Annotated in this window: 43 protein-coding genes and 4 pseudogenes; 31 read left to right on the forward strand and 16 right to left on the reverse strand. The window is 69.2% G+C overall.

Features of this window, described 5'->3' with window-relative positions:
• The first annotated feature begins 183 nt into the window (after window positions 1-183).
• The 22 genes from AB0M87_RS31405 (at window position 184) to AB0M87_RS31510 (ending at window position 24,257) form a co-directional block, all read left to right on the forward strand.
• Window positions 184-1,092: a conjugal transfer protein gene (locus tag AB0M87_RS31405; RefSeq protein WP_365859026.1), complete on the forward strand. Its 909-nt coding sequence runs from the start codon at window positions 184-186 to the stop codon at window positions 1,090-1,092.
• Between the two features lie 53 nt (window positions 1,093-1,145).
• On the forward strand, window positions 1,146-1,421 hold the full coding sequence (locus AB0M87_RS31410; RefSeq protein ID WP_365859099.1) for a hypothetical protein: 276 nt from the start codon (window positions 1,146-1,148) through the stop codon (window positions 1,419-1,421).
• A complete protein-coding gene (locus AB0M87_RS31415; protein WP_365859027.1) occupies window positions 1,418-2,068 on the forward strand; it encodes a hypothetical protein in 651 nt (216 codons plus the stop codon). The genes AB0M87_RS31410 and AB0M87_RS31415 overlap by 4 nt, the downstream gene beginning before the upstream one ends.
• Complete coding sequence (locus tag AB0M87_RS31420) at window positions 2,065-4,746, forward strand: ATP-binding protein (RefSeq protein WP_365859029.1); 2,682 nt, start codon at window positions 2,065-2,067, stop codon at window positions 4,744-4,746. Before AB0M87_RS31415 ends, AB0M87_RS31420 begins: the two co-directional genes overlap by 4 nt.
• Window positions 4,746-7,355, forward strand: coding sequence for a hypothetical protein (locus AB0M87_RS31425; protein ID WP_365859031.1), 2,610 nt, complete (start codon window positions 4,746-4,748; stop codon window positions 7,353-7,355). Before AB0M87_RS31420 ends, AB0M87_RS31425 begins: the two co-directional genes overlap by 1 nt.
• Window positions 7,352-8,503 (forward strand): bifunctional lytic transglycosylase/C40 family peptidase, encoded by a 1,152-nt coding sequence (locus tag AB0M87_RS31430; protein WP_365859033.1) that lies wholly within the window; start codon window positions 7,352-7,354, stop codon window positions 8,501-8,503. The genes AB0M87_RS31425 and AB0M87_RS31430 overlap by 4 nt, the downstream gene beginning before the upstream one ends.
• Entirely contained in the window at window positions 8,500-8,970 is a 471-nt protein-coding gene (locus AB0M87_RS31435) for a hypothetical protein (protein ID WP_365859034.1), read from the forward strand. The genes AB0M87_RS31430 and AB0M87_RS31435 overlap by 4 nt, the downstream gene beginning before the upstream one ends.
• Before the next feature lie 36 nt (window positions 8,971-9,006).
• Entirely contained in the window at window positions 9,007-9,132 is a 126-nt protein-coding gene (locus tag AB0M87_RS31440) for a hypothetical protein (protein ID WP_365859036.1), read from the forward strand.
• On the forward strand, window positions 9,111-11,723 hold the full coding sequence (locus tag AB0M87_RS31445) for an ATP/GTP-binding protein (RefSeq protein ID WP_365859038.1): 2,613 nt from the start codon (window positions 9,111-9,113) through the stop codon (window positions 11,721-11,723). The genes AB0M87_RS31440 and AB0M87_RS31445 overlap by 22 nt, the downstream gene beginning before the upstream one ends.
• The gene (locus AB0M87_RS31450; RefSeq protein ID WP_365859040.1) at window positions 11,723-12,625 is read left to right on the forward strand and encodes a replication-relaxation family protein; all 903 of its coding nucleotides are present in this window, start codon (window positions 11,723-11,725) and stop codon (window positions 12,623-12,625) included. Before AB0M87_RS31445 ends, AB0M87_RS31450 begins: the two co-directional genes overlap by 1 nt.
• Before the next feature lie 484 nt (window positions 12,626-13,109).
• A complete protein-coding gene (locus AB0M87_RS31455; protein WP_365859042.1) occupies window positions 13,110-13,547 on the forward strand; it encodes a hypothetical protein in 438 nt (145 codons plus the stop codon).
• A gap of 230 nt (window positions 13,548-13,777) precedes the next feature.
• Complete coding sequence (locus AB0M87_RS31460; RefSeq protein ID WP_365859044.1) at window positions 13,778-14,419, forward strand: ATP/GTP-binding protein; 642 nt, start codon at window positions 13,778-13,780, stop codon at window positions 14,417-14,419.
• A 20-nt stretch (window positions 14,420-14,439) separates the two neighbouring features.
• Window positions 14,440-15,117 carry an SAF domain-containing protein gene (locus AB0M87_RS31465; protein WP_365859046.1) on the forward strand — a complete coding sequence of 226 codons (678 nt, stop codon included), beginning with the start codon at window positions 14,440-14,442 and terminating at the stop codon, window positions 15,115-15,117.
• On the forward strand, window positions 15,117-16,019 hold the full coding sequence (locus AB0M87_RS31470; protein WP_365859048.1) for a hypothetical protein: 903 nt from the start codon (window positions 15,117-15,119) through the stop codon (window positions 16,017-16,019). Before AB0M87_RS31465 ends, AB0M87_RS31470 begins: the two co-directional genes overlap by 1 nt.
• Complete coding sequence (locus AB0M87_RS31475; protein WP_365859050.1) at window positions 16,016-17,548, forward strand: ATPase, T2SS/T4P/T4SS family; 1,533 nt, start codon at window positions 16,016-16,018, stop codon at window positions 17,546-17,548. Before AB0M87_RS31470 ends, AB0M87_RS31475 begins: the two co-directional genes overlap by 4 nt.
• Window positions 17,545-18,528 carry a type II secretion system F family protein gene (locus AB0M87_RS31480; RefSeq protein WP_365859052.1) on the forward strand — a complete coding sequence of 328 codons (984 nt, stop codon included), beginning with the start codon at window positions 17,545-17,547 and terminating at the stop codon, window positions 18,526-18,528. The genes AB0M87_RS31475 and AB0M87_RS31480 overlap by 4 nt, the downstream gene beginning before the upstream one ends.
• Window positions 18,525-19,421 (forward strand): hypothetical protein, encoded by an 897-nt coding sequence (locus AB0M87_RS31485; RefSeq protein ID WP_365859054.1) that lies wholly within the window; start codon window positions 18,525-18,527, stop codon window positions 19,419-19,421. The genes AB0M87_RS31480 and AB0M87_RS31485 overlap by 4 nt, the downstream gene beginning before the upstream one ends.
• A gap of 33 nt (window positions 19,422-19,454) precedes the next feature.
• A complete protein-coding gene (locus AB0M87_RS31490; protein ID WP_365859056.1) occupies window positions 19,455-19,667 on the forward strand; it encodes a hypothetical protein in 213 nt (70 codons plus the stop codon).
• A gap of 5 nt (window positions 19,668-19,672) precedes the next feature.
• Window positions 19,673-20,068: a TadE family protein gene (locus AB0M87_RS31495; protein ID WP_365859101.1), complete on the forward strand. Its 396-nt coding sequence runs from the start codon at window positions 19,673-19,675 to the stop codon at window positions 20,066-20,068.
• Window positions 20,065-20,517, forward strand: a complete 453-nt coding sequence (locus AB0M87_RS31500) for a hypothetical protein (RefSeq protein WP_365859058.1) — start codon at window positions 20,065-20,067, stop codon at window positions 20,515-20,517. The genes AB0M87_RS31495 and AB0M87_RS31500 overlap by 4 nt, the downstream gene beginning before the upstream one ends.
• Window positions 20,518-20,520: 3 nt before the next feature.
• Window positions 20,521-20,958, forward strand: a complete 438-nt coding sequence (locus AB0M87_RS31505; protein WP_365859060.1) for a pilus assembly protein TadG-related protein — start codon at window positions 20,521-20,523, stop codon at window positions 20,956-20,958.
• 14 nt (window positions 20,959-20,972) lie between these two features.
• On the forward strand, window positions 20,973-24,257 hold the full coding sequence (locus AB0M87_RS31510; protein ID WP_365859062.1) for a hypothetical protein: 3,285 nt from the start codon (window positions 20,973-20,975) through the stop codon (window positions 24,255-24,257).
• 142 nt (window positions 24,258-24,399) lie between these two features.
• Here the strand turns inward: AB0M87_RS31510 and AB0M87_RS31515 are convergent, their stop codons facing one another.
• The 9 genes from AB0M87_RS31515 to AB0M87_RS31555 all read right to left on the reverse strand — a co-directional run bounded on the left by AB0M87_RS31515 (window position 24,400) and on the right by AB0M87_RS31555 (window position 31,116).
• A complete protein-coding gene (locus AB0M87_RS31515; RefSeq protein WP_365859064.1) occupies window positions 24,400-24,963 on the reverse strand; it encodes a hypothetical protein in 564 nt (187 codons plus the stop codon).
• On the reverse strand, window positions 24,956-25,336 hold the full coding sequence (locus AB0M87_RS31520; RefSeq protein ID WP_365859066.1) for a DUF6415 family natural product biosynthesis protein: 381 nt from the start codon (window positions 25,334-25,336) through the stop codon (window positions 24,956-24,958). The genes AB0M87_RS31515 and AB0M87_RS31520 overlap by 8 nt, the downstream gene beginning before the upstream one ends.
• Window positions 25,337-25,700: 364 nt before the next feature.
• Window positions 25,701-26,873, reverse strand: coding sequence for a helix-turn-helix transcriptional regulator (locus tag AB0M87_RS31525; RefSeq protein WP_365859068.1), 1,173 nt, complete (start codon window positions 26,871-26,873; stop codon window positions 25,701-25,703).
• Window positions 26,874-26,975: 102 nt separating this feature from the next.
• Window positions 26,976-27,617, reverse strand: a complete 642-nt coding sequence (locus AB0M87_RS31530; RefSeq protein ID WP_365859070.1) for an HAD family hydrolase — start codon at window positions 27,615-27,617, stop codon at window positions 26,976-26,978.
• A gap of 241 nt (window positions 27,618-27,858) precedes the next feature.
• Window positions 27,859-28,047 carry a hypothetical protein gene (locus tag AB0M87_RS31535; RefSeq protein ID WP_365859072.1) on the reverse strand — a complete coding sequence of 63 codons (189 nt, stop codon included), beginning with the start codon at window positions 28,045-28,047 and terminating at the stop codon, window positions 27,859-27,861.
• 613 nt (window positions 28,048-28,660) lie between these two features.
• Window positions 28,661-29,029: a hypothetical protein gene (locus tag AB0M87_RS31540; protein WP_365859103.1), complete on the reverse strand. Its 369-nt coding sequence runs from the start codon at window positions 29,027-29,029 to the stop codon at window positions 28,661-28,663.
• 8 nt (window positions 29,030-29,037) lie between these two features.
• A complete protein-coding gene (locus AB0M87_RS31545) occupies window positions 29,038-29,295 on the reverse strand; it encodes a hypothetical protein (protein WP_365859074.1) in 258 nt (85 codons plus the stop codon).
• Between the two features lie 119 nt (window positions 29,296-29,414).
• Window positions 29,415-29,726, reverse strand: coding sequence for a hypothetical protein (locus AB0M87_RS31550; RefSeq protein WP_365859076.1), 312 nt, complete (start codon window positions 29,724-29,726; stop codon window positions 29,415-29,417).
• 61 nt (window positions 29,727-29,787) lie between these two features.
• Window positions 29,788-31,116 (reverse strand): IS630 family transposase, encoded by a 1,329-nt coding sequence (locus AB0M87_RS31555; protein ID WP_365859078.1) that lies wholly within the window; start codon window positions 31,114-31,116, stop codon window positions 29,788-29,790.
• Between the two features lie 159 nt (window positions 31,117-31,275).
• On the opposite strand from AB0M87_RS31555, the gene AB0M87_RS31560 reads away from it, so the two are divergent.
• The 3 genes from AB0M87_RS31560 to AB0M87_RS31570 all read left to right on the forward strand — a co-directional run bounded on the left by AB0M87_RS31560 (window position 31,276) and on the right by AB0M87_RS31570 (window position 37,419).
• Window positions 31,276-33,186 carry an AAA family ATPase gene (locus AB0M87_RS31560; protein ID WP_365859080.1) on the forward strand — a complete coding sequence of 637 codons (1,911 nt, stop codon included), beginning with the start codon at window positions 31,276-31,278 and terminating at the stop codon, window positions 33,184-33,186.
• Window positions 33,183-34,928 carry a UvrD-helicase domain-containing protein gene (locus AB0M87_RS31565; protein WP_365859082.1) on the forward strand — a complete coding sequence of 582 codons (1,746 nt, stop codon included), beginning with the start codon at window positions 33,183-33,185 and terminating at the stop codon, window positions 34,926-34,928. The genes AB0M87_RS31560 and AB0M87_RS31565 overlap by 4 nt, the downstream gene beginning before the upstream one ends.
• A gap of 259 nt (window positions 34,929-35,187) precedes the next feature.
• Window positions 35,188-37,419: a hypothetical protein gene (locus AB0M87_RS31570; protein WP_365859083.1), complete on the forward strand. Its 2,232-nt coding sequence runs from the start codon at window positions 35,188-35,190 to the stop codon at window positions 37,417-37,419.
• Window positions 37,420-37,551: 132 nt separating this feature from the next.
• Here the strand turns inward: AB0M87_RS31570 and AB0M87_RS31575 are convergent, their stop codons facing one another.
• The 5 genes and pseudogenes from AB0M87_RS31575 to AB0M87_RS31595 form a co-directional block, all read right to left on the reverse strand.
• A complete protein-coding gene (locus tag AB0M87_RS31575; protein ID WP_365859085.1) occupies window positions 37,552-38,751 on the reverse strand; it encodes a hypothetical protein in 1,200 nt (399 codons plus the stop codon).
• Window positions 38,752-38,905: 154 nt separating this feature from the next.
• On the reverse strand, window positions 38,906-39,364 hold the full coding sequence (locus tag AB0M87_RS31580; protein ID WP_365859107.1) for a hypothetical protein: 459 nt from the start codon (window positions 39,362-39,364) through the stop codon (window positions 38,906-38,908).
• Window positions 39,365-39,479: 115 nt separating this feature from the next.
• Window positions 39,480-40,007 (reverse strand): annotated as a pseudogene (locus AB0M87_RS31585) (patatin-like phospholipase family protein); the annotation flags it as partial.
• The gene (locus AB0M87_RS31590) at window positions 40,004-42,550 is read right to left on the reverse strand and encodes a ThiF family adenylyltransferase (RefSeq protein WP_365859087.1); all 2,547 of its coding nucleotides are present in this window, start codon (window positions 42,548-42,550) and stop codon (window positions 40,004-40,006) included. The pseudogene AB0M87_RS31585 and the gene AB0M87_RS31590, both read right to left, overlap by 4 nt.
• Window positions 42,547-43,860 (reverse strand): hypothetical protein, encoded by a 1,314-nt coding sequence (locus AB0M87_RS31595; RefSeq protein ID WP_365859089.1) that lies wholly within the window; start codon window positions 43,858-43,860, stop codon window positions 42,547-42,549. The genes AB0M87_RS31590 and AB0M87_RS31595 overlap by 4 nt, the downstream gene beginning before the upstream one ends.
• 609 nt (window positions 43,861-44,469) lie before the next feature.
• Here AB0M87_RS31595 and AB0M87_RS31600 point away from each other — a divergent pair.
• From AB0M87_RS31600 to AB0M87_RS31610, 3 genes and pseudogenes are all read left to right on the forward strand, one after another.
• A complete protein-coding gene (locus AB0M87_RS31600) occupies window positions 44,470-47,046 on the forward strand; it encodes an ATP-binding protein (RefSeq protein WP_365859091.1) in 2,577 nt (858 codons plus the stop codon).
• An 853-nt stretch (window positions 47,047-47,899) separates the two neighbouring features.
• Window positions 47,900-50,572 (forward strand): Helicase associated domain protein, encoded by a 2,673-nt coding sequence (locus tag AB0M87_RS31605; protein WP_365859105.1) that lies wholly within the window; start codon window positions 47,900-47,902, stop codon window positions 50,570-50,572.
• Window positions 50,573-50,593: 21 nt separating this feature from the next.
• Window positions 50,594-50,782: pseudogene (locus tag AB0M87_RS31610) on the forward strand (ISAzo13 family transposase); the annotation flags it as partial.
• Between the two features lie 40 nt (window positions 50,783-50,822).
• On the opposite strand, the gene AB0M87_RS31615 reads toward AB0M87_RS31610, so the two are convergent.
• Window positions 50,823-51,350 carry a GNAT family N-acetyltransferase gene (locus AB0M87_RS31615; protein WP_365859093.1) on the reverse strand — a complete coding sequence of 176 codons (528 nt, stop codon included), beginning with the start codon at window positions 51,348-51,350 and terminating at the stop codon, window positions 50,823-50,825.
• Between the two features lie 88 nt (window positions 51,351-51,438).
• Between AB0M87_RS31615 and AB0M87_RS31620 the strand changes: the two are divergent.
• Window positions 51,439-51,773, forward strand: a pseudogene (locus AB0M87_RS31620) (transposase family protein); the annotation flags it as partial.
• A 132-nt stretch (window positions 51,774-51,905) separates the two neighbouring features.
• Window positions 51,906-52,301, forward strand: coding sequence for a hypothetical protein (locus AB0M87_RS31625; RefSeq protein ID WP_365859095.1), 396 nt, complete (start codon window positions 51,906-51,908; stop codon window positions 52,299-52,301).
• Window positions 52,302-52,412: 111 nt separating this feature from the next.
• Here the strand turns inward: AB0M87_RS31625 and AB0M87_RS31630 are convergent.
• A pseudogene (locus tag AB0M87_RS31630) lies at window positions 52,413-53,661 on the reverse strand (IS110 family transposase).
• A gap of 282 nt (window positions 53,662-53,943) precedes the next feature.
• Between AB0M87_RS31630 and AB0M87_RS31635 the strand changes: the two are divergent.
• Window positions 53,944-54,761, forward strand: a protein-coding gene (locus tag AB0M87_RS31635) for an IS5 family transposase (protein ID WP_365859097.1) whose coding sequence is annotated in 2 segments (ribosomal slippage) — window positions 53,944-54,280 and window positions 54,280-54,761 — 819 coding nt in all. Because the reading frame shifts where the segments join, the coding sequence is not laid out codon by codon here.
• Window positions 54,762-54,859: the final 98 nt, after the last annotated feature.

Here is a 54,859-nt window from a genome sequence, read left to right on the forward strand (position 1 = left end):
GGGGGGCCGGCCCTGGGGGCCCCACCGCGGTGGCGGGGTTGGGGGTCGGCCCCCCCCACACCCCCCACCACGGCTTTGTGACGCGTTTGTGATCGTGGTCGGGCTGACCGGGTCGGCTTCCTGGTCGGGGACGGTCCGTTGTCTTTCAAGGGACAGCAGTCGTCTTTGAACTGGGAGTTCATCATGGTTGGCAGGAAGAAGGATCGCGATCCGGGGCCGCCGCTGGCAGCAGGTGCGAGCCTGCAGCAGATGCGGCGCAGGGTCTGGCTGGGGCGGGCCGGCTTGTGGGCAGCCCTCGCGGCGGGTCCCGCCGCCCTGCTGGTCTCGCTCGCGTCACCGACGACGACGGCGCCCCCCGCTGCCGCACCGGTTCACGCCGTTGGCAGCAGCCACAAGCAGACGGCCGACCCGTCGGGATACGCGGCGGTGTTCCTTCAGGCGTGGCTGCGCAGCGACGCGGGACAGGACAGTGCGCAGGCCCGTGTTGCGCAGTCAATGGCACCCGACGTGGATCTGCCGGAGCCGGCAGCGGATGCGCAGTCGGCCGTTGAACGGACGACTGCGGTGCGCGGTGCGCAGCTCTCCGGTGACCGCTGGTCGGTGACGGTGGCTGCGCAGTCAGCCCGTGGTGGTGTGGCGTACTTCGCTGTTCCGGTCACTGTGCGTGCCACGGGCGCGGTCGTGGTGACGGGCGCCCCTGCGCAGGTGGCCGCTCCCGTGACGGGGCCAGCCGTGAGTTCGGCGTACACCGTAAGCGTTCCGGACAGTGGGGAACTGACATCGACGGTGGGCCAGTTCCTGGGGGCGTATCTGGCGGGGCAGGGACGGGTGGACCGCTACCTGGCGCCCCGGGTGCGGATGTCCGGGGTATCACCGGCCCCGTACCGCAGCGTCGAGGTGCAGGAGGTGGCCGGACAGGAGGATTCGGCAGGCGACGCCGGTGTGCCGGCAGACGGATCCCGGGTCCATGTCGTTGTGCACGTGCAGGCCACCTCGGCGAGTGGCCGGTGGCCACTGGCCTACGAGCTGGCTCTGTCCGCGCGAGCCGGCCGGTGGGAAGTCGCCGCCCTCTCCTCCGGGGGCGGCCAGTGAACAGCGTGCTGCTGGCCGGGAAGCTCAACGATCTCGGCAATTCGTGGATCGCCATGTTCACCGACTGGGGCACCAAGGGACTCAAGGCCGCCCTGGTCGTGATCGTCGTCGGCTACATGGTCCAGCGGTTCTCCATCAAGGCGGGGATCGGGGCGCTACTGATGATGGCAATCGCTCTGGGCCTCTACAACTCCCGCAATGACCTGGCGAATATGTTCTCCGACGAGGTCAAGAACCCGTCAAAGTCCGCGCCCGCGATCGTCCGTCCGCTGGCGCCGCTGGCCGGCCAGCCAGCGACCGCGCCCGGTCCGGAATCGAAGACGCTGTGAGCACGCACAGCCCGGCGCGGGTCGCACGGTTCTATACCTCGGCGCGGCGCCATCCCTGGGTGCTGGGGAAGGTCGCCGACTTCAAGCTGTGGCTCGGCCCCTACACCCCGGCGCAGATCGTGGTCGCCGTCGTGGGAGCCGTGGCGCTGATCCAGAGCGTGCGGTGGTGGACCTGGATGGGCCCGATTCCGCTGATCGTCTGGGCCCTGATGATTTGGGTCGTGCGCCGACCGAAGATCGCGGGACGGGCACCGCTGTGGGCGGCCGCGGGCTGGCTGATGCTCCTGACCCAGCCAGGAGCCGGGCGGATCGGCGGGCGCCGCGCACACGACCGCTCGGCACGACCGCTGTTGAGCGGCTTCGTGGTCCAGGACCTGGAGGAGTCTTCCGAGCCGCCCCGTGAGGCGGCCGTTCGCAGCGTGGCCCGGCCGGCCCGCCGCGCCGTCCGGGTTTCGCGGGCCGATCTGCGGCCGCGGACCCGGAAGGCAAAGCAGCGGCCCTCGCGACCGCCTACCGCCCAGGCGACGCGTGTCGCGCGCCCGGCGGCAGCGGTGAGCACGGAGCCCACTGAACAAGCGGAAGCGGCGGTTGCCTCCACGCTTCAGCTGCTGCTGGCCCGCACCACCCAGGAAGGGAAGCAGCGATGAAGGTTCCGGTGCGTCATATCGCAGGCCATCTCGTATGGTCGCTGCAGGGCGGGGTGTGGGCGCTGTACCGGCTGCATCCCGGCCCGGACGAGCAGGGTCACCCTGAGGAGACGGTGCGCGGCACGTATGTGCCCGCCCCGGCCCAGGACGAGTTGCTGTCCAAGGTCACCCATCTGGTGCGCTCCCTGAGCGGGGCGCCCCGGTTGTACGGGCTGTGTGCGCAGGTCGATCCGGGAGAGATCGCGTGGCGGATGGTCGAGGGAGTCACCCCGACCGGTGACGAGGGTTCAGATGCGGGCCCGCACCCGTGGGTGGAGTCCACCCAAGCTGCCCTGAATCTGCTGGATGGTCAGGAGATGCACCGCCGGACGCTGTGGCTGGCCGTTCCGCTGACCGCCGAGCAGGGGCACACGATGGCGGCTGCCAGCGCGGTATGGGCGGATGCCGCCGCTTCGCTGGGACTGCCGCCCGCTGTGATCAAGCGCCGCGAGGTGGCCGCATATCGTCAGCAGGCGGAGCGGATCGAGGCGCAGATCAGCGGTTCGGTGGCCTTCCGCCCGGCGAAGCCCGCCGAGGTCGTATGGATGATGCAGCACGCGATCAGCCGCGGTCTGCCCGAACCACTGCTCAGTGAGGCCGAATCCAGCGGGCTCTACGCCAGCGTCCTGCGTGATGACACCCTGCGCTCCCCCAGCTACGCCGATCTCGGGCAGGTCCGTCTGCACGAAGGCGGCACCGAGGACATCCCTCAGGCTGAGGCCGCCGAGTGGAGGCCGGACGGCCGGCGCAGCAGCCGGCGAAGTGGCGGGCGGTGGGGCCGCACCGGCGGAGGACTTTCCGCTTTGGGTCGGCGGTGGCTGCAGGTGGAGAGCGAGGCAGGCCACGGATACCAGGCGCATCTGGCGCTGGCGGAGTGCCCGCGGGCGGTCGCCGCGGATGCCGCGGACGTGTTCGCCCAGCTGGAGCTGATGGAGTTTCCCGTCGACTACTGCGTCGACCTGACGCTGGTGCCCGCTGAGAAGGCCCAGACACAGGTACAGCGCAAGAAGGCCGAGCTCGTCGACCAGGCCGACCAGTACGACGCGCGGCCCACCGGCATGCCCAGCACGCTGGGTGGCGCCGCCCGGGATCTGGGAGAGCTCGATGAACGGCTCTCCCGTACCTCGGTGGAGGTCGAGGTGCAGTCCGTGACGGTGCTCACCGTGTGGGGGCCGACGTCCGGCCTGTGTGACGCACGCGCCCGGGCGCTGACGTCCGTGCTGGCCGGGGCGGACTACCGGGCGGTGCGTCCGGCCGGCCTGCAGGAATCTCTGTTCACACTCGGGCTGCCCGGCGCGGTCCGTCCGGCGGTTCTGCGGGAGTTCACCCAGTATCAGGTCTCCGAAGACTGGGCCCTGGCCGGTGCGTTCACCGGCAGCGAGGTGGGCGATCCGGACGGCATGCTGCTGGGCTTTGATCTGGACAGCGGAACTACTCGTCCGGTGCTGATCAATGTGGCGGAGGCACCGAAGGCGGATGCGTCCGCGTCCGTGGGCGTCACCGGCGATCTGGGCGGCGGCAAGAGTGTGCTGGAGAAGCTCCTCACGCAGGCGGTCGTGGACCGGGGCGGGCGCGCGATCTGTATCGACCGCACTCCGCTCAGGGAATGGGCCAACTTCGCCACGGTGGCCTCAGCCGGACGCTGCCAGGTCATCGATGCGGCGGCCGCGGAGATTTCCATCGATCCGCTGCGGGTGTTCGCCGGGCGCCCGGAAGGCGTCACCTACGCGCTGAGCTACCTGACGCTGCAGCTGGGCATCGGCCCGATGACCACCGCCGGCGGCGTGCTGAACCGGGCGGTCGAGCTCGCCGCGTCCGGACCGAAGCCGTCACTGCACCAGGTCGTGGGCGAACTCAGGGCTATGGCCACACCCGGCGGACCCGACACACGGGGACAGAGCGCGGCCTCGTTGGTGGACCTGCTGGAGATCGTGGCGTCCAATCCGCTGGGCCGGATGGCCTTCGACCCGACCCTGCCGGTCGTGCGCCTGGACACCGACAGCTCCTGCGACATGATCGTGATCACCACCACCGGGCTGAAACTGCCACCCAAGGAGGCCTTCAGCCAGCCCGAAGTGCTACGCCAGCAGCCCCTGGAAGCCCTGATCGGCCGGGCCCTGCTGTATCTGATCGCAGCCATCGCCCGACAGACAGCGTTCGAGGACCCCGAACGGTTCTGCGCGGTGGCCATGGACGAGCTGTACTGGCTCACCAGTTCCGCCGAGGGCACCGCCCTGATCAGTGAGATCCTCCACGACGGCCGCAAGCACGGCGCGGGATTGATCGCCGGAGCGCACGACGAACAGGAGCTCGGCCCCGACCGCGGGCTGTTCTCCTACCGCGTCCTGGCGCGTACCGCCAACCGAGAACGCGCTGTACGGGGGCTGGAATTCATCGGCCTGGATCCCACGGACCCCGAGTTGGTGCGGCTGGTGAGGACCGGGCTGTCGCCGGTCGGCCAGAAGGCCCGGGCGGGCGAGTTTCTGCTGACGTGCCCGCGGATGAACACCGGCCGCGTCAAGGTCGTCATCCCGTCCGTCGAAAGGATCTCCTCACACATCACCACCACGCCCGGCGCCAGCCGCGGCCGGAACCTGACAAAGCAGCCCGACAAGGCCGATGCCGGGGGGCGGGCGTGATGCGGCGCCCGGACCGAGGAACGCTGCGGGCAGCAGGCTTCGTCGTCCTACTAGCGGGGGTGTTCCTCACCGTCAACACCCAGGTCGCCTACGCCGCCAGTGAGGCCGGCGGCAATGACCTGATGGCCCCGCTGAACGTGGACAGCTCCGAAGGCGTGCCCATCGAGGGCTACGAACTCAACGCGCAGGGCGGCTCGGTGTTCTCCCTCAAATCCAACGCCTACACGTTCGTGATGAGCGGTCTGTTCACGTTCGTGCGGGTGCTGGTCGGGCTGGCCTGCTGGGCGCTGGAGTTCGCGTTCCGCCTGCCGGTCCTGCACCTGCTGGCCGGCCCGGGGCAGAAGGCGTCGGACGCCTACAACCACGCGGTCGTCGACACACTCGGTTTGAAGGGGCTGCTGCTGGCCTGGGCGTTCGTATTCGGGCTGATCCTCTTCATGCGGGGGAAGGTCAGCAAGGGCCTCGGGGAGATCGCCCTGACGCTACTGATCGCCGCGTTCGCCGCCTCAGCATTCGTACGCCCCGACTACCTCCTGGCCTCCAACGGTCCGCTGGCCCAGACCGAACAGGCCGCAGCAGAGGTCTCTCAGCAGACCGTCAATTCCCACGACTGGGGCGGGAAGATCGCCACCCAGCGGCCGTGCGACAACATGGCCGGGAACAGCGAACGGGCCTGCACCGCGCACGAGGCGAGCAAGCCCGTCTCAGCAGCGGATGTCGCCCGGCCCATCCAGGACGCGCTGACCAACGCCCTGGTCGTCAAGCCGTACATGCTGCTCGAGTACGGGTGCATCCTCGACCCGGGCAAAAGGTCCGACGCCACCGCGTATGCCGTGCACCTCAAGTGGGTGACGGGTGGGTACAAGCCCGATGCGAACGGCAAGGACAAGAAGGCAGACGATGTCTGCCGGTCGGTCCATGGCCCCGGCAAGAAGTACTGCGAAGACCCAAACGCCAAGGCAGACGTCCCCGATGAGCTGCCCGCTCTCACGCCGGGCGGATCGCTCCTGGACTCCGTTACCCCCGTCCTCAGCAAGGACGACCAGCAGTTCGCCGCGTTCCTGGCAGACCTGAAGAAGACCGGGCCGGTCGGTAAGTCCGCGGCCGAGTACGCGGCGGAGCCCACCGGCTGGCGCACGGCAGGCGCAGCCCTGATCGCCGTAGCCGCTCTGCTCATCTGCGGCATCGCCCTGTCCGCTGCGATTGTGCTGCTCGGTACGCAGGCGGCCGATGTGGGAGCGGCATCGGTCGGTAGCATCACCCTGGTGTGGGGGATGCTGCCCGGCCCCAGCCGGCAGGCCGTGTGGAAGTGGCTCGCCCTGTTCGCGATCTCCGTTGCCACGATGTTCGGCGTCTGCATGTTCATCCCCTTCTTCGGGATCGCGATCGACACCGTCTTCACCAACGGGCCCGACCTGGTCGCCGAGCGGCTCCTCCTCCTGGATGTCCTGGCGATCGTCGGTCTGGCCGGGCAGCGGTGGCTGCTGCGCGGCATCACCGGGTTCGGGCAGCGCATGGCGATGCGCATGCAGTTCTCGAAGATCGGCGGAACCCACCTGGGTGGCAACTCCGACATCGGCGCGGCCCTGGCGATGAGCGGTGCCGGCTCTGGCGGTAACGGTTTCGGCCTGTCCGGCGGCATGCGATTGAACGGGGGTGGGGGTGGGGGTCTCGGCACGCGTCAGCGCCTGATGCAGTCGCTGAGTTCGATGACCGACGGCACCGGTATGCCCGTGGACCCGCAGCGGATCCTCGCCGACGCCGGAGCTGAGGCCCGGCGGGGCCTCGCCCCCCTGGCTGTCGGAATGACCGGCGCGCGCCTCGCGGTCCGCGGCGCCTACGGGCTTCTGGTCGGCCGCCGGCCCAGCCCCGAATTGCTGGACAAAATGCGCCGCCCGGTCGCGGACGACGACACCACCACACCGCGCCCCTCCTGGCAGGGCCGTCCCCGCACAGACCGCGGTAACGGGCCGGGCGGGGACGGTGGCACGGACCACGACACGGTGCGCGTCAACCGCACGACCGGCGAAATCCTCGACGACGGCGACGATCCGCAGGAAGGACCGCGCACGCCGCTGGCTGTGAGGGCGCACAACCGGATGGTGCGCCTGCGTGGCTACCGCGTCCTCAACCGCGGTGCCCACATCGGGTACGGCGCCACCTACGGCCTGCCGGGAAATGTACGGCGCACCTCCTCTCAGTACACCCAGGACACCCGGCAGCAGCTCAACCTCATGGGGGCGCGGCTGCGTGAGGACGGCCAGGAGTGGCAGCAGGTGGGGCGCGGCGCGGCTGTGGCCGGCAGGGCGACTGCCCGGGGTACTGGGTATGTGGGGCGGCGTATCCATGTCGCGGCCCGTGTCCACGGCCCCGACGCGGCCGCGCGTGCCCGGCGAGCGGCCCGTGACACGGGCACAGCCGCCGCCTTCACGTTCGGTGGCACCGGCCGCCCCCGGCCCCGGCCTGCGCAGACCGCCACAGCTCGCGGAGATGATCCGGTGGCCGACGCGCGACGCCGAATCCTGGATGCGCTCATGCAAGCGCAACGAGCCCAGATGAACCCGCCTCCCACCTGGGGCAGCGGGCATGACGGTAATGATGCGTCATGAGCGGCACCCACCGGGTGCGGCGGTGGCGTCGCTGGGCCCTTCTCACCGCGGTGCTGGCGTTCGGCGCCGCATGCTGCGCCGGACCGTTCCTCTCGACACTGAATGCCGCGGCCGCCCTGAGTTCCCAGGCCGATCAGCAAGATGACGCGGGAGGCTCGAGCGCGAACATCCCCCCACGGATGCTGGCCGCCTACAAGAACGCCGCCCAGCTCATCCCCTCCCAAGTGCCCGCCTGTAAGGGTCTGGTGTGGCCGGTGCTCGCCGGAATAGCCAAGGTCGAGTCGAACCAGGCGGTCGGGCACAGCATCGCGGCGAACGGTGACATCCGCCCTCGGATCTACGGGGTGCTCCTCAACGGGTCCGGTAGCGGGGGCAACACATCAACCGTTGCGGACACCGACGGAGGTAAGTGGGACGGCACCGCGCAGGGCGAGCGCGCGGTGGGGCCCTTCCAGTTCCTGCCGTCCACCTGGGCTTCAACCGGCCGGGACGCCAATGGAGACAAGGTCAGCGATCCGCACAACGCCAACGATGCCGCCCTGGGTGCCGCGGTGTACCTGTGCGGGCACGGGCGTGATCTCACAAAGGACTCACAGTTGCGGGCCGCGATCTACCAGTACAACCACTCGAACTCCTACGTCGACAACGTGCTCGGGTGGATCGAGCAGTACCGGTCCTCCGGTGCGGGGCCCGATCTCACCGATGCTCCCGGACGCGTGCGCAAGGTCGTCGAAGCGGCCCTCTCCCAGCGTGGGGTTCCCTACTCCTGGGGCGGCGGCAACAGCAAGGGGCCCTCGAGGGGAGTGTGCTGCTCGCCCGGTGGCAAGAGCGGGGAGTCCATCAGCGGCTACGACTGCTCCGGGCTGATGATGTACGCCTTCGCCCATGCCGGGCTGGAACTCCCGCACCTCGCCTCTGCCCAGGCCGGTTTCGGCAAGCGCATTCCAGCCAGTAGCGGCGCCGGCGCCCTTCACATCGGCGACATGGTCTTCTTCGCCTACGCCCCCGGCCGGGACTCCACGATCTATCACGTGGGTCTGTATGTGGGCGGCGGGCAGATGGTCGATGCGGCCCGTCCCGGCACCACCGTGCGCCTGGACCCGGTGACGGCCATGTCCGGATTCGCGGGAGGGGCACGGTTGCTATGACAGCCACCCCGAGAAGAAGACCGTGGGCCCTGCTCGCCGGAACCATCCTGCTCCTGATCACCGGCTTGGTCCTGGTCGCCCCGCACTCCGACTCTCCACCCCGGCCGATGTCCGTCGCACGAGCGGCTCTCCCCGCCGCCTCCTTCTCAGCGAGGGCGTCGGGTACCCCTGCGGCCGCGGCGCCGGCGCCCGCCGCACAGCCCAGCCGTGAGGTGCGTACGTCCCCCCCACCGACCAGAAAGACGGAGGGGATTATTCCGGATCGGGGCGACGGCCCGGCGGGCGATCCGGCCATCCAGCAGCTCCTGGAACGCAGCTGGCCCGCCGACCTGCCGGCTGCGGATGAGCACCAGCTCCGCTTGCTGGGCTCCGCCCTGCTGCGCACAGACGCGACCGGTAAGGGCCAGCCCGGCGAGACGGACAGGAAGGGCGCGGTGGTGCCCGAGTTCACGCGTTTCCGTATCTAGGCGGTGATCGCTCGCCGGGAAGGACCGCGGGCGGCGGTGGTGCACCTCGTGTGGGCGGCAGCCGACCGCGGCGGCACCTTCACCGAGGGCCGCATCACCGACCTGCACTTCCACTCCACCGGAACGCAAGGAGGCCGACGATGGAGCAAGCAATCGCGCTGAACCGCCCCGAACTGGCCAGTGCGCTCCCAGAAACGGTTGCCGGACTGCTGCACGCTTTCCAGTGGGCCGCCGCGCACTGGTACTGGTTCGCGCTGTGTGTCGCCGTTGTCGCAGGCGGGACCCAGAACGTCATACGGCGCCTGGCAGGCAAGGCGTCGCAGGAACGCATGGTGCTGGAGCTCGTGCCCTCCCGGCAGTTCAATCCGAGCGTGGAGGAGATCTTCCGACGCGGAGTCCAGCTGTCGAGGGCATGCGGAGCGCTCCCCTGGTGGGCTCCCGCCCGCAACCGGGCTGTGAGGATCCGGCTGCGGGCAGACGGAAGCACCGCACTCTCCTACCGCATCGAGGGCCCTGCCGGAGCGGAACGGCTACTGACCAGCACACCGTTCGGCCCGCACGTGCGGGTCGTCCGTATCAAGCAGCCACCGGACAAGCCGCGCCAGCACGAGGTGCGCGCGGAGTTCATCCTGCGCGGCAATCCGGTGGCAGCACTGCGTGATGTGCCGCTGGAACCCGATCCGCTGCAGCCTCTTGTGGATGCGGTCGCCGATCTGCGCAGCAGTCTCGGAGACCTGGCCGAGGTCACCGTCGACATACAGCGTGGCCCCCGGTTGATTCTGCGGGCACGGCGCTGGCAGCTCATGGACAAAGCCCGCAGGCGGGAGCGTGGCGAATTCGGGCGGGCCGCCCGGTGGGCACACCAGGATGCGCAGCGTCGTGGTGACTCGGTGGTCATGCATATCCAGCAGCTTCTGAGCTCCCGTTCACCCGGCGCCGCCCGGCAGACGGTTCTGCCGCCGGCGCCTCGCCGGGTGGAGCGTGCTGAGGCACTCGGCAAGCTGGCGGAGGACGTCCAGCTGATGCGGGTGCAGATCCTCGTCAAATGCGCTTCGGACGTGGAGGGGCGGGCGCAGGCACGCCTCGCGCAGATCCAGGCCGGGCTGGATGTGTTCGGTGACCGTGCCCGGCTGGCAATGAGGGGTGTGCGGCTCGGCCCATGGCGGCTGGGCTGTGACAGCGGCCCGGCCCGCAGGCGCTTCGATACGCGGTGGGACATGGGACAGTGCCAGCCGCCCCGCGCGAACTGGGTGGGCCTCGAGGAGCTCTCGGGGCTGCTGAAACCGCCGACGAAGCACTGCCGGCTGCCGCTTCTGGATGCGGATGTGCCGACTTTCGAGGTCGGCAATGGAGCTTTGGTGCTGCAGGGCATCCACCGCGGGAGTGACGGGCGGGCGCGATTGATCGCCTCCTACGCCGAGGAGACTATGTTCGAAACAGCGGTGGGTAAAGCGGGCGGTGGCAAGACCGAGCGTGCTCTCGCCCAGGCGATCGGCGTCGCACACAGCGGCGGCGGGCTGATGTTCATCGACCCCCACCGTGACTCCTGGCGGCGTGCCGCCCCCTATCTCGCCCACAAGGAGATCGCGCAGCGCATTGCCCTGATTGACTTGAACGGCGACGGTCCGCAGCCGCAGCTGAGTTCGTGGAACCCGATCGGCATGCACCATCAGAGCCCCGTCCACGAGGTGGTGGAAGCCGTCGTGGACGCCTTCGCTTCCGCTCTGGGCTGGGACGACCTGCGCGCACCGCGGGCCATCACCATCTTCACGGCCGCCCTGACCGTGCTGACCGCGCTCAACCGTCTCGCCTGCCGCGCCGGAAAGCCTCAGGATCAGGCGACGTTGTTCCACGTCCGTCCGCTGCTGGTCGACCCGGACTTCCGGGCCGCTGTGCTGGACAGTGTGGAGCCGGTCCTTGGCGCGGACAGCGCCTCCTGGTGGAGCTCCACTTTTCCCACGTTCCCGCCGGACGCGTTCGGGGTCATCCTCAACCCCCTGGCCCGCCTGGCCGCCCACCCCGTCTCCCGGGCATTCCTGGGACAGCCGGTCGGTGTGTACAACATCCGTGCGGCGATGGACAAAAGAATGATCGTGTGGGTGTGCACGGCGGGCAACGGGCCGACCGACCGGCTGATGACTGCCCTCCTCGCCCGGGATCTGCTGCGTGCCGGGCGCTCGCGTCACAGTGTGGGCCCAGAGCAGCGGGTGCCGTTCCGCATCTACATGGACGAGCTGATCACCCTCACCGGATCCGCGCCGGAGACGATCGCAGCGATGTTTGAGGACTTCCGCAAATACCGGCTCCAGGTCCACGGCATGACCCAACTGCTCTCCCGGCTTCCGGGGCCGGTACGCCAGTCGCTGCTGCAGAACTCCAGCTCGCTGGCCACCACTGCGGGCTCCAAGTCGGCGGTCAGTGCGATCACCGACGAATGGGGGGAGCGCCCCTCTCCCGACGATGTCGCGGCGCTGGACCGCTACAGCCACTACGTGTCGCTGACGGTGCGCGGAAAGCGCATCGGACCGCTGCTCCTGGAAGGCCCCCATCTGGACAGCGTCTTCGCGGCCCTGGCCAAGCCGAAGGACACCGGACGGCTGGAGCACGCCGCCCGCACCGCCGCCGGATGCACCGGCCTGTCCCTCCTCACCCGCAGGGCCACCGACCAGCAGGCGCGGGTCCTGGCGTTTGTAACGAACCAGAAGCCCGCGGCCAGGGTGATCCTTTCCAAGACGACCCGGGGATACCAGTGATGATCGAAGCCAAGACCGTTTCCGCCTACGCCCCGCACGGCGCGGAACCACTGCCCTACCAGGTGATGACCGTGCTGGCGCAGCACCGTATGGCGACCACCGCGCAGATGCACACGCTGCTGCGGCCTCTCGCCAGCCGTCAGGCCATTTTGGAGCCACTCAACAAGCTGCGTGGGCAAGGGTTCGTCGACCGGGTGACGCTACCTGCGTCCGGGCGCTCGCTTGCCTGGTACCTAACCCCCGAGGGGGCGCGTCTGACGCGCGACTGGCCGGCGTTGCGCGGCCGGCCCCCGTATCCGATCACCTCGACGACTGCTGCGTCTCTGCGTACTCCCCATACGCTGGCCGCTGTTCGCGCGCATGTGGCGTTCGTGCGGCAGGCACGACTGCGCGGTGACGAGCACACGCATCTGGACTGGACTCCGGAGGTCGCGCACTCGCTCGGTGACGGTGAGCGGGTCATCGCAGACGCCGTTTTGCATTACACGGTGCTCTCTGCGGATGGGCACCGCACCAAGCTGCGGGCGTTCGTGGAAATCGACCGCGCCACCACCAGCTCGGAGCGTCTGGCGACCAAGCTGATCGACTACGCCCGCCTGCACATCTATACGCCGGTGCCGCCGGGGCGCCGTCCCGCCAGGACTCCTGCACCATCGTGGCAGCGGTGGTACCCGCTCTTCCCCCGGGTGCTGTTCGTTCTCACCGGTGCGTCGGCACGGACCGTGGCTCACCGCGTAGCGGACCTGCAGGCCATGACCGCCGAACATCCCGCGGTGGCTGCCCTCGCCCGGGCGGTACCTCTGGCCGCTGCCGTGCTGGAGGACCTGGAGGAACACGGCACCAGCGCTGCAGTGTGGCAGCCGCTCGCCGGTGGGGAGCGGACGTCGTGGACCGAGCTGTGAGTTCGAGCCGGCCGTCTCGCCTCGCGGCAGACAAGGGCTGCCTCGTTTGGAGTGGCATATGCGGATTGATCCCATGTGCGAGCTTCGCAATCAACGGTGATTCCTGGTCAGTTCATACGCAGAACGCGAACCGTTGCGAAGCTCAATCACAGAATCTGACTGGGATCTTGACGCAGAGTTATGTAGCGTATGGAGAGCGCGCTGTGACCGAGCGCGACATTCCGCAGCACGTAGGCGGAGTTCAGCCGCACACCCGGGGCGGGCCGGGACAACTGCACGGCCAACTCGGCATGAAGGACCCCATGGGGAGGGCGTCTTGATTTCTTCGCAGCACCATCGCCGCAGGTACCACCTGTCCGTCGCGCTCGGCGCCTGTGCGGTGCTCGCCCTGACGGGGTGCTCGGGCTCTTCATCCTCTTCCGCCGATGACAGCCCGTCGCAGCCGGCTTCGAGTGCAGCGCCCTCGAACAGTGCCTCGCCGTCCGTGACGGCCGCCGCGAATCCGGACGACCAGGCCAAGACGGCGGTACTGGCCGTCTACAGCAATTACTGGCGCGAAGTGACCGCCGCCTACGCCCAGGCCACGGTGTCAGGAACCGATCTCAACACCTATGCCGTGGGAACCGCGCGTTTGCAGGCACAGCAGGAGACAGCGTCACTCAAGGACGGCGGTCTGGTCATGACGGGGCGCCCGGTGTCCAAGGCGACCGTCACCACAATGGATCGCAAACGCACGGTGCCCCAGGCCACCATCCAGGACTGTCTCGACGTGACGAACTGGAAGATGGTCAAGCGGAAGACGCGCAAGGAGATGCCACTGCCGAAAGACCGGCTCAAGCGATACATCAGCGTCGTGACAGCCGAGGTCTGGGACGGCAAATGGGTCATCGTCAAGACGACGCCGCAGGCCCGCGCGTGCTGAGACGACTCCCCATCGCTCTGGCCTGCTGCACGCTACTCGTCACAGCACCCCGCGCCTCAGCTGCGGACGGGCCATCGGGGGACGTCCACAACTGCAAGATCGTCGCGATCTGCGTCGGAACAAAGGTGCCCGGCTCCCCCGCTGGAAGCGGCACAACGGGGACCGGGCCTGCCTCCAGCGGATCGGCGAAGAAGGGCGGGGGCAGCAAGGACGCTGCGAAATGCACTTACATGAAGGCCAATCCCCAGCCGCCGGCCGGCAGCTCGATGTGGGACGGCAAATCGGCCTCCGACGGTGACCTGTACTACCGCCTGTGCACCCCTGCGGGCGGCGGTACCCCCGCTTACGACACAGCCGTGCTCGCCAAACCCCCGGCTGCGGCGGTGATCGACCCGGCGGTCTTGGCGCGGCGGGCGGTCGACTCGATGCGTCTGGTGGGCCCCGACGTCCGCAGCCCGCGGGCCGCCGGGAAGTACATCGTCGGGGTGCCGACATGGATGTGGGTGCACCGCGGCGCCACCATCTACGGACCCAATACCGCGTCGGCGAGCGCGGGAGGGGTCACGGTGTCGGCGACGGCGACAGTGTCCTCCATCAAGTGGGACATGGGTGATGGCACGAGCGTGACCTGCCGCGGGCCGGGGACGCCGTACAAGGTGTCGTACGGCATGAGTGCGTCACCCACCTGCGGTCACCGCTACAGCAAGGCATCTATGGACGAGCAGGGCAGCCGGTTCCACGGGTCGGCCACGGCCACCTGGACGGTCAACTGGCAGGTGACTGGGGGCGGCGGCGCGACCGGGGTGATGACCGAAGTACGCGAGAGCGCCTTCACGGTCGCCGTCGGCGAGATGCACGTTCTCCAGGACTGAGAGAGATGGACAGGCGGGGCATGAAGAGCAACAGGGCAGCGGTGGCCGTGCCTCCGGGAGCCGGCCCGCTGGTGAGGCCGGATGTTGAGATCAGCGATCCGCTGCCGCCTAGGCGGCGCAGGCGGTCGTTCATGGTCATCGGCGCCGTCATGGTGCTGGCCGGAGCGATCGGAGTGGCCGGGCTGCTCAACGCTTCCAGTGACCGCTTAGACGTGCTGGTACTGGCGCACGACGTGCCAGTCGGCCAGAAGATCGGCGCTGCTGATCTGCGGGTCGTGGCACTTCCGCCCGAACCCGGCCTCAACACCACGCCCGCCACCCAGCGCTCCAAGATGGTCGGCCGGCGGGCTGCGGTCGCCCTCAGCGAGGGATCTCTCCTCACCGCACGGCAACTCGCCGGGAACAGCACATTGCGGCCGGGCGAGGAACTGGTCGCCGTCGAGGTCAAACGGGGCATGGCGCCCGTTGACGCACTCCACCCCGGTGACGGCATCCGGCTGGTGACCACGCCCCGCGACGGAGAAGTCACCTCGGACAAGACGGCGGCACCCAAGGAGGTCTCCGGGCGCGTAGTGGCCGTCGGGCGTCCCTCCACGAGTGGGGATGTGGTGGTCCAGGTCGCGGTGGCGCAGGCGGACAGCAGCAGCGTGGCCGCCGATGCCGGACGCATCGCGATCGTGCTGAAAGCGAAGAGCTGATGTCTGTGCTCATGGTGGCCTCCGCGCACGGCAGCGGAGCCACAGTGACGTCCCTGGCACTCGCCCTGGCGGGCCCGCGCCCCTCACTGCTGGTGGAAGCCGACGCCCACCAGGGCTCGATCCGCACCGGTTACCGGCAGGGCCAGTGGGGCGGTGAGGTCGGGCTGTGGCATCTGGCCCAGGCCCAGTTCCAGCACCAGCTGCCCGAAGCGTTCGAGGGGCATCTGCGCACACTCGACCAGGACGGCAACCGGCTGATCCTGCCCGGACTGACCGACCCCACGCAGGCTCCCGCCCTGGCAGGGGTGTGGGAACCGCTCGCGCTGTTGATTCAGGCGATGGACCAGCACGCCGGTTACGACGTCGTGGTCGACGCCGGCCGGGTGGCTGTCGAGCCCGGCCGGGTCCATCCGACACTCTTTCCCGCCGCCCTGGCCCACCGTGCGGATGTGGTGGTGCTGGTGGTCCGCAACACCCTGACCTCGGTTGCCCAGTCACTGCCCCTGGTACGCGCGCTGCAGGACGACCTGGAGCGTTCCGGGAGCGGCGCCGAAGCGCTGCGCCTGGTGCTGGTGCAGGAGCTGTCCGCCGGCCGGGGCGGGCTGCGCTCCGACGCGATCGCGAGGCGGCTGCGCGTGCCAGTGGTGGACATCCTGCCGTGGGACACCACCGCGGGGGCCTTGCTGACCCACGGCTCCCCGAACCCGGTGCGGCTGTCCAAACTGGCACTGCTCAAGCAGGCCCGCAAGACCTGCCAACTCCTGGCCGTTGAGGCGGCCAACCGGCGTCGCGCACTGGACATGCCCGCAGCCCCCGTCAGCTCCCCAGTGGTGGCGGGAGTCCTGCAGCGTCTGTCCGCCGTGCAGCCGGTCCTCGGCCCGGTGACGGGCAGTACACGGTGAGCCCGGACCAGCACAACGGACAGCCCCAGCATCAAAGGCTTCAGGACGTTCTCCGGGAATCCCTCGCCCCCCACCCGGCGGCGGTGCCCGCCGCCCGGCCGGGCGGCGCGAAGACGGTGGTGCCCGTACAAGGCGGCGCTGCCTCCCCGCGAGGTCTGGGCGACCTTCCGGGAACCCTGCCCGTGGAGTGGGAGCTGATCACCTCGCTGCGCGACGCTGTCTCCGACGACATCGTTGCCGCCGACGAAGCACAGCCCCTGCCCACCGAGACGGCACGGCGGGAACGGTCCCGTTCACTGGTCGCGGAGCGGGTGTCTCAGTGGGCCGTCCAGTACGGGCGCAGCCACGCCCCGCTGAGTACCGCCCAGGTAGAGAACGTGGCCCAGGCGGTGTACGACGCCGTCTTCCACGCCGGGCCGCTGCAGAAGTACTTGGACGACCCGGATGTGGAGAACATCGTTGTCGACGGGTCGACGGTCCTGGTCGAGTATTTCGACCGGCCCACCGAGCAGGTTCCCGCCGTGGCCGGCACGGACGAGGAACTCATCGACCTCATCAACCGTCTGGCGTCAGGCTCCGGGCACCGTGAACGGCGGCTGTCTCCCACCTCACCCATGGCCAACTTCCGCCTCCCGGACGGCTCACGCGCCTCCGCGACCCTTCTGACGACCCGCCCGTTCCTGGGAATCCGCCGCCACCGCATCCGCAAGTCCTCACTGGAGCAGCTGCAGGAATGGGGCACCCTCAGCCCCTCCCTGGGTGCCTTCCTGCACGCCCTGGTTCTGGCGAGGAAGAACATTCTGATCGCCGGAGACATGGGAGTGGGCAAAACATCCCTGCTGCGTGCGCTGGGCCGCAAGATCCCGGCCGAGGAGCGGGTGATCACTCTGGAGTCGGACCGTGAACTGTTCCTGGATGAGGACACGGAGGGCGGCGCGCACGTCCTGGCGATGGAGTCACGCGAATCCAACGGCGAAGTCATCGAAGGCCAGCAGGTCGGCCGGATCTCGGTGGCCGACATGTTCCCCCAGACACTGCGCATGCTCGCCACCCGCGTCATCGTCGGCGAGGTACGCGACAACGAGGCCATCGCCATGTTGCAGGCCATGAGCGCCGGCGGCGCCGGATCTATGTGCACCGTCCACGCCGCGTACCCCAAGCTGGTCCTGCCGCGGATGGTCACCCTGTGCCAGGGCATGCACCGCGACGACGTCCATGAACTGGTGGGCACTGCCGTCAATTTCATCGTCTTCCTGCGGCAGATCGACCAGACCCGCATCGGCGGCCGCCGACACCGCTTCGTCTCCCACGTTCTGGAGGTCTCTCCCGGCGAGGAAGGCCGCCCCTCCCTGCAGGAGATCTTCGCCCCCGCGACCGGTGGTGACCCGCGCGCGGTGCCCAAGCTCGCACCCAGCTGCCTCGAGGAGCTGGAGAACGAAGCGGGATTCCACCGGGCCTGGCTGACCGTACCGCAGCACGGCACCTGGCCCGCCCCACTGAATCTCGTCGGACGGGCGGTAGCAGCATGAGCAGCGATCAGTGGAGTCTTCTCGGCGCCCTGTGCGGGGCCCTGATCGTGGGCGGTGTGCTGTTCATCGTCTGCGGGGCGATGCACGTACCCGCACCGACGGGACGGCCCCAATCGCCGGTGGTGGTGCGCTGGCAGCGGGCGATGGCCGGCCTGCCGGAGCAATGGGCTTCCAAATACCGACTCGTGGCCATGACCGCGGGGATCGCAACGGTGGGCACCTGGTTGCTGACCGAGCGCCCGGTGCACGGTCTCCTGGCGGGGGCCACGGTCCTGGGCGTGCCGTGGATCTGGAATCCGGCGGGCACCAGTGAGAGGCAGGTCGTGCGGCTGGAGGCGCTCGCGGAGTGGCTGCAGCAACTCGCCGGAGTCCACCAGGCCGGCACCACACTGGAGGCGGCGATCGACACGTCGTCCGCGCGGGCCCCAGCCGCGGTCCGCACTCCGGTGCGCACACTGGCGGCACGCCTGCGGATGGGCGTGAATCCCAGTGGCGCCTACCGCCAGTTCGCGGATGCCTTCTTAGACGGCGCGGTGGACAACGTCGTGCTGCTCTTCCTCACTCACACGCACGACCACGGCCCCGGCCTGGGCCGTGCCTTGCAGTCGATGGCTTCCTTGACGGAGCGCGAGGCCAACAACCTGCGCGTCATCGACGCCGAGCGGAACAAGGTTCGCACCTCCACCCGGTGGGTGTCGATCATCTCGCTGGCCATCGGGTTCTACATCGTCACCAATAACAGCTGGGGACAGGTCTACCGCACCACGGTGGGGCAGCTGGTCCTCCTCGTGCTGGGCAGCCTCTTCGCGGCCGCCCTCGTGTGGTTGCGCAAACTCGCGGTCAACCCGCCATCACCCCGGCTCCTGGACCCGCTTGCCACCGTCCCGGTCGCAAGAGCCGTGCCGGCCGGCTCCCCCGGGCCGGGCACAGCGCCGAGAACGGGCAACTGGCCCCGGACAGCAGAAGAGGCACGTCGATGATGCAGGGAAGTGGACTGTTGTGCGGGGCCGTCATCGGCGGCGGTCTCTTCCTTGTTGTCAGGGAACTCCTGCCGTCGCGACCCGACATGGAGGCGGTCCTCGACCGGCTGGAGCACGCCCAGCGCACCACCGGGGCCTCCCAGCCCGGTGACGGACCTGCCACGGTCTCGGTGTGGGAGCGGGCCGGGGAGAGCATCCTCAAGTCCGCCGGGCACCGGCTGACTGTGCCGCGCGCCGATCTGGACCTGCTCGACAAGTCCGTCGCCCGTCATGTGGGCACCAAGGTGCTCGGGTCTCTGCTGGCCCTGGTGATGCCGCAACTGTGCGTGCTGCTGCTGATGCTGGGCGGCACCACATTGCCCTTCGTGCTGCCCCTGTTGGCATCGGTCCTCTTCGCCGCGTACATCTGGTTCAGCGCCGACGTCGACGTCCGCTCCACAGCCAAAGCGGCGCGCCGGGAGGTCCGCTACGCCGTCGCCTCGTTCCTTGAGCGGGCCCAGCTGGAGCGCGGCGCCAACGTCGGGCCTGAAGCAGCGGTCCAGCGCACCGCCGAGGTCGGCGACCACTGGATCCTCACTCGGATCCGGGCGGCGCTGAAGCGTGCCGAGCTCGCCGGGCTCCCCCAGTGGGAAGCGCTGCGGCAGCTCGGTGAGCAGCTCGATATCCCCGAACTGATCGGCCCAGCGGAGAGCTTCAGCCTGGCGGGCGCGGGAGCTTCCATCCAGAAAACCCTGGAGACGCAGGCGGTGATCCTGCGCCAGCGGCTGCTGACCGACAAGCAGGGGGCGGCGAACGCGGCCTCCGAGCGCCTGGTCGTGCCCGGCACGCTGTTGTTCGCGGTGACGCTCGCGCTGTTCGCCTATCCCGCCTTCCACGCCCTGACTTCCATCTGACCTGTGCGAAAAGAACCCTGTGGGGGATTGACCATGCGAATCGATCAGTTCAAAGTCCGTGTGCACACCGCGTGGCTGCGCCGCTGGGAGCGCATGACCTCGCACGAGAGCGACGAAGGAATGGAGACGCTCGAGAAGCTGATCCTGGGTACGGTGGTCCTGGCGGTGGCTGTCGCGTTCGGCACGATCTTCAACTCCACGGCCAATACGCTGATGGAGCGCTTCCAGGCCGCCGTCGGCCTGTGAGCAGCATGGGCGCCCTGCTCGCCAGATACCGCCGGGCCGCAGCAGGTGACGCCGGGATCTCCACGCTGGAGTTCATGATCGTGGCGCCCGTGCTTCTGATCGTCTCGTGCATGACGCTGCAGCTCGGCATCTGGTATCTGGCGTCCACTGCGGCGCATACCGCAGCGCGTAAGGGCGCGCAGGCCGGATCCGCATACCAGTCCAATCCCGGTGAGGGGGCAGCCCGGGCCAGGAACTGGCTGGGCCAGGTGAACATCGTCAAGGGTGTCCGGGTCTCGACTGAAGGATCCACGGCGGCCCGGGTGAAGGTCACCGTGACCGGGCACATCATGACGTTTCTCCCCGGCTGGTCGGGGATCGTCGAGCGCAGTGCCGAGGACACCGTGGAGCGCACCCCATGAACAACACGGCGGGCAACAACAGGCGGTGTGACGACCGCGGTTCCTACACGCTTGAGGCAGCTCTGTGCCTGGCCGTACTGTTCCCCGTCCTCGGGTGGATCGCCGCGTATGGGCTGGCCGGGCTCGGGGATGGCACCGCGAGTAACGCCGCGGCCGCCGCAGCCCGCGCGGCGAGCATCGCCGCCGATCCCGATTCCGCGCAGTCGGCCGGCCAGCAGGCCGCCTCGGCCTCCCTCGCTCAGGCCCAGCGGACCTGCCGCTCCAGCAGCATCAGCATCGACACCAGCAACTTCCCCGCCCAGGCCGGAGACGCGGGCGCGGTGAGCGTCACCGTCACCTGCACGGTCTCGATGGCGGACCTTGCCATCCCTGGCCTGCCCGTTTCCAAGACGTTGCGGGCCACCCGCCACAGTGCCGTCGACCGGTACGTCACCCGGGGAGGCAACTGATCCATGCGGCAGACGCTTCTCAGACTTCAGGCAGGGCGGGTGGGTGCGGAGCGCGGCTCGGTCACCCTGTACTTCCTCGTCTTCGGTGTCGTCATGATCGGCATCCTGGGTCTCCTCGTGGACGGCGGGCGGCTGCTGATGGCATCGGCTGACACCGATGACCTGGCCGCTGAAGCAGCCCGGACCGCAGGCCAGGAGATCAAGGGACCTGAGGCGATCGAGGGCCGGGGCACGGAAGCCGACTCCGAGCAGGCAGCCGCGGCCGCCCGCGAGTTTCTCGCCCAGGCCGGCGTGAACGGGGTGGTGCGCGTGCTGGACGGCGGCCAGACGATTGACGTCACCGTGCACTACACCTACCACCCGCTGCTACTGGGCGGCATGGGCTACGGCGACATACCGGTCACCGGGCACGCCACCGCAACCCTCGTACGTACCCCCTGATGCCGGAGGCTGACGTGTCCCCCACCCCAACCCCCACCCGCACGCCCAAGCCGCCACTGGCGGTGCGGCCCCTGCGCGCAGCGGGCAGTGCGACCGTGCTCGCGGTGCTGTTGCTGGGTGTGCCGCTGGTCCTGGCCGTGGCCGGCAGCCTGCCCGCAGGTATCCCTACCGGCGGTGACGTCATCGACGCACTCACCCAGCCCGACGACGGTCACGTCCTGCTGGCCGTGCTCACCATCGTTGCCTGGGCGCTGTGGGCATGGTTCGCCCTCTCCCTGATCGTGGAAATCCCGCAGACCCTGCGCCGACGTCCTCACCAGCAACGCCGCAGCCTGGGTGCGCCGCAACGCCTGGCCGCTTTCCTCCTCGGCGCGCTGCTGCTCGCCCCGGCAGGAACCGCCATGGCCGCCTCAGCCCCCGCACATGCCGCGAGCGCCCCGCATCAGGTGGCACCGTCAGCTTCCCCCCGCTCCCAGCAGGACTCAACAACCACCGACCGTGCCCCCGCGGGTCCCGTGCACGTGGTCGGCGAGACCGGGGAAACCGTCTGGGACATCGCCGTCGAATTCCTCGGCAGCGGTCAGCGCGCCGCCGAAATCCGCACCCTCAATCCCCATCTCCCCGACAGCGCCATGCTGCCCGCCGGACTCAGCGTTCATCTGCCCGCGGACGCCACGCCTCCGGCTCCCGACGAGCCTGAACCAGCGGCCAATGCGGAAGCCGGCGGGGAGAGCCCCCAGGTACAGATGGTCACCACCGCCACACTCGCTGGACAGCCGTACACCGTGCACAGCGGGGACTCTCTTTCCTCGGTCGCCGACAAGGAACTCGGCAGCGCTGACGCCTGGCCGGCGCTGTTCGCCGCCAACAAGGGAAAGACGCAGCCCCACGGCCTGCCCTCGATCACGGAGCCCGACCTCATCTATCCCGGCCAGCACATCACCGTGCCGGGGCACCACAACGCCAGCCCTCCGGCCGCTCAGCACGACGAGCACCAGCCCTCCGACGCCAAGAAGCCTGGTCGCACCGGCGGTACTACAGGCCCGGCCCCGGCTCACCCTCACACCGCGCCTTCCCCCTCCGTCCCTGTCCCCAGTCAGGCGCCTGCCGTGCCCTCATCTCAGAGCCCGACCCCTCAGCGCACCGCTCCCGCCCGAACCAAGGCCCCCACTACGCAGTCGACGGACACCGCCACACCGGCAGTGCCGGCCGATCAGCACGCTTCCGACCAGGCGACGAGCAGCGTGGACGTACGGGAGGTAGCCGGCGCCTTCGCCCTGCTGGCCGCCGCGATCACCGGAGCTCTCACCGTCCGACGCATCCTGCAGCGCCGACGCCGCAGGCCCGGCGAAACGATCGCCATCGCGCAGGAGACCAGCCCCGCCGAAGCCCAGCTCGCCCAAGCCGCCGACCCGGACGGGGCAACACGCCTGGATCTGGCGCTGCGCACCCTCGCCCACCACACCACAGAAGCGAACGGCACTCTGCCCGCGGTAGAGGCCGCACGCATCACCCGCCACGGCGTCAGCATCTATCTCCCGCAGAACAGTGACGCAAGCCCCGGCGCCCCCTTCGTCAAGAGCAGCGACGGATGGTGGGACCAGGACGGTGATACAGAGCTGCTCACCGAGCAAACCGCCCACGACGTACCGGCCCCCTACCCGGCACTGACCACCGTCGGAGCCACCCCCGAGGGCCACCTGCTGCTGCTCAATGTCACCCAGCAGCCAACGATCCTCCTCGACGGTGACCGCGACGAGGTCGAGGCGGTCTGCGCCTCGCTCGCGCTGGAACTCGCGATGGCCCCCTGGGCAAGCAGCGTGGAGATCGTCGTCGTCGGCTTCGGCGCAGATCTGCCCCAACTACTGCCCACGTCGCGGATACTGCACATCAGCCAGCCCGCCCATGCCGTCCGCGATCTCGGCGAGCACCTGCTGGAGCTGCACCAGGACCCCGACGCCCACCCGAGCCCCTACCTCATCTTGTGCGCGGCACCGCTGAACGCCGACATCGCCTTCCAGATGGCTGAGGCACTGGACAAGGCCTCCGCGCCGGTGGCCCTGGTGGCCCCCGCCGACCGCGCCACCCACTTTCCCGACGCGATCATCCTGGACGCCTCCCGCACCGACGCCCAAGATCTGGACGCATGCGCAACATCGATTCGGCTCCAGAGCCTCGACCACGCCGCCTACCAGCAAATCGTCACCGCACTCGCCGTATCCGGACAGGCACCCAACCCGGCGGAAGGGGCGTGGAAACACGTGCCCGACGACCATAGTGAACCGAGCACCCCGCGTCCCGTGCCGGCACAGTGCGCCCCGTCCGATGTACCAGCCGCTCACGAAGATCCCAGCACACCGGCCACCGGACCCAGTTCCACCGCGTACCCAGCTCTGCTGGCCGCCTCCCATGACCCCACATCGCCGACGGTCCTCACCACTCCCGCCGCGGCCGCCGGCACGACGCCGGCTGCCGACAACCCGGCTGCCACTGCTCCCCCACAGCCAGCGCTTGCCGTCGCCGAACAGGAGACGGAGACCGACCGTGACGCGCCGACACCCGAGATCCGAATCCTGGGGCCCGTCGAAGTCACCGGAGTCGCCTCCGCCGGCCACGGCCCACGCCAGGCACAGCTCGCCGCGCTGCTCTACTTCAAGCCCGGCCGAAGCGCCGACGCCCTCTGCTCGGACATGGACCCGATCAACCCCTGGGCCCGCGACACCCTCAGCGCGCGCCTCCAGGGCCTGCGGCGCAGCCTGGGCAACGCACCCGACGGCACGCCCTACGTGCCGCGACGCCAGTCCGCCAGCGACCCCTACCAAATCAGTCCCCGCGTGAGCTCGGACTGGTCGGCCTTCGTACGCCTGGCCCAAGACGCTCTCCCTCAGGGCGCCGCCGGCCTTCCGGCTCTGGAGAACGCCCTCTCCCTGATCCGTGGCAAACCGTTCGGCGGGCACCCGCTGCCCTGGGCGCAGCCTCTCCAGCAGGAGATGACCAGCCGCATCACCGACGTCGCGCACACCGTGGCCACCCTGCGCACCGCTCCAGGATCCGCACAAGATCTCAGTGCGGCACGCCAGGCGATCGCGGCCGCCCTGGAAGTCGATGAAAGCGCCGAACTCCTCTACCGGGACTGGCTGAAGGTTGAAGCCGCTGCGGGCAACCGGCCAGGGGTACACACCGCCATCGCACGCCTCCAGCAGGTGAATCGGTCGATCGACGCCGACCTGGAACCCGAAACCGAGCAGCTCATCGCCACGCTCCTCAACCCCTCCGCAGACCGGGCGTCGCTCCGGTAGGGCGAGCTGTGCGCACTGCGCACCCTTCTCAGCCCTGCGCAATGCGCACAGCCGGAGTCGGGTGTCGGGTGCGCGTGCGCACAGCGACGAAGAGCAGAACGCCGAGGAACGAAGGCTGCCAGGGCGGCCAGAGCCCTTCGGCTCACGTATCGTCACCCCGGATGGATTGGTGATCGCAGGGGCACGGACGGGGCCGGCCAGGGGTCATCCGCTTGCCATGTAGCTCCATGCTGCTGACGCCCGTGCACCCGTCGTGACCTTTGTCGAAGATCCGGGCATGGATGCACGGCTCGCACGCCATGAGGATGCGCGGCCCCAGCGCGGCGTCCAGCTCTTCCTCGAGCGCGGCCCCGAGCAGGTCCGCATCGGTGAGGTAGCGCAGCGGCTCAAGCGGCACATTCCACCACAGGCCCGGGCCCTCATTGCGCCCCACGGGCGGCACGGCCACGTAGGAGGTGGCACCGAGGATCGTGACGGATGCCCCCGGGACGTGCGCCCAGTTGTCGGCTGTGCCGGGCTTGATGAGCCAGTACAGCGTGTGGGCGTACCCGTCCTGGATCACACCGCCGCAGTTCTCACCGAGGCGTTCGATGATGGTGACGCCGAAGCTGCACGGCATGCGGACGGCGTCCCAGGCGTACCCCGCACCCACCAGCTCGAAGTCGGGCCCCTGTGGGGGGCTCCACTGCGCAACGGTCTCACGCATGGTTCACCGCAAGGTTTTCGAGGTGCGTGCACAGGGCGTTCACGGACCGGGCAAGGTGCTGCGCATGGCGGACGACGACCGGCAGCCGGTGACTCTGTATCAGGTCCAGGCGCCGGCGGGCCTCACCGATTCCAACACTGGCGGCGGCGCGCCACGGGTCATCCTGCGGGCGACGGCACGCGACGTCGGCGACCTCGGGGATCAGCAGCATCAGGTGACCGCGCAGCAGAAGAATCAGCGTTTGGAGCTCGTCCAATAAAGGGAGCTCGGCATCCTCTGCGAGCAGCTGGTATGCGCTCTCGCGCATCGTGACGATGTCGAGCGGGCGGGGGTCTCTCCCCGCCCGGGCGGATCGCTCTGTAATTTGGGTCATGTCGACGCTCCTCGTTAGCGTTGGCCGTGTCTGCGGTCGCCGGGGTCTGCGGGTACGACGAATTAGCGGCAGTCACTGGGGTGCTGCAACCGCAGGTGACGATGGACCACACTCGGTCACGGCGGGGCAAGGTGACGTGGCCGGCGTCATGCAGTCCCCGGGACGGCTTCGCAGTTGAAGCAGACCATCCCCTGCAGCCGAGCGATGCTTACCGGACGCCCAATCAGCGTCGGCTGACCCGGCGGGTTTTCCGCCATGACGGCTCTCCCATGTGGCCGATGTTGTGCGGTCAGACAGATGATGGGCGTCGGCAAGCAATACAAGGACTACAACTTGTAGTCCCTGTAGCACTGGACAGAGCCGGTCAGACGGCGCCGATCCATTCGGCGAAGTTGGTGAGGCTGTCCGCGTCGGCGCGCTTGAGGCGGCGCAGCCGGGCGGCGTCTTCCTTGGCCCATGGGTGCTCGCGGGTGTGCTGCGGGGCAATGGACCGGGCAACCTTCAGTGACTCGAAGGCGTTGTCTGCCATGCCTGACCACAGTTGGGCTCGCGCGAGTTCGATGTAGAAACCGGAGCGGCGTTCGGCAGGGATCGCGAGCGAGGGCTTCCACTCCCGGGCGACATCGAGCGCCCTGCCGACATGCTCCCCGCCCAGACTGACCGCCACGGACACCTCATGGATTCGCACCGAGTCTGGCCCGAACGCCGTGCCCTGGTAGATGTCCTCCTTGACGGCGTCGCCAAGGACACGCGCCTGGGACAGGTGCGTGTCCGCCGCTGACGCCTCGCCGGCCCGCCCGGCGATGACCGCAGCACGCATGTGCAGCGCTCCCCGAGCCGCGACGCTGCGTGCGCAAACGGGCGGCGGGGCCGTGTCGACAGCTATCTCCAGAGCCCGCAGACCGGCCCGGTGCGCCCGGGCGACGAAGAACGTCTCGGTACGGACATACGCGACGGACGCTGTGAGGAAGGGGTCGTCGGCCTGTGCCTCAGCCCAGCGCATCACGTCGATGAGGCGGGCCGACAGGTCGTGAGCCCCGTATTTGTAGGCAACAGCATCGGCGGTACGGGCAGCGGCGACAACGAGGCGGGCCGCGTCCGGTTCGTGGCTGGTGTGAAGGTGACACAAGCTGTCCTGAAGCAGCAGGGCGATATGCCGGGCGACTCGCCCGTACTGGGCGGCCAGGCGCCAGTTCACCGCCTCGGCGACAGCGGACCGCAGTTCCTCGGCTGAACGCCGCGGCGGATCGAGCGGCACATCATAGGCTGCCAGAACGGCAGAGAGTTCCGGCAGCGCGGCATGTACGCGACGCTCAGTCCCGGTGTGCCCTATGACCAGCCGCGTGGGGTCGACGGCGAGAGCCGCCGCGATCGAATCGAGGGTGGCATCACTCGGCGCCCGGGCTCCACGCTCGATCGCCTTGACCATCGCCAGGGAGATGTAGGAAACGCGCGCCAGGTCGGCCTGAGTCATGCGCCTGGACTGGCGGGTGGCCGCGATGCGCTGGCCTAGCTGAAGTGCGGTGTCGGAGGGCATGCTGGCTCCGTTCGGGCGTCACTCCGAACCGTACCCGCATGGTGACGTACCGTATACATATACGCATCTTTGGCATGTGCCAAGGAGGGCCGTATTGTCCGCCTACTCCCTGACGAGCCCGCGGAGTTCGGCGAGAGAGCGAATTCGCCAGTCCGCAGCGGCCTGCACCACGGGGTCGTCGGCCCACAGGTGCCCCCACGGGCCACGCCGGAGATGAGCGACTTTCAGACCCGCCCGCTTGGCCGGGAAAACGTCGTTCACCGGGTGATCCCCGACGTACAGGATGCGCTGCGGTACAGTCTGCGCTGCCTCGATCACGCGGGCAAAGAAGTCAGGCGATGGCTTGGCCACACCCCACTCCCCCGACGTGGCCACCACATCGGCCGGAAGATCGAGAGCACGGAGCAGTTGCGCCGCCTTCACGGTCTGATTCCCCGCCACGACGACGCGGACACCGAGCCCCCGCAGCGCCGACAGTTCAGGCCGTACGTCGTCGTAGAGATCCTGGTCAGCCAGCTGCTCACCGAGCCCAGCCGCATCTCGGGCTACGTACTCGTGAGCAATGTCGATGCCGGGACGCAGTAGGCGCAGCGCGTCGGCGTTGTCGCGCCCCTGAGCAGTGACGGCTCCCACCAGTGCGGCAACAGTGTGACGGGCTACCCCAAGCCAGTCCGCCCACGAAGCCCAGTAGCGGTCGTCGTGGATCAGAGTCTCGCCAATGTCGAAGGCAACTGTGTCAATCACGCCCGCAGCCTATGCACCACTACGGCGACGGTCACACCACCGCGGCCTGAACTCGACATCGGGGCCCGGCTAAACGATCTGCAGCGGAACCACCCGGAATCCGGACCGGTACGGCAGCGAAAGGGATCACGGGCGCATCCTCATCACCGTGCCGGGCGGACACCGCCCCGACGCGGGGGCGCGCCACTGCGGCAGGACCAGTTCACTCGTCCCCTGCAGAGTCAGTCCTCAGCGGTGCGGCTCAGAGGACACGGGCGCACGTCAGCGGGATGATGCCTCCCCGCCCTCCAGAAGCCGGGACGATGTAGTAGTCCGTGAACCGACGGCCGCAGGCACGGAGTTCCTCGTTGCCACGCTCGATGAGGCAGGAGCGGTGATGGCTCCCGTGCTTCAGATGGCGGACCACCGGCCCGCCCTGGCCCCGCGTCACAGGCACATTGTGGCCCGTGACTTCGATCGTCGCGCATTTGCGAGGGGCGCTGACTGGGGCCGCTGTGGCGGTGGGCGTAGAGGTCATGAGGGCGGCCGTAGCGATAGCGGCCGCTGCCGCGGTAGTGATCGTTTTCTTCATGAGCGGACAACTAGCGGCCCTCGTTGTGAGTCACGGGCTCATGCGGATTATTACCCGTATGTGCCGTCGCCCGCATGGAGATCGCCTCACCGGCAACTGCCCACGCTGTCCTCGACCGTCGCGCCCGCATCGGCCACAACGATGTCCGGGACAACAAGGCCGGAGAACAAGTGACGTTGATGGCTTTCAGGATTTTGGGCCAATACGTCTGAGCCGCAGGTTCGGGTACCGCGCAAGGTGAGCGGGTGGTGTCGCTGGTGGCACACGGACTGCCTGGCAGCTGCATCGCCGCACGCTCCCCCTCGCCCCTCATCGGCACAGTGGCTCGACGGAGAGCAGTCCACCCGGCAACGGTGGCGCGACCTGGTCACCGCACGGCCCGAACACCTGCGCGCCGCCCGCTGACGCACAGCGGCCCCAACGGACGGCACATTCGAGGAGCCGCCACCGGGGTCTGGTCTCCTCCAAATGATCAGGGCGTGAGGTCCAGGACACGCACCGGCTCTCCGGCCCACCGGTTCGGGGCGGTAGTCGCGATGATCGCTCCGTCGGGACGGTCCGGGGTGGGCTGCGCCGCGTACTGACTGTGCGCCGCAGCCCAGGTCTTCTGCCGCGCGAGGGCAAGGGCGGCAGCGAGATCCAGATCGAGAACGGTGATGCCGGGCATCGAAGCCAGGTGCTCTGCCGTGCCGGGCCGGGCACGGTCGGCTTCCACGAGCGCGCACGCCGGGGCGTACAGGAACCAGCCCGATTCAGCATGGGCCCGGTGGATGAGGCGGGACGCGAGAACGTTGCCCTGGCCCGCCGCGGCCATCGCTGTGTCGTCCAGGACGATATGCATGGCATCACTCACCGGCCGGTCACCTGCGCCAGGCGCCGGTCCAGCTCACTGTCCAAGTCGTCCTGCTCGGCTGTCGTCGGGGCGTAGCCGTTCCACTCATGCAACGCGACAAGCGCCCGCTCGGCCCGCTCAGCACGCTCGGCTGGAGTCAGCAGGGTTTCGGCGAGGCGGGCGAGGTACGCGCGCAGCGACAGACCCTCGGCCGCTGCAATGGACGCGAGCCGGTCTTTGGCTTCCTCGGGGATACGGACGTTGGCATCGGACATCATCGTGCTCCTTCCCATCTTCCCATAGTACGGGTACGTACCCGTACCCATGCGCTTTTCCCCTGCTTCTCCAGTCACATCCCTGCCCTGGTGCTGAAATGCAGTGACTGCGGTGACCCTCAGCCCGCGGTCCGACGCTTTCGCGCCTTGGCCCGGAGCGAAGCGCCCAGCCCGGGCATGCCACAAGGAGCATGCCGTCGGAGCACATGGCGAGCAAGGGTGAATTCCGCTTCGCGCACAGCTCCACCAGCCAGCCGCGGTACAGCATTCTCCCGGTTGGGCGCCGGCGAACCGTCCAGGAGGACCACGATGTCCAGGTCGGAGGTCGGCGTCCGGCTGTCGGTCAGCACGCTGCCGGCCGGGAAGGCCACCCGAGCGGCGGGAAACCGATCCCGCACCAGTTCGCGTTCGGTGAGCATGGGGTCGTCCACGACCGCAGCGTACGCGTCAGCATCCCGATGCTCTCTTGGCAAGCACCCCACCGCTGTCAAACTAGTGTTCTGCGCCTGAAATCCTGGCGATATATTTCGATAACGAGTTGAGGATTTCGTCGGCGCTCTTGGTCCATGTGAACGGCTTGGGGTCCTCGTTCCAGGTCTGGATCCAAGTGCGGATGTCTGCCTCAAGCGCTTGGACCGATCGGTGGGTGCCGCGACGGATGAGTTTGTCGGTGAGGTGTCCGAACCACCGCTCGACCTGGTTGATCCAACTGGACCCAGTCGGTGTGAAGTGGACGTGAAATCGGGGGTGTCGCTCGAGCCAGGCTTTGATCGCGGGCGTCTTGTGGGTGGCGTAGTTGTCACAGATCAAGTGGACGTCGAGTTCAGCCGGCACCGCCTTGTCTATCTTGACCAGGAATTTCTTGAACTCCACGGCCCGATGACGGCGATGAAGGGAGCTGATGACACTTCCGTCTTCGATATCGAACGCGGCGAACAGGCTGGTCACGCCGTGACGTTGATAGTCGTGGGTGCGCCGTTCCGGCATGCCGGGCATCAGTGGCAGGACCGGCTGCGTGCGGTCCAGAGCTTGGACCTGGGACTTCTCGTCCACACACAGCACCACCGCCTTCTCCGGCGGGTGGTGGTAGAGGCCGACGACATCGACAACCTTCTCCACGAACTGCGGATCCGTGGACAGCTTGAACGTGTCCTGGACGTGCGGCTTCAGGTCGAACTGCCGACAGATCCGACCGATCGTCGACTTCGACAGGCCGGTCCGCTCGGCCATCGACGCCCGCGACCAGTGCGTGGCATCACGCGGCGACGACTCCAGCGTGGCGACGACGACCTCCTCGACCCGGTCGAGGAGGATCGACGGTGGCCGACCTGGCCGCAGTTCGTCGGCCAAACCTTCCAGTCGCAGCGCTACGAACCGACGTCGCCACCGGGCCACCGTGGACACCGAGGTCCCCAGCCGGCTGGCGACCCGCTTGTTCGACGTGTCATCCGCGCACGCCAGCACGATCTTCGACCGCAACGCCAATGCCTGTGAGGACTTCGCGCGGCGGGCCCAACGCGTCAGCTGTTCCCGTTCAAGATCACTCAGAACCAGGCCGGTCTTCGGCCGCCCCGGCCGGTCGGTGTCCGCCAGGCCCTCCAACCCTGACTCCGCGAACTGCCTGCGCCACTTGCCGACCGTCATGGCCGACACACCCAAGTCATCGGCAACCCGCGCGTACACGACGTCCGGCTCCGCACACCGCAATACAATGCGCGCCCGAACCGCCAGCCGTGACGCCCCCTGCGACCAGCGGACCAGCTGGTCACGCTCGTCAGCGGTCAACACGAACTCGACGGAAGTGCGCCCCGAAGATGACATCCCGAAACCGTAGCAACTTAACGCCAGAATTTCAGGCGCAGAACACTAGCCTTCCTGTGGCGCGGGCCATCATCTGCGCTGACCGCTTTGGGTTACGACGAGTTCTGAACGCTGCGCCAGACAATGCCCACTATTATCCGATGATCGCTATTCCTCAGAGTGACATGCCGGGGACGGGGGCGGGCAGTGTACGTGGCCGAGGTGCTGGTGGAGCGGTTCCGGTCGTGCGAGCGGGTACAGATTCCGCTGCGGCCGGAAGTGACGGTGTTGGTCGGGGAGAACAACGCGGGCAAGTCGTCCGTGATCGACGCGCTCCGGCTGCTCACGGACCCCCTGGACGGGCGGCGCGTGCGGTATTTCGAGGAGTCCGATGTCCTCACCACCGCGGCCGCGCAGGGCGGCCCCAGCCTGCAACTGGACGTGGCCGGCATCGGCCCGCAGGAAAGCGGCGCGTATCTCGAGGCGCTGCTGCCCCAGGGGACTCCTGACAGCCGTACCGCCCGGTGGCAGGTGTCCTGGACGCCGCCGCAAACGGGCGGGCGGCGTGGAAGCACCGTCTGGGCGCGGGGCGCGGGCCTTCCGGTCACGGGGGACCCTCCGGCGCGGGGCGGTGTGCGGCATGTCTATCTGCCAGCGCTGCGCGATGCCGAGCGGGAGCTGGCCTCGGCGGGCGGGGATCGGGTGCGGATGATCCTTCGCGGGCTGCTGGGCGATGACGAGCAGGCCGATGCCTTCGTGGAACGGATCGGCACCGAGCTGAAGAAGGTGGCTGCGGACCCGGACGTGGTCAAGGTCAGCGAGAAGATCAACCAGCCGCTGCGGGATCTGACGGTCGGCGCGCATCCCCAGGCGAGTGAACTGTCCCTGGCCGAGCCGACGTTCGCGTCGATCGCCCGGTCGCTGCGCATGCTGCTGGGTGATGTCTCCGCCGCGCCGTTCCCGTTGTCGGCCTCGGGGCTGGGTTACGCCAACACCCTGTTCATCGCCACGGTGATGGCCGAGCTGGACGCGGCGGCAGAGGCGGATCTGACCGTGCTGCTGGTCGAGGAGCCCGAGGCGCACCTGCATCCGCAGCTGCAGACCCTGCTGCTGCGTTACCTGCAGCGGCGGGCGCGCGCCTCGCGCCGGCAGCCGTCGGGAGATCCGGCTGAGCCGGCCGGGCATCTGCAGGTGGTGGTCACCACCCACTCCCCCATCCTGTCGGCCGCTGCGAGCGTTCAGGACCTGGTGGTCATGGCACGCTGCCCGGGTGAGCTGTCGGACGGCTGGCGGGCGCGGCCTTTGCCCATTCCCCGGCTGCAGTTGAGCCCGGACCGGGTGCGGCATCTGGACCGCTATCTCGATGCCACCAAGAGTGCTCTGCTGTTCGCGTCGCGGGCGATCCTCGTGGAGGGTATTTCCGAGCTTCTGCTGCTGCCGGCTCTGGCCGAGCGGGTCCTCGCCGCAGACGAGGACGCCGATGCGCCGACGAAGCGGGAGGCGTTCGAGGCGGTGGAACGGTTCTTCGGCACCACCCGGGTGATCGTGGACGGTGTCGGGTTCGAGGTCTATCTGCGGGTGCTGCTGGCACCCGTTGACGGCATCTGTCTGGGCCGGCGGGTTGCCTTGATCACCGACACGGACGTGGCACCCGATCAGCCGGAACCACCCCGGCTGCAGTCGCTGCGGAAGCTGCCGCGCGGCTGGCATTCTCCTGGCGAGCTGCACCTGGCCGCGGCGCCGAGGACGCTGGAGCCGGCCCTGTGGTCGCAGAACAACATCACCGCCTTGCGGGCGGCGTTCCTGCGCTGCGCGCCGCACTCGCAGGACCGCTGGAAGCAGGTCGTTGAGGCGACGGATCCCTCCCTGGCGTTCGGGGAGCTGTTCGTCCCGAAGGCCAGCCGGACCGTCACCGGCACGGACGGAGAAATCCTGAAGGGCACCGAGATCTCCAAGGGCCGGTTCGCGCAGGAACTCGCCGACATACTGGCCGACCGGGTGGTGCCGTTCACGGTGCCCGAGTACCTGGCGGGTGCCATCCGTTTCATCACCGCCCAGGACACGAGCACGCTCGCAGTGGGCGCGCCATGACGACGCCTCAGCAGAATCCGGTACGGGCCGACGCCGAGAAGCAGCAGCAGGCCGCCATGGTCGTGGCTGCGCCTGCGTATGTGGCTGCCTGCCCGGGCGCGGGCAAGACGCATGTGATCACCAACCGGCATCTGCAGTCGCCCCGGCGGCGGCTGCGGAAGGGGCGGGCACTGATCTCGTTCACACGGGTGGCGCGGGACCAGATGGCCCGGCGCTGCCGCTCGGCGGGCCGCGCCGATCTGGTCCAGGCGCCGCACTTCATCGGCACGCTCGACTCGTTCCTGTGGGAGTTCCTGGTCAAGCCGCGGCGGGCGGCCCAGCCGGCGCCCCGTCTGCTGGAATCCTGGGCGAGCATCAAGGCCCCAGTAGAGGGCGCGGACCGGGAGATCAACCTGCACCGCTTCCCCATGACGGTAGATCCCTCCTACAGCGAGGCGCGCGAGGCTGTTGCCTGGGACAAGCTCGACTACGACACCCGCCAGCTCATCAAGGACACCTCCTACAGCCGCGCGCAGTGGGAGAAGAAGATCTTCGAGACCCGCAAGGCGTGGTGTGACGAAGGCTATTTGACCGGGCACGAGGCGCGGGTCCTGGCCCTGTGGAACCTGCGCCACGCCAAGACCGCCGCCGCTCTGCTGCCCCCGCTGCTCTCCCGGTTCGCGGAAGTCGTCGTCGATGAGGCACAGGACTGCTCCGCCGCCGACCTGGCGATCCTTCAGCTGCTGCACGACGCCGGCCTGCCGCTGGTTCTCGTCGGTGACCCGGACCAGGCCATCTACGCCTGGCGCGGCGCCGAACCCCAGGCTCTCCAGTCCTTCGCGGCTCAGCTCTCCCCCGCCCCGCACCGCCTGACCGGCAACTGGCGCAGCTCCCCCGTCATCTGCCGGCTCGCGTCCACCCTGCGCACGGGGCAACGCCCGCCGGACACCTCCGTGGTGCGCGACGACGACATCCCCGTCCTCGTGCTGCCCACCCGATTCGCCGACTCCGGCAGCCGACACCTGCACGCCCCGACCGGTGCCGGCATCGTCGACGCCTTCCGCACGCTGGCCGAGGAGTACGCCGTCCCGGCCAAGGACTGCCTGGCGACCGCCTACAAGTACGCCACCCTTCCGGGCATCACCCGGGAAAAGCCCAACACCAAAGCCATCACCAGCCTGGGCTGGGCCCGCACCGTCACCCACACCCCGGGCGCCAGCGGCGATGACCTCGCCCGGGCCTGCGCGGTCGCCGTGCGCGTCCTGTTCGGGTACTGGTACCCGGGCGAAACCGGCGGCCCCGACCGCATCATGGCCGGCCACCGTCTCTCGGCCGGACAGGTCAACCGCACGGCGTTCGCCTTCCTGCACAGCCTGCCTGCGCCCCACCGGGAATGGGGGCCGCAGGTCTGGCAGGCCATGAAGGCCTGGCCCGCTCTTCCCGGGGCTGCTCCGCAAGGCGGCAAGGGCCGCCCCGCCGGAAAACCCACCGTGTCGCGCCTCCAGGTGGCCACCGGTATCCGCACCAACATCGTCCACCAGCTCAAGGGCGACGAAGCAGACGGCGTCCTGCTGTTGCTGCCCGATGCCGGAAGCGTCCAGCGCTGGGCCACCGCAGACCCGGCCACCGACGAGGTCCTGCGTGTCTGGTACGTCGCCGTCACCCGCGCACGCCGCCTGGCCGCCATCGCCGTACCCGAGGACGAGACCGACGCGCTGGCCCAACTGCTGGCCAAGGACCAGGTACCGGCCCGCGTCGCATGAGATCTCCTTCATGCTGCCTGACCCGGTACGGAGACAGGCAGCGTGGGGAGAAACCCGGAAGGCAGCGCAGTGAGCATCGCCGGCCTGCAGCGCCAGCATGACGACCTCGACGGCGGATGAAGTCTATCTACTTGTGCGCTTTTGAGATCAATAGGCCGTAGCCGTGCCGGACTCGGCGCGGACCGGGCTAAGGTCAACTTCGGCCTGGTCACGATGGTTTGGGCCGGTGACGAAGTTCGCTCACGAGGGAGCCAGCGCAATGCACGGTCAGTTGACACCGGACGTGCCACTCGGCCCGTTCGAGGGCACGGCGATCACGGTGTGGTCGGGGCAGGGCAAGCAGGCGAAACTGCATGCCAAACCCTCGTGTTCGTACCTGCGCTCGGCTCACGGCGTCGAACGGACGGTACATCTGGATGCCGTTGTGGTAGGCCGGATGTGCCCGCAGTGCGGCACCTACGGGTCCTGGGCACGTCCGGGTACAGGGCTGGCGGTGTTCCTGGACACGGTGACCGGGCTGGGTCTGTTGTATGAACTGGACAGCTTCCGCGCACCGGACGAGGACACCTTCAGCGACGAAGAGGTCCGGCACGCGGCCGCTGTGCTGTACACGCCCGTGGCCGACGGTCCGGCGGTCCCTGCCGAGCAGGACGACGCGGAGGACGACGAGGACGGCACGTGGGAGGAGCGGCAAGAGGCCCAACGTGTACGCGAGTCGGTGCTGCGGCAATGGGGCGGCGCGCTGGCGAGCACGCACCGTACCCACCGGAAGCTGGCGCTGTTTCCCTGGCTGCGGGCCTGGGCCAGGGAAGCTCTTGAGGCAAAAGCCGGGTATCTGCGCGTCCTGCAGGAGCAGGCCCGGCTGCTGGTCGTCGAAAGGGCGCTGCTGGCGGCTGCCGCGGCGGCTGCCATGACGGAACCGGATGTTCCCGCCGACGAGCCGGCCTTCGCGCCGCTGGGTGGCCCCGACGAGGCTCGTCGGCTGCTGCTGAAGCTGTGGCGGCGGTGGCGCGGCGCGGTCGAGGACAGCTGGGACGACCCGCAGCAGCAGACATACGTGGTTCATCACCTGACCGACACGATGGGCAGCCGCCGCAAGGGACGCAAGCAGATACTGGATCGGGCCCGGGCGGTGGTGGCCGGCTGGGAGGCCGACGTCCGAACGGCGGCCGGCGGGCGACACGGCGAGCGGGTTGTGGTCGCTCGTTTTCCTGATGATGCGGCGGAGCGCGGTTCTGGCAGGTCACTTGTGGACCGGCTGGGTGAGTGGGAACTGGGGGTGCTCGCCTCGTACACGGCCGGCACCGTCTGGGAGCCGCAGTCCGTCCTCACCCTGCGGGTGCCGGAGCCGGTGGCCGTGCGGCTTCTGACTCACCCTCACACGCTCTCCTACAGCGAGCCGGAGACTGCCGAGGCCGGACAGCCGACGGCGCCGTCCCCGGCAGAGCCGCGGCCTGGGACCGGATCGGGGCTGGGGCCGGGGGTGTTCGACGACGCGCCGGTCCACAGCAGGCGTCCGGTCACCAGCGAGCACCTGCGCGCGCTGCGCACCGCGATGCGGGATGCCGAACAGCTGTACGTGGTGTTCTCCGTCGACGGCGGGCTTGAGGTCGTGGCCTTGAGCGTTCTGGAGGAACGGTGCAGCTCAGGATGGCAGGGTTGCATCGTCGCCGGTGCAAGTGACTTGCCCGACGCGCTCTTCGCGCCCCGCCAGCCCTCTTCCGGGCAGGAGGAGCCGGTCTGGCCCGCCCGTATCCACGATCCGCATCACGAGGCGTTCGGCAGCCATCTGAGCTCGGCAGAAGGCGAACGGGTGCTGGTGCGGCTGCGCGAGGGGCGACGCGACACCGATCACGCGCTGCGTTCGCTGGCTCTGGCCCGCGGCGTGGCCGACCTGCGCCGGCTGGAGGCTGTCGGGTATGACGACCGGGATTTTCCGCGCCGTCCCTTCGTGTCGGCGGTCTGGCACGGTCTGCTGGCCATGGAGCAACTGGATCTGGAGCCCTTCGAACACGACACCGGCACCGGGTGGCGGCAGGGGTCGGGGCTGCCGCTGGGCGTGCTCGCCAAAGTGCAGGTCTACACCTCGGACGCGGAGGGCCGCTATCAGGGCCGGGCCCACTCCCCCGACTGCAAGCACCGGCGTCCGGAGCGCGGTGTCACCGGCGACGACGACTTGGTGAGCATCGCGGAGTTGCTGGACAACAAGGGCTTCGATCCGTGCAGTAAGTGCGGCGGGTATGCCGTGCGCCGTCTCAGCCAGGATCAGGTCGCCTACTACCGCGCCGCGCACCGGCTACACAGCCTCACCGACCAGGTGTGCTCGGCAGCGGTCGGCAGCGCCGGCAGTGCTGAGCTGGCGGCGCAGCTGACGGAGTTCGCCGAGCTTGACCGGCGGACTGCCGACGCGTGGTTCCCGCTGCGGAAGGAGGCCCGCCAGTGGCGGCGGACGGTTGCTGCTCTGATGGGTGAGCTGTCCGGATCGGCATGACCGAGGACAGGGCTGCGGCGCTCGGCGCTGGAAGGCTGCCCCGGCGTCCGGCGGGCCTCTCGCAGCGCCGGTTGGACGCCTCGGCCGTCGGGCACCCCTGCCGGGTTCCGGGCGGGCTTGGGTTCCGGTGTGTCACGCCGGGCTCAACAGCACCTGTTCCACGTCCTGCCAGGCTGGGGGCGGTTGGGCTGCGGAACGCACGACGGTGAGCAAGCGTCCGTCGAGGCAGGCGTCGAAGCGGCCTTCGGCCCGGGCGAGGCGCTCCCGGACACCCGCCTGGGGCGGGGGCTGTTCGGCCAGGACGGCCAGCAGCACCTCGTGCCGGGCAGGTCCCAGCGCGTCGGCTGGCACCCAGGCGCCGCGGACGGGAATGCCGGCGAGTTCCGCGTCGAGTGCGGGCGCGGTGTCGTACAGCCGCTGGACCATGCGGCCGGTCCGTGAGAGCAGGTCGGCCGCAGGTTGTGCGCGGGCAGCGGCCAGCGGCATCGCGTCCTGCGGTGCGTCTGTGTCGGGCGGTGGGGCGGATGGTGCGCTGGGCGGTGTGGTGGGCGACGGCGGTGCGGGATCGCTGGCCGGCATCTGCCCAGAGGGGTCCTCTGGTGGCCTGCGCCGTCGCTCGCGCACGGGAAAGCGCCATTGGCCGCCTCCGCCCTGCCGCTTCCAGCGGTCGTCCAGTGCACCGTCCCAGCGTTTGTCCTGAGGAAGGAAGATATCCACGGCGACGCCGGAGCGGCCGATCCAGACCCAGCTCATGAAGTAGGCGTGGTCGCGGTGGGACGCCGACCAGAGGGCGAGTTCCTGCAGCCGTCTCTTCTGCTCGGCGAGCGGCTGCTTCGGCAGGAGTGTCTTGGCGCGGCGGTGCCGGCCCCGGGCCTCTCCCGCGACCCTGCCTCCGGGCAGATGGAACAGCAAGTCCGGTCTGATGCCGCCGCTTTGATAGCCCGTCAGTATGCGGCCGGGCAGTGCGTCGAAGCTGTGCAGGGCATGGGCCGTGTTGTCCCAGGCGAAGAGGGCTTCGCTGGCCGCCGTCAGCATGCCCAGTCCTGAGCTTTCGGTGACGAAGCTGCGGATGTGCCGCGAGCTCGCCACGAATGCCCGGTGATCGACCTGGAGCGGGGCACCGGCGCCGGGGGCTGCGAGATAGCTGGCCAGAAGGCGGACCTCGAGCTGCCTGGTGCGGTAGTCGACGACCCTGTTGAGGTCGCAGGCGAGCGCGTTGATGTGGATGAGCCGGGCCAGTCCCACCCCCAGGTCACCCTGTCCGACCTGGGTGGCGGTCACCATCGGCCCTTGCACCCGGAACTGCCATACCCGAGCCCATACGGTGCTCAACGTCGTGTTCCTCCCCGATGCGGTGCGCCCGCGTCATGGCGTATCGCACACCGTCACGTCCGATTCTCCCCGCCCTGCAGCCGCCCAGGGTGTCACGTCGTCAGTCGCCCAGTCCCCGGCAGGTGAGTGCGCCCAGCTCGTTTTCGACGGGGCCTCAGTGCCGGGGGTGGCGCAGGTACATCGGCAGGACGGTGCGCATGAGCTGTTCGCCGCGGGTGGTGATGGCCTCGAAGTGGGTGCGGGTCATGGCGGCGAAGTTGGTCGGGTAGGTGGCCACTGCGCTGCGGGGGACGAGGTCGGCGGGCGGGGCGGGCAGGCGGTCGTCTTTCATGCCGAGGTAGGCCAGGGCGAATCCGTCGATGCGTCCGCTCGCGGCCCATTCGTGCAGGCGGGAGCGGGCGGAGTCCTGGGCTTTGCGGTGGACGGTGGCGAAGGAGCGGCTGAGGCGTCCGGTCATGAAGTGCGGTGCTTTCAGAGTGAGTTCTCCCTGGCCCGCGTCGCAGGCGATGATGAAGGACACGTCGTAGACGTGCTGGGTGTGGTGGGGTGAGCGTCCGGGTTCCAGGACGGACAGGCCGAGGTTGTCGTAGACGCCGCCGTCGGTGAGCAGCACGGTGTGCTGCTGGTGGTGTCCGTCGCGGTGCTGGAAGGTGAAGGTGCGTTCCAGGGGCGGGCAGCAGGGCGGGGTAGGCGGCGGAGGCGGCCACGGCGGTGGCGGCGGGGATGGGTTCGGTGATGGTGCCGTAGCGGGAGCAGCCGCTGCGGGTGCTGCCGAAGCGGACGGCGTTGGTGGTGGCCAGGTCGGTGGCGGTCAGGACGACGTCGAGGCCGGGGTGGGTGACGTCGGCCATGGTGCGGGTGCCGAACGCCTGGCGGGCGAGGACGGCGGCCAGGGCGTCGGTGCGGTTGGCGGGGCGGGCGACGCTGACATCACTGCCGCGGGTGAACGCTCCGCGGGCGCCGGCGCGGGCGGCCGCGGTGAGGTTGCGGGCGACGGCGGAGGGTGTGAACGCCTGGCGTGCGATGGCCAGTTGCAGGCCGGAGCGCAGCAGGTCGGTGGTGCGGGTGTCGAAGTCGGCGAAGTCGGGCGGGCCGTAGGCCCACAGGGCGGCGAGCAGCGAGCCGCCGGAGATGCCGGAGACGACACGGATGCGGTCGAGGAGGTCGCGGTCGTGGAGGGCGCGCAGACAGCCGAGGTGGAAGGCGGCCGCGCGGGAGCCGCCGCCGGACAGGGCGAGGCCGAGGGTGCGGGTCATGGGCGGGCGTCGTCCGATCGGCGGGGGGCGGGCAGGGTGTTGCCGGTGGCGGGGCGGGTGGCGTAACCGCCGGGCCACCACAGGCCTGGGCCGGGGTGGCCGGCCGGCGCGGTCGGAGCTGGTGGGGTGGCGGCCGTGGTGGTGCGGGTGGCGAGGCGGGCGTAGAGGTCGGGTCCGTCTGCGGTGGTGAGCCATTTCTGCCAGACGGGTGGTGGTCCTCCGGCGATGAGGACGAGGGCTCGGGTGGGGGCGTCGTCGAGGGGCAGGGTCAGGAGTTCCATGGCCGTGCGGTCGGTCGCGCTGGGCTGTGCCGGGCTGTGGGGGTGGGTGTGCCACAGGCCGAGGAAGCGGCTGGTGTTGCCGGTCGCGGTGCGGCGGGAGGCGAGGTGGTGGGTGACGCCGTCCAGGCCGTGCTGGAAGTAGGTGTCGCTCAGCAGGGAGTCCGGGGGCGGTCCGGTGGCCTCGTCGACGTGGATGATGCCGGTGGCGTCGTCGATGGAGCCGAGCAGCATGCCGCCGGTTTCGACGCGCGGGCCGCGGACGCGGGCGCCGCGGCGGGCTTCGGCGCGCATCTCGGCGAGGGCGGCGGGGGCGATGCGGACGTCGTAGCCGGTGGCGTCGTCGGTGATGGTCGTGTCGTTGGGCCAGGTCAGCCAGCGCGGCCCGGCGGGCTGGGGGTCGGTGGGGCCGCTGGGTGTGCGGACGGTGAGCGCGGCCATGGTGTGCTGGCCGTCGGGGGCGTTCAGAGCGTGGAGGATGCCGGTCATGAGCTGTCCGGCCAGGGCGGCGACGTCGGCGGCGGAGCCGGTGAAGGTGGCGTCCGAGCAGCCGGGTTCGGGCTGGAAGAGGTCGGTGCGGGGCTCGGTGGGGAAGAAGTCCTCGACCATGTCGGCCAGGGCACCGGTGGGGTCGGTGCGGGCGGCCAGGGAGGTGCGGCGCAGGACGTCGGTGCCGCCGCCGGTGGCTCCTGGAGGTGAGAGGGCGACGATGCCGCGGGTGGCCTGATGGCCGATCATCAAGGTGGCGAGGTGGGGCCAGGGGGTGGGGTCGGTGCGGCGGGCGCGTTCGAGGTAGGCCCGTACGACGCGGTTGGCGGTGCAGTCCAGGATCAGGTCGAAGGAGTGCACGCCGAGGACGGGAAAACGGCGGGTGATGTCGGCGACGACGGACTCGATACGGGTGGCGTGCGGGTCGATCTGGTTGAGACGGTCGGCCAGGACGTCGGCCTTGGGGTATCCGATGTCGGGGTCGGTGTAGGGCTGGCGGGCGTGGATACCGGGGTGCACGAGTGACTTGTCGACGACGGTGACGTGGGCGGCGCCGGCGCGGGCGCAGATGTCGGCGGCGGGCGCACCGAGCGCGCCGGCGCCCAGGACGAGGATGCGTTTGCCGTGCAGCCAGGCCGCCGGGGTGTGGTGGTCGCGGCGGACGGTGACCTCGGGGCGGGCCTCGTAGAGGCTGAGCCACCGGGTGGTCAGGGTGTCGAGCCATTCCTCGCCGATCTGCATGATCTCGTCGCCGAGTTCGGGCAGTTGGCGGTCGACGTAGGCAGTGACGGCGCGGCGGGTGAGTTGGTCGGCGAAGTCGGGCAGGTGCCAGGCCACCAGGTGGGTCCGGCGGGAGCCGTGGCCGCTGTTGCCCCGGGAGGGGGTGCCCAGCAGGAGATGGACAGGGGCGGGCGGGCGGGATGTGCCGTCCGGGCCTGTCTGGTCGGCGGTGGTGCGCAGGCGGCGGTTGTGGTCGGCGGCCAGGCCGACGAGACCGAGGATCATGCGGGCGGTGATGCGGCCGCGCGCCAACGCGGCGATGAGCGCCCGGGCGGTGTCGGGGTATTCGAAGGTCAGATGGTCTGTGGTGATGACAGCCGGGGCGAGGAATACCTCGGCGTCGTCGGGGAGTTGGGCCGCGGCCCGGGCGTCGGTGAGGGTGTGCGGCCACGGTCGGCCGAAGGGCAGCCAACCGACCACGTCGCTGCGGTCGGCGTTGACATGGTGCAGGAGGGCCGCGCCCAGCCACGGCTCGTCGTCGGCGGCGGTAGGCGCATCGCGGCGGACGACGAGCAGGCCGCCCGCGTGGTCTCCGAGCGCGTGAGGCGGGTGCAGCGGCTCGCCGGGGGCATCGAGTTCGCCGGCCGCGGCAGCCTTGAACCAGTCCAGCAGGCGGGTGATGAACCCGTACATGCCATCAGCCGGGTCCCACTCGGTCGCCGTGGAGCGGTACAGGCACGGGAAGCGGGCCCAGACGACGTGCGGGGCCCCGGCGAAGCGTTTGTGCCGGGTGTGCACCAGCGGGACCTCGAAGGGGAAGTCCGGCGGGATGTAGAGGGTGACGGGCTCTTCGCTGCGCAGCCGCAGGCCGCCCTCGACGCGGGGCAGGCCGGCGCATCCGACGCTGATGCGCGCCTCCACGAAGCCCGTGGGGGCCGCGGGTGCCGTGTCCACGTGGGAGAGGAAGACCCCGCGGTCGGAGTCGGTGATCTGCCGGAGTTGGTCGAGGGCGAGGTGCTGGCCGGCCGTGACAGCCGTAGTGGTGCGGTCGCTCACGCGTCACCGAATCCCAGGGGCGTGGCGGGTGCGGCCTTGTCTCCTCGGGCCTGCTCGACGGCGCTGCGCGCGGCGGTGGCCGCCCGGGGGGAGGGGAGAGCGGCGGTGGCGGTGAAGGCGGCGGCCGGGAAGCGGGTGGTGCCCAGCGCGGCCAGCATCCGCCGTCCGCCGCCCGCGGCCTTCATCACCAGGGACTTGGCCTCCAGTTCGGCGACGTCGACGAGTTCGAACCCGAAGAGGGGGTCCAGGGCGAACACCACCGGCCGGGGCTCGTCCTTGGTGGGGTACTCCCCCGTGCACAGCACCGGCAGCACGGTGATCTCCGCGTAGGCGTCCCGGGCCAGCAGGTGGGGCGGATTGTGTCCCTTCTCGTCCTGGTCCCGGAAGGGCCGGGAGCTGGCGATCACCCGGGCGTCCGGGCTGGCGTAGGTTTCGAACTGGTCGAGGATGTCCTGCTTGCGCTCCTCCTCGCCGTCCTCGCCCTTGGCGTACATGACCTTCTTGGAGCAGTGGTGCGGGGAGAGCAGCAGGTCCCACTCCACCCGGTCGGTGTTGCCGAAGTACTCGCTGTTGTCGAAGATCTTCTTGATCGTGGGGTAGGCGAGGTCGCCGAGCAGGAGCAGCCGGCCCGTCGCGCCGGTGCCGGTGGGCATGCGGATCTGCAGGGCGAGGGACGTCTCGTTGCGTTCACCGGCGCAGTCGCCCTTGAACGGGGCGTGGACGAACGCCTCGAACGTTCCCGACAGGTCGTTGCCGTCGATCATCGTGATTGTCTTGCCGGGGAAGGTGAAGTACTCGTCGGGCAGCTCGTTGTAGGAGTGCTGGTCGCGGTCGTCGTCGTAGCCGATGATCCGGACCCGGTCGCCGCTGGCGGGCTCTTCGCCGTTGGCGAGGGCCTCCAGGGTGGCGGCGACGCGGCGCTCGACCTCGTCCTGGAAGAGGCGGGCGTCCTCGCACATGGTCTGGTCCTGGGAGATCTCCCGCCACAGCCGGGGCGTCGCCCAGATCTCCCCGATCAGGATGTCGCTGTCCACCAGGTCCCCGAACCCGCAGCAGTGGTCCAGGTCGGCGTGGGTCAGGGCGAACACCGCGAGGTAGGGGGTCTCCCCATCAAGCCAGTCGGGGCACGGCAGGGTCTCCGCGAGACGGTCGATGACCGCGGCGACGACCGCGTCCTTCTCGTCGGCAGCCTTCATGTCCCGCAGGTCGACCTGGAGGACAAGGTCGCCGCCGAGCACGAGCGTGGTGGAGTCGCCCGTGCCGACCGGCCAGAACACCACTCCCCGCTCGGGGAGTTCCGTCTCGACCATCCTGTTGCCTCTTCACTCGATGTGGGTCAACTGGCGGGAGAACCACACACGTTCTCTCTGCTTCCATAGCTACCATGCGCCACTGACAACACGGTCTCACCAGGCATTTCACGTGCTGCCGGGGCCCATGTCAGGGGCTGTCGGCCTAGAGGCGGCCTCCCGGCGGCCGCAGGGTGCACGCCGCCACGCGAGCGGACCGAGAGATTCCGCTCCCGTGCCGAAGCGCCACGGAAGGGGCGCTGGTGAGCTGGCGGCGCTTCCTCGGATCCCGGCCCCTTTCCGCCCCTGTCCCCCGCGCTGGACCGCGTCGTGGGCTGGACGGCTCGATGCTGTACCTACGGCTGGGGCATACCGCATCCCAGGCCACCGCGAGCGGAGTTGTGCTGCTGCGCCGCACCGGCGCCTCACACAGTCCCGCCCCCGGGGCAGCGGTCTGCGCCGCGGCCCGCGCAGGGGCCGATATCGTGGGGGCGTGCACGACGAGGAACCACCGCCGACCGGCGACACCGCCCAGGACAGCACGGCACGGACGGCCGGCCCGCTCGATCCAGCGCAGCTGCGGCGGATCACCTCCCTGCACCGCGATTCACCTATCAGAACCTGTACGCCGTGGGCTGTCTGCTGCGGCTGCGTGAGGCCGGTGCGCAGACGCTGCTGATGGAGCTGGACGAGGACCTGGAGGTCGTGCTCCCGGACCGGCATCTCTACCTGCAGGTCAAGACCCGGCAGGGCAATCTGATGTGGAGTGACATCAGCGGGTCGGTTGAACAGTTCGCCAAACTGCGCGCGGAGCACACGGCGGGGCGGCGCCCCGGCGCGCCGAAGCTGATCGTGGTCAGCAATACCGCACCGGGTCGGGATCTGCTGCAACGGACCCAGCAGACGGGCTGGCCGGCAGGCGTGTCGCTGCTGTGGCCGGGACATCCAGATCCGGAAGAGACGTGGCTGCCGCCGACTGCTGCGGATCTCACCGGTGTCATGCAGTGGTGCACCGAGCAGGCCGCCCGGGTCCCGTTCGGGTCCCTGGGAGCGCAGACGCTGGTGTGGAAGCTGGCTGCCCGCGTGCAGTACGCGAGCGCCGGAGCCCATGGGCGAGCCTTCCATACCGGTAACCTGGCCTCCTTGTACGAGCAGTTCGTCGAGGAGCTGCAGGCCTTTCCCCAGGTTCCCGACGTCTACTGGCCGCCTGGCGGCGAACCGGAGCTGACGGGCGAGCAGCGCGTGCGGCTGGTGACTGGCTTCTCCGGGGCCGGGAAGACGACCTGGGCGGCGCGCGCCGCCGCCCAGTGCCCGCTCCCGGTCACCTACTTCGATGCCGGCCAGATGCCACCCGCAGTGGTGCCCGGCGCGCTGGCCCGGGAGGTTGCTGCCCGGCACCTGAGCGGGCCCGATGCCCTGAGTCTGCCGAGCGGGGCCGGCATCGACGTCCTTCGGGCCGTGCACGGCCGACTGACTCACGACGGCACAGTCATCGCGGTCGTCATCGACAACGTGCACGACCTCCCGTCCGACGACCTACGGCTGCTTGTCCAGGCGCTGCCGACGGCCCAGATCACGCTGCTGGGCCACCCCCACCCGGAGCAGACCGCGCTCGCCGCGCATCTGGGTGTCTCCGCCGAGTCCTTGCCCGGCTGGGACACCGACACCGTGGCCGCCGTCTTCGCTGCCGAAGACTGCACCCTGGACTACCCCACCGCACAGCGGGTCTTGGCACTCACAGCTGGTATGCCGCTGTACGTCCTCAACTCCGCGGCGCTCACCCGCACTAACTACGCAGGTGACGGCAGCGCCTTCTGCGCGGCGGTGCAGGAGCAGACCCACCTCGCCCCCACGGCCCAGGAACGCATCCTGGCACAGACCTTCGAGCACCTGTCCGTGCTGGCACGCACGATGGCCGGCCTCATGGCCATCGCTGAAGTCCCCCTGAGCAGCCGGGAATTGCAGCAGCTGGCAGCAGCCGCGGGACCGATACGTCCCGCTGCCGCGGCCAGGGCCGTGCGCGAGCTCGTAGGCCTCGGCCTCGTGCAGACATTCGCCGACGGTTTCGCCAAACTCCACGATGCGGCCACATCGTTGGCCCTCCATGGGTCGCATGACCTGCATGAGGAAGCCGCCCTCCGTGTCGAGCAGACCCTGGCTGATCTTCTCGAGGGCCACAGAGAACTGCCGCGGCTGGCCCGCTGGATGCGGCTGCTCGCCGATACCGGCCAGATCGACCGCTTGCTGGAGATCACCAGTCAGGAAGGCTTCTACGAGGGCGGCTTCCCGCGCGAACTGCGCACGGTGATCGCGGACGTGGCGCAGGATCCGGGTCGGGACGCCGTCGACCGCCTTGATGCGCACAGTGCGTTGGCCTCCTGGGCATATGGGGACACCAACTGGGAGGCCTACGCACGCCACGTCCACGCCATGGAAGTCCTCGCCTCGGAGGGCGGCAACGGGATCGGACCACGTGAGAAGGTCCTGGTGGCCATCCGCCAGTTCCCTCTGCACGGGCATACCGGTGACAACGAAGCCCTCGATGCTACGTTCAGGACAGCCCTGGCTGAGCTTCTCGCCCCCTCTCTCCTGGAGCGATCTCTGCGCTACGGCTACGTTCAGGGGCTCTACCACGCAGGCAGCTACCGAGCCGCAGGCCCCGCAGCCCTGGAACTCGCCGACGCCTACTGCGTTCACCTCGGCCTGGACCTGGCCAACCTCCACGGCCCCACCGAGGCACTGCAACAAGCCTGTTTGAACAGCGAGACACCCGACGACTACAAGCGCCTCGCCGACTGCTTCGCCATGCATGTCAAGTGCTGCCGTCAGCTCAAACTCGACTACGGCAGCGCCGCGTTCCCCGCCATGAAGCTCTACATGGCCGCAGGGGCCTGGCGATCCGCCGTCGACCTCGGCCAGGACGTGGTCGAGACCATGCTGCGCTTCGACGAAGCACAGGCCGCCCTGAACTTGATCGACCGGCAGCTCCTGCCCATCACCCAGGCCTACAACCTGCCCGAACTCATCGTCGGGCTCAGGTCCCACCGAGCCGTGGTCCTCGCCCGTACCGGAGACATCGCTGCGGCCAGAACAGAGATCAGCAGCCTCACACGGTACGAGTTCACCCCAGCGCAGGCCGCCGACATTCGCGAGCAGGCCAGCATCATCGAGGAACTCGCTGCTCAACAGGCACAAGGCCGCCCCTGACCGACCCCGCCAGGCAGGTCGATCGCCTGTTCCCTCAAACCGGCGCGCTGGTCATCCGACCGGTGACACCGCACACTCTCACACGCCTCTGACCTGCATAAATACGAGTAACTCCACAGGGGTTCCGGCGATAGTTGCGACTTTCCAGCTCAATCACGGATTCGCTGCTCACAGCACCATCTAGCGCTGGCCATAGCCACGCAGACAGCAACCTGCACAGGTCAGACACCACGTGCACCTCGATTCAAACTATCCAACTTGACCACGTGCGCCCAGCTCACACCCTGAAGCGCCCCAGATCAAAACCAGGAATCCACAGTGAGCAGTATCAGACTGGGGGCGTGAAAGCCTGGTTGAAGGTCTTCGCGCTCCTGGAGGTGCAGAGCGAGGTGGTCGAGCTGGACGGCATGGCGCCGGCTTCTCGGGGCGAGCTGTTCGCGGACGGCTGGGATGACGGCGTGACGGCCGTGAGTGAGGCCTTGGTGGGCATCGCGGATCGGGACTGGTCACGGCGTGGCGGCCGGTCTGCCGGGGCCGCTGAACTGACCATATATATGGCGGACGTGAGGCAGTGTGAGCGGGCGGACCTGGTGCGGCTGGAGGGGTTCGTCCGGGAGGCCGTGCTGCCGCGCACGCACCGCACACCACGGCGTGGCGCTGGGTGCTGGGCGAGGCCGGCGGCCCCTGCACGGCGCGGACGAGGAACAGCGACCCGGACGGCAAGCTGCCCTTCAAGGACGGAAAGCCCGGCGGCTGGCACAAGGCGGATGCGTCGATCTGGTACGACCTCGGTGCAGCCTGCACTCTGCACGCGGCCATCTGTAAGACCACAGGAATCGGGGAGGGCCTAGAAATGCTTTTGGTTCCGCTCAAGGAGCACCAGGTCGACCAGAGGTTGAGCTTTCGTAACTGGGCCGGATTCCCTGCAAGATCATTTGTGCCTCCAGAGGGGGCGCGTGCCATGGGGGTATCCGCGACCGGGTCCGGTAAGACGATCACCACCGCTGCGTGCGCTCTGGAGTACTTCCCGGGCGGGCGGATTCTGGTGATGGTGCCCACGCTGGACCTGATCGTGCAGAGTGCCCAGTCCTGGCGGCGGGTCGGGCACCGCGCGCCGATGGTCGCGGTCTGCTCGGTGGACAAGGACGAGGTCCTGGAGCAGCTCGGGGTGCGCACCACCACCAACCCGATCCAGCTCGCCCTGTGGGCCGGGTCCGGGCCGGTGGTCGTGTTCGCCACGTACGCCTCGCTGGTGGACCGTGAGGACCCCGCCGATGTCACTGGCCGTCGGACCGTCCCTGGGCCGTTGGAATCGGCTCTGGCGGGCGGGGAGCGGCTGTACGGGCAGCGGATGGCTCCGTTCGAGCTGGCCATTTTGGACGAGGGGCACATGACCGCGGGGGATATGGGGCGGCCGTGGGCGGCGATCCACGACAACAGCCGGATTCCGGTCGACTTCCGGCTCTACCTGACCGCGACCCCGCGGATCCTCGCCGCGCCCCGGCCGCAGCGGGGCCGGGACGGGCGGGAGGTGGTGGTCGCGTCGATGGAGGACGACTCCAGCACCTACGGCACCCGGATTTTTGATCTTGGGCTGGCGGAGGCGGTGGAGCGGTCGATTCTCGCGGGGTTCGAGATCGACGTGCTGGAGATCCGCGACCCTGACCCGATCCTGGGCCTGTCCCAGGACGCGCTGCGTGGACGGCGCATGGCCCTGCTCCAGGCCGCGCTGCTGGAGCACGCGGCGCAGCAGAATCTGCACACCACCATGGTGTTCCACCAGCGGGTGGGAGAAGCGGCCGCGTTCGCCGAACAGATGCCGCGCACCGCCGCCGAGCTGTATGCCGCCGAGGTCTCCGCGGCGGCGCTGGCCGGCGCCGAGGAGCTGCCTGCGTCGTCGATTGATGCTGAGCTGTACGAGCTGGAGGAAGGCCGTCACGTGCCTGCGGACCGGGTATGGGCGGACTGGCTGTGCGGGGACCATCCCATCGCGCACCGGCGTGCGGTGATCCACCAGTTCGCCAACGGCATCAACGCCCAAAACCGGCGCGTACACCGGGCGTTCCTCTCCTCCGTACGCGCCCTCGGGGTCGGGGTCGACATCACCGGCCTGCGCGGGGTCGAGGCCGTGTGCATCGTCGGCTCGCGCAGCTCCCAGGTCGACGTCGTGCAGAACATCGGACGGGCCCTGCGCCCCAACCCCGACGGCACAGTGAAGACGGCGCGGATCATCATCCCGGTCTTCCTGCAGCCCGGGGAGGACCCGAAGGACATGGTCGCCTCGGCCAGCTACCAGCCCCTGGTCGACATCCTCCAAGCGCTGCGCTCGCACTCGGAACGCATGGTCGACCAGCTCGCCTCCCGCGCCCTGACCCGCGGCACCGAGCGGCGGCGTATGCACGTGCGGCCCTCCCCCTCCCCCACGACCGCGGCCGGCCCGGAGAACGGGGACATGCCCGCGGAGGCCAGCGAGGCACAGCAGGAGGCCGACCGGGTCGCCTCCATCGTGGTCAACTTCGCCTCCCCCCACGACGCCGCCGACATCGCCGCACTCACCCGCTGCCGCGTCATCCGACCCGAATCCCTCGTCTGGCTCGAGGGCTACCAAGCCCTGCTCCGGTGGCGTACCGAGAACGAGATCACCGGCCTTCACGCCGTCCCCTACGACGTCGAGACCGAGGCCGGGACAACGAAGGCGTTTCCGCTTGGCCGGTGGGTGCATCAACAGCGCAAGGCGCTGCGCGCGGGTGAACTCGACCCCCACCGCAAAGAGCTCCTCGACGAAGCCGGGATGGTCTGGGAGCCCGGCGACGAAGCATGGGAAACCAAACTCGCCGCACTCCGGACCTACCGGCGAGCCACCGGACACCTCGCCCCCCGCCAAGACACCGTCTGGGGCGAGAGCGAAGCCGAGGGCTTGGTGCCCATCGGGCAGCACCTGGCCAACCTCCGCCGCAGGGGCGGTCTCGGCATGGCCCCGGAGCGAGCAGCGGAACGCGCACAGCAGCTGGCCGCGATCGACCCGGACTGGAACTGCCCCTGGCCACTGGACTGGCAACGCCACTACAAGGTGCTCGCCGACCTCGTCGACGCCGACGGCCACCTGCCTGACATCCAGCCCGGCGTCACCTTCGACGGCGACGACATCGGACGATGGCTGGAGCGGCAGAAGAACCCAGGCACGTGGGCACAGCTGTCGACCGATCAGCAGGAACGGCTGTCGAAGCTGGGCGTACAGCCCACTGAGGCACCCTCCCCCGCCCCGGCGGCCATGAGGAATGGCCCGAGCAAGGCACAGCAGACATTCCAGCGCGGTGGGGCGGCCCTCGCCCAGTACATCGCCCGCGAAGGCAAAACCGTGGTCGGCAGGACCCATGTTGAAGAGTTGCCGGACGGCACGACGATCAAGCTGGGTGTGTTTCTGAGTAACCAGAAGGCCCGGCGTGACCGGTTGGATGCGGAGCAGCGAGCCGTCCTCGCCGGGCTGGGTTACACCTGGGCCGCAGAACAGTCCGGGCGCAGCTGACATTCACCGATAGGCCCTCGCGTACCCATGGTGTTCGACAGCAGCCGTACGGCCATGCACCGCACTCTCCTGAAGAACAGAAGACTGTTCGAGGCCCACGGGATCGCCATCCCGCCCGCGACGACCCCACCCGCGGCCCTCGCAACCCTCCAGGCCAGGGTCCTCGCCCTGACCGACGAGCCCGGCAACAAGATCAAGACGACGTGTTAATGATCTGCAAGCCCAAGGGCTGTCCCGTAACTGTCGGTTTTCACCGGGCGGCGGCGTGCAGGTCCAGGATGTACCAGTCGAAGCGTGTGCCGTCCGCGCTGTGCGTCGGCTTGCAGGGGGTGAACCCTGCCCGCTGCGCGACTGCGGCAGATGCGGGATTCTCCGGCTCCACCTGGATTACCGCCTCCGCCCCGCCCTCACCCGCCGCATACTGGGACGCCAACAGGACCGCGCGGGTAGCCAGGCCACGCCCCCGCCAGGACGGATAGAGGCCGTAGGCGACATTCACCTGGCCGGGCGCCAGCCCCTCTCCGGCGAACCGCAAGTCGATCGTGCCCACGAGCACCTCGTCGGCACCCATCCGGATGCCGAACGCGCGGAGTGGCCCGGCGGTGTCCCACTGCTCCCGGCAGTGCCGGAAATACGCTTCAATGCCCGCCCGCGTGCCGGGACCGCCGTTGAGCCAACGAACGAGTAGCTCGTCCTCCCCGGCGAGGTGCGCCTCGACATCGTCCAGGCGCAGGGGGGACAGAGTGATGGTCCCGTCGGACAGCTTCACTTCATGCATCCGGTGATTCTTGACGCCAGAGCCGTGCCGCACCACCGGATTCTGCGCGACATCACGCGGAGTTCGGGCCACAGGAGATGATCTCCATGTGGCTGGTGTGATCACGGCGTCGGAGCCGTTCTGGATAGCCCCGTTCACCGGGTTGAGCCTTCGCCTGTTCGGGAAGCTGGTGGCGGTTCTGCGTCGTGAGGGTGCGGACGCGGTCCGCAAGGGTCGACCGTGGAGCCTTCCGCTGGAGGACAGGGCCCTGCTGGTCGCGGCGTACTGGCGAACGAACCTGACGATGCGGCAGCTCGCTCCGCTGTTCGTGGTGTCGAAGTCGGCGGCGGACCGGATCATCGACCACCTGGGCCCGTTGCTCGCGCTCCAGCCCGCCAGCGGTTCGCCAAGGACACCGTGCTCATCGTGGACGGCACCCTGGTCGAAGACATCTCATGTCGCTGGTGGGTCAAGTCCATGGCGGTGCCGCATCAGGCAATGTTCGTCCTGCCGGCTTCCGTCACCGCGGGAGAGGCTTCGCGGTGCGTCTCGGGGTGCGCCGCGTAGCCTCTGCGCGTGAAGCACTCCCATCGAACATTTGAGAATCCCCCCGCTCTGGCCCACGATGTCGTCGCGGGGGCGATTGAACGCGCGCTCGGCGACACCGCGTACGAAGCTTCCGCAGCGGTGGCCCTGGTTGGAATCGCGCTGAACGACGACGATCGCGAGTTCATCGAGCACTGCTGCATCGACCTGGGTATGAGGGCGGCGGCCGGGAGCCAGTTGCTTGGGCTGGCCGGTCTGTGCCTGGGCCACACGGCCCGCAGGTTCGGGCGACTCAGCGAGCGAGCGGTGGCGTTGGCGGAAGCTCTGGCGACCCGTGCTGAGGTGGACTCTTCCGACGTGGACGGACGAGCCCTGGACGGGCTCGGCGACATTCGCACCCACTTGCGCCGCGTCGAAGCCGAGTAGCAGCCGGTCAGGCGATTGTCGCCCTGGCGACGACAACCTGGCGGATGCACGCCGCTCCGAGCTCGACCCGGACGGCACGCCACGACGAGGCGAACGTTGCTTTATGCGGCATTAGGCGGCGAGGTCCAGAGGCGCCGCGAAGGCACGGTGGGTCGTAGTGCACCCGGTTCTGAAGACAGTGGTAGAGGCAGCCGAGCAACTTGTTGAAGAGGTTCCTCAGCGCGGCTGTGTGGCGTTCCCCGCCTGCTCGTCGTCGGTCGTAGTGCGTGCGTGGGGCTTCGGTACGGAGGGCAGCGAAGGCCCACATGTATCCGGCGGCGGCCAGCCGCTGGTTCTTGACTGTTCGGGCCACGACGACGTGGCTGCGGCCGGAGGCCCGGGTGACGGGAGCCGCGCCGGCGTATGCCTTCACCGCTCTGGCGTCCGCGAAGCGTTCGCGGTCGTCGCCGATTTCGGCGAGGACGCGTGCTCCGGACAGTACGGATAGACCAGGGAAGCTGGTGATGATGTCCGCATCCGGGTGCGCGAGGAACGCTTCCTCCGTCGCTGCCGCGAGCTGGGCGACACTGTTGCAGGCGGCATCGAGCTGCTGGATGAGCGCCGCTGCTTGGTGTCCCAGGGCCAGTTCGACCTGGGGCAGCTGGCGGAGACTGTCCGCACGGAAGATCTCCCGGAGCCGCTCGACCTCGGTGTCGATTCCGCAGCGTGGGCGGGCGGCGCGCTTGAGCAGTGCACGCAGCTGGCTGCGGGTGAGCTTGGCGGCGTCAGCTGGCGTGGGTGCAGCGGCGAGGATCAGGCGAGCGCGCGGTGAGTCGAGTCCGGGCTTGCCCGGGCCGTGGAAGGCTACGAGGGCGGCCGGGTAGTACTCGCGCAGGTGAGAGCGGAGCCGATTGATCATCTGTTGCCGGTCCCAAACCGCGTCCTGGTGGGCACGGGCGAGAGCCGCGACAGCCTGCCCGGCCTCGCTGTCCGCCGGCAGAGGTCGGTGGGCATGCCGGTCGGTCCGGAGGATGTTGGCCAAGACCCGGGCGTCGGCTGCGTCGGACTTGGCGCGGGAAACGCTGCCGCGATCGCGATAGCGGGCAGCGGCAAGCGGGTTGATCGCATAGATCTGGCGGCCGGTGGCCCGCAGACAGGCGACCAGCAGGCCGCGCGGCGTCTCAATGGCGACCGGAATCGGGGCCTCGGCGGTGTCGCCATGCCGCGCCAGTAGTTCCGTCAGGGTGTGGAATCCGGCGCTGTCATCGCTGATCCGAAGCTTGGCCACTTGGACGCCGTCCCGGTCGACGAGGGCTATGTCGTGGTGCCCCTTCGCCCAGTCGATTCCGCAGAAGATCGTGCTCAACCTCTTTACCTCCATGCCGGCTTGCAGATTCAGTCCGTGCGGAGGCACACGGCGCTCTAATAGAAGTGCTCAGGGCACGCCATCTCATGAGCCGTTCGTGTCTCCAGCGACCGGCAGGGACCTCGGTCTGTTGGGGAGCTCTCGGGCTCGCGAACTATTGAGAGGTCGGCCCCTGCCGGCGGGCTGGTGACATGAAACCCGTGATGGCCACGCTCCTGCCAGGCGGGACCGGTCTTGAGGTCCTAACAGAAGTCTCTGATGGTGTGACTGTCGGCCTGGTTGCTCGTTGGTCTGTTCGTGGGGAAGAGGGAGTCGCGTCCGTGGGTCGTTTCGGATGAACTGTGGGCGCTGATTGAGCCGTTGTTACCGGAGCCGGGGCCGAAGCTGGTGGCCGGCCGGCCGAGGGTGCCGGACCGGCAGGCGCTGTGCGGGATCCTGTTCGTGCTGCATACCGGGATTCAGTGGGAGTACCTGCCGCAGGAGCTCGGCTTCGGTTCGGGCATGACGTGCTGGAGGCGGCTTGCCGCGTGGAACAAGGCCGGCGTGTGGGACAGGCTCCACGTCGTGTTGCTGGCCAGGCTGCGAGCGGCGAGACAGCTCGACTGGTCGCGGGCGGTGATCGACTCCTCCCACGTCCGGGCCGCTCGGCGGGGCCCAAAAGCGGTCCCAGCCCGGTCGACCGCGCGCGGCCGGGCAGCAAGCACCACATCCTCGTCGATGGACAGGGCATTCCGCTCGCGGTGTCCCTGACCGGCGGGAACCGCAACGACGTCACCCAGCTGATGCCTTTGCTCGCGAAGATCCCATCGGTCCCGGGACTCGTGGGACGACCACGTCGACGGCCTGACACCCTGCTCGGCGACCGCGGCTACGACCACGACAAGTACCGCCGCATGGTCTGGGCTCAGGGCATCAAACCGGTCATTGCCCGCCGCGGCGTTCCGCACGGCTCCGGCCTCGGTGTTCACCGCTGGGTTGTCGAGCGCACGATCGCCTGGTTCCACGGCTTCAGACGCCTCCGCATCCGCTGGGAACGACGCGACGACATCCACGAAGCCTTTCTCGGCCTCGCCACCTGCCTCATCACCCACCGCCACGTCCAACGCCTTTGTTAGGACCTCTTAGAGGGCATCTGATCAATGTTCACACCGTTGTGACGGGCATGTCCGTTTCGATTCGCCAGGTAGGTGTGGATTCTCCTGTCAGTTCGCGG

The sequence above is a fragment of the Streptomyces sp. NPDC051320 genome (genome assembly GCF_040682175.1).
Lineage (GTDB): Bacteria > Actinomycetota > Actinomycetes > Streptomycetales > Streptomycetaceae > Streptomyces.

Excerpts from the sequence above, each read along its gene's own strand:
- AB0M87_RS31405 (WP_365859026.1), top strand. The coding sequence starts at position 184 with ATGGTTGGCAGGAAGAAGGATCGCGATCCGGGGCCGCCGCTGGCAGCA.
- AB0M87_RS31410 (WP_365859099.1), top strand. The coding sequence starts at position 1,146 with ATGTTCACCGACTGGGGCACCAAGGGACTCAAGGCCGCCCTGGTCGTG.
- AB0M87_RS31420 (WP_365859029.1), top strand. The coding sequence starts at position 2,065 with ATGAAGGTTCCGGTGCGTCATATCGCAGGCCATCTCGTATGGTCGCTG.
- AB0M87_RS31425 (WP_365859031.1), top strand. The coding sequence starts at position 4,746 with ATGCGGCGCCCGGACCGAGGAACGCTGCGGGCAGCAGGCTTCGTCGTC.
- AB0M87_RS31430 (WP_365859033.1), top strand. The coding sequence starts at position 7,352 with ATGAGCGGCACCCACCGGGTGCGGCGGTGGCGTCGCTGGGCCCTTCTC.
- AB0M87_RS31435 (WP_365859034.1), top strand. The coding sequence starts at position 8,500 with ATGACAGCCACCCCGAGAAGAAGACCGTGGGCCCTGCTCGCCGGAACC.
- AB0M87_RS31445 (WP_365859038.1), top strand. The coding sequence starts at position 9,111 with ATGGAGCAAGCAATCGCGCTGAACCGCCCCGAACTGGCCAGTGCGCTC.
- AB0M87_RS31450 (WP_365859040.1), top strand. The coding sequence starts at position 11,723 with ATGATCGAAGCCAAGACCGTTTCCGCCTACGCCCCGCACGGCGCGGAA.
- AB0M87_RS31460 (WP_365859044.1), top strand. The coding sequence starts at position 13,778 with ATGAAGGCCAATCCCCAGCCGCCGGCCGGCAGCTCGATGTGGGACGGC.
- AB0M87_RS31465 (WP_365859046.1), top strand. The coding sequence starts at position 14,440 with ATGAAGAGCAACAGGGCAGCGGTGGCCGTGCCTCCGGGAGCCGGCCCG.
- AB0M87_RS31470 (WP_365859048.1), top strand. The coding sequence starts at position 15,117 with ATGTCTGTGCTCATGGTGGCCTCCGCGCACGGCAGCGGAGCCACAGTG.
- AB0M87_RS31480 (WP_365859052.1), top strand. The coding sequence starts at position 17,545 with ATGAGCAGCGATCAGTGGAGTCTTCTCGGCGCCCTGTGCGGGGCCCTG.
- AB0M87_RS31485 (WP_365859054.1), top strand. The coding sequence starts at position 18,525 with ATGATGCAGGGAAGTGGACTGTTGTGCGGGGCCGTCATCGGCGGCGGT.
- AB0M87_RS31490 (WP_365859056.1), top strand. The coding sequence starts at position 19,455 with ATGCGAATCGATCAGTTCAAAGTCCGTGTGCACACCGCGTGGCTGCGC.
- AB0M87_RS31495 (WP_365859101.1), top strand. The coding sequence starts at position 19,673 with ATGGGCGCCCTGCTCGCCAGATACCGCCGGGCCGCAGCAGGTGACGCC.
- AB0M87_RS31500 (WP_365859058.1), top strand. The coding sequence starts at position 20,065 with ATGAACAACACGGCGGGCAACAACAGGCGGTGTGACGACCGCGGTTCC.
- AB0M87_RS31505 (WP_365859060.1), top strand. The coding sequence starts at position 20,521 with ATGCGGCAGACGCTTCTCAGACTTCAGGCAGGGCGGGTGGGTGCGGAG.
- AB0M87_RS31515 (WP_365859064.1), bottom strand. The coding sequence starts at position 24,963 with ATGCGTGAGACCGTTGCGCAGTGGAGCCCCCCACAGGGGCCCGACTTC.
- AB0M87_RS31520 (WP_365859066.1), bottom strand. The coding sequence starts at position 25,336 with ATGACCCAAATTACAGAGCGATCCGCCCGGGCGGGGAGAGACCCCCGC.
- AB0M87_RS31525 (WP_365859068.1), bottom strand. The coding sequence starts at position 26,873 with ATGCCCTCCGACACCGCACTTCAGCTAGGCCAGCGCATCGCGGCCACC.
- AB0M87_RS31540 (WP_365859103.1), bottom strand. The coding sequence starts at position 29,029 with ATGCATATCGTCCTGGACGACACAGCGATGGCCGCGGCGGGCCAGGGC.
- AB0M87_RS31545 (WP_365859074.1), bottom strand. The coding sequence starts at position 29,295 with ATGTCCGATGCCAACGTCCGTATCCCCGAGGAAGCCAAAGACCGGCTC.
- AB0M87_RS31555 (WP_365859078.1), bottom strand. The coding sequence starts at position 31,116 with ATGTCATCTTCGGGGCGCACTTCCGTCGAGTTCGTGTTGACCGCTGAC.
- AB0M87_RS31565 (WP_365859082.1), top strand. The coding sequence starts at position 33,183 with ATGACGACGCCTCAGCAGAATCCGGTACGGGCCGACGCCGAGAAGCAG.
- AB0M87_RS31570 (WP_365859083.1), top strand. The coding sequence starts at position 35,188 with ATGCACGGTCAGTTGACACCGGACGTGCCACTCGGCCCGTTCGAGGGC.
- AB0M87_RS31595 (WP_365859089.1), bottom strand. The coding sequence starts at position 43,860 with ATGGTCGAGACGGAACTCCCCGAGCGGGGAGTGGTGTTCTGGCCGGTC.
- AB0M87_RS31605 (WP_365859105.1), top strand. The coding sequence starts at position 47,900 with ATGCTTTTGGTTCCGCTCAAGGAGCACCAGGTCGACCAGAGGTTGAGC.
- AB0M87_RS31615 (WP_365859093.1), bottom strand. The coding sequence starts at position 51,350 with ATGCATGAAGTGAAGCTGTCCGACGGGACCATCACTCTGTCCCCCCTG.